Source organism: Rhizobacter sp. P2_D12, assembly GCF_056404395.1.
Window position 1 is genome coordinate 1 of sequence record NZ_JBFUEB010000031.1, and the last position, 57671, is coordinate 57671.

49 protein-coding genes (1 of these 49 running past the window's edge) are annotated in these 57671 nt (G+C 70.8%); 34 read left to right on the top strand and 15 right to left on the bottom strand.

The features are described from left to right. A partial coding sequence (locus AC1DYN_RS12705) for a CHASE2 domain-containing protein (protein WP_477959954.1) occupies positions 1-1037 on the bottom strand: 1037 nt, incomplete at its 3' end. A 10-nt stretch (positions 1038-1047) separates the two neighbouring features. Continuing rightward, entirely contained in the window at positions 1048-2700 is a 1653-nt protein-coding gene (locus tag AC1DYN_RS12710) for a FecR family protein (protein ID WP_477959956.1), read from the bottom strand. Positions 2701-2808: 108 nt separating this feature from the next. Here AC1DYN_RS12710 and AC1DYN_RS12715 point away from each other — a divergent pair, with 108 nt between their 5' ends. The 10 genes from AC1DYN_RS12715 to AC1DYN_RS12760 all read left to right on the top strand — a co-directional run bounded on the left by AC1DYN_RS12715 (position 2809) and on the right by AC1DYN_RS12760 (position 17350). Further along, positions 2809-4860: an oxidoreductase gene (locus tag AC1DYN_RS12715; protein ID WP_477959958.1), complete on the top strand. Its 2052-nt coding sequence runs from the start codon at positions 2809-2811 to the stop codon at positions 4858-4860. After that, positions 4857-6449, top strand: coding sequence for a phospholipase D family protein (locus AC1DYN_RS12720; protein WP_477959960.1), 1593 nt, complete (start codon positions 4857-4859; stop codon positions 6447-6449). Before AC1DYN_RS12715 ends, AC1DYN_RS12720 begins: the two co-directional genes overlap by 4 nt. 116 nt (positions 6450-6565) lie before the next feature. Further along, positions 6566-8182 carry a DUF2138 family protein gene (locus AC1DYN_RS12725; RefSeq protein WP_477959961.1) on the top strand — a complete coding sequence of 539 codons (1617 nt, stop codon included), beginning with the start codon at positions 6566-6568 and terminating at the stop codon, positions 8180-8182. Next, positions 8182-8832, top strand: a complete 651-nt coding sequence (locus tag AC1DYN_RS12730) for a DUF1175 family protein (protein WP_477959963.1) — start codon at positions 8182-8184, stop codon at positions 8830-8832. The genes AC1DYN_RS12725 and AC1DYN_RS12730 overlap by 1 nt, the downstream gene beginning before the upstream one ends. After that, positions 8829-13421, top strand: a complete 4593-nt coding sequence (locus AC1DYN_RS12735) for an MG2 domain-containing protein (protein WP_477959965.1) — start codon at positions 8829-8831, stop codon at positions 13419-13421. Before AC1DYN_RS12730 ends, AC1DYN_RS12735 begins: the two co-directional genes overlap by 4 nt. A gap of 7 nt (positions 13422-13428) precedes the next feature. Continuing rightward, on the top strand, positions 13429-15087 hold the full coding sequence (locus AC1DYN_RS12740) for a DUF2300 domain-containing protein (protein ID WP_477959967.1): 1659 nt from the start codon (positions 13429-13431) through the stop codon (positions 15085-15087). A gap of 2 nt (positions 15088-15089) precedes the next feature. Next, positions 15090-15854 (top strand): YfaP family protein, encoded by a 765-nt coding sequence (locus tag AC1DYN_RS12745; protein WP_477959969.1) that lies wholly within the window; start codon positions 15090-15092, stop codon positions 15852-15854. 103 nt (positions 15855-15957) lie between these two features. Next, a complete protein-coding gene (locus AC1DYN_RS32730) occupies positions 15958-16242 on the top strand; it encodes a hypothetical protein (protein WP_490363524.1) in 285 nt (94 codons plus the stop codon). Positions 16243-16291: 49 nt separating this feature from the next. Continuing rightward, positions 16292-16429: a DUF2135 domain-containing protein gene (locus AC1DYN_RS12755; protein ID WP_477959973.1), complete on the top strand. Its 138-nt coding sequence runs from the start codon at positions 16292-16294 to the stop codon at positions 16427-16429. Positions 16430-16450: 21 nt separating this feature from the next. Next, a complete protein-coding gene (locus AC1DYN_RS12760; RefSeq protein ID WP_477959975.1) occupies positions 16451-17350 on the top strand; it encodes a LysR family transcriptional regulator in 900 nt (299 codons plus the stop codon). Here AC1DYN_RS12760 and AC1DYN_RS12765 read toward each other — a convergent pair. From AC1DYN_RS12765 to AC1DYN_RS12780, 4 genes are all read right to left on the bottom strand, one after another. Continuing rightward, positions 17334-18590 (bottom strand): D-amino acid dehydrogenase, encoded by a 1257-nt coding sequence (locus tag AC1DYN_RS12765; RefSeq protein ID WP_477959977.1) that lies wholly within the window; start codon positions 18588-18590, stop codon positions 17334-17336. The two genes, AC1DYN_RS12760 and AC1DYN_RS12765, sit on opposite strands and share 17 nt — an antisense overlap. Beyond that, positions 18587-19309, bottom strand: coding sequence for a cysteate racemase (gene cuyB, locus AC1DYN_RS12770; RefSeq protein WP_477959979.1), 723 nt, complete (start codon positions 19307-19309; stop codon positions 18587-18589). Before cuyB ends, AC1DYN_RS12765 begins: the two co-directional genes overlap by 4 nt. Then, positions 19309-20196, bottom strand: coding sequence for a transporter substrate-binding domain-containing protein (locus AC1DYN_RS12775; RefSeq protein WP_477959981.1), 888 nt, complete (start codon positions 20194-20196; stop codon positions 19309-19311). Before AC1DYN_RS12775 ends, cuyB begins: the two co-directional genes overlap by 1 nt. A gap of 102 nt (positions 20197-20298) precedes the next feature. Then, on the bottom strand, positions 20299-20580 hold the full coding sequence (locus AC1DYN_RS12780; protein WP_477959983.1) for a DUF427 domain-containing protein: 282 nt from the start codon (positions 20578-20580) through the stop codon (positions 20299-20301). A gap of 152 nt (positions 20581-20732) precedes the next feature. Between AC1DYN_RS12780 and AC1DYN_RS12785 the strand changes: the two genes are divergently transcribed. Continuing rightward, a complete protein-coding gene (locus tag AC1DYN_RS12785) occupies positions 20733-22577 on the top strand; it encodes a sensor domain-containing diguanylate cyclase (protein ID WP_477959985.1) in 1845 nt (614 codons plus the stop codon). On the opposite strand, the gene AC1DYN_RS12790 is transcribed toward AC1DYN_RS12785, so the two are convergent. After that, positions 22574-23557 carry a helix-turn-helix transcriptional regulator gene (locus AC1DYN_RS12790; protein WP_477959987.1) on the bottom strand — a complete coding sequence of 328 codons (984 nt, stop codon included), beginning with the start codon at positions 23555-23557 and terminating at the stop codon, positions 22574-22576. The two genes, AC1DYN_RS12785 and AC1DYN_RS12790, sit on opposite strands and share 4 nt — an antisense overlap. Before the next feature lie 171 nt (positions 23558-23728). Between AC1DYN_RS12790 and AC1DYN_RS12795 the strand changes: the two genes are divergently transcribed. From AC1DYN_RS12795 to AC1DYN_RS12825, 7 genes are all read left to right on the top strand, one after another. Continuing rightward, a complete protein-coding gene (locus tag AC1DYN_RS12795; protein WP_477959989.1) occupies positions 23729-24871 on the top strand; it encodes a hypothetical protein in 1143 nt (380 codons plus the stop codon). 179 nt (positions 24872-25050) lie between these two features. Next, the gene (locus tag AC1DYN_RS12800; RefSeq protein ID WP_477959991.1) at positions 25051-25443 is read left to right on the top strand and encodes a hypothetical protein; all 393 of its coding nucleotides are present in this window, start codon (positions 25051-25053) and stop codon (positions 25441-25443) included. After that, positions 25440-25640, top strand: coding sequence for a helix-turn-helix transcriptional regulator (locus AC1DYN_RS12805; protein WP_477959993.1), 201 nt, complete (start codon positions 25440-25442; stop codon positions 25638-25640). The genes AC1DYN_RS12800 and AC1DYN_RS12805 overlap by 4 nt, the downstream gene beginning before the upstream one ends. A gap of 550 nt (positions 25641-26190) precedes the next feature. Continuing rightward, complete coding sequence (locus tag AC1DYN_RS12810) at positions 26191-26865, top strand: CerR family C-terminal domain-containing protein (protein ID WP_477959995.1); 675 nt, start codon at positions 26191-26193, stop codon at positions 26863-26865. Continuing rightward, positions 26862-28295, top strand: a complete 1434-nt coding sequence (locus AC1DYN_RS12815) for an efflux transporter outer membrane subunit (protein WP_477959997.1) — start codon at positions 26862-26864, stop codon at positions 28293-28295. Before AC1DYN_RS12810 ends, AC1DYN_RS12815 begins: the two co-directional genes overlap by 4 nt. A gap of 32 nt (positions 28296-28327) precedes the next feature. Next, entirely contained in the window at positions 28328-29461 is a 1134-nt protein-coding gene (locus tag AC1DYN_RS12820; RefSeq protein WP_477959999.1) for an efflux RND transporter periplasmic adaptor subunit, read from the top strand. Between the two features lie 19 nt (positions 29462-29480). Next, on the top strand, positions 29481-32570 hold the full coding sequence (locus AC1DYN_RS12825) for an efflux RND transporter permease subunit (protein ID WP_477960001.1): 3090 nt from the start codon (positions 29481-29483) through the stop codon (positions 32568-32570). A gap of 59 nt (positions 32571-32629) precedes the next feature. Here the strand turns inward: AC1DYN_RS12825 and AC1DYN_RS12830 are convergent, their stop codons facing one another. Continuing rightward, positions 32630-33145: a LapA family protein gene (locus AC1DYN_RS12830; protein WP_477960003.1), complete on the bottom strand. Its 516-nt coding sequence runs from the start codon at positions 33143-33145 to the stop codon at positions 32630-32632. Positions 33146-33244: 99 nt separating this feature from the next. Next, positions 33245-34210, bottom strand: a complete 966-nt coding sequence (locus AC1DYN_RS12835; RefSeq protein ID WP_477960005.1) for a LysR family transcriptional regulator — start codon at positions 34208-34210, stop codon at positions 33245-33247. Positions 34211-34337: 127 nt separating this feature from the next. On the opposite strand from AC1DYN_RS12835, the gene AC1DYN_RS12840 reads away from it, so the two are divergent. From AC1DYN_RS12840 to malZ, 3 genes are read left to right on the top strand one after another with little or no spacing between them, the layout of a single operon-like run. Beyond that, on the top strand, positions 34338-34940 hold the full coding sequence (locus tag AC1DYN_RS12840; protein ID WP_477960007.1) for an FMN-dependent NADH-azoreductase: 603 nt from the start codon (positions 34338-34340) through the stop codon (positions 34938-34940). 39 nt (positions 34941-34979) lie between these two features. Beyond that, on the top strand, positions 34980-35885 hold the full coding sequence (locus tag AC1DYN_RS12845) for a pirin family protein (protein ID WP_477960009.1): 906 nt from the start codon (positions 34980-34982) through the stop codon (positions 35883-35885). Between the two features lie 28 nt (positions 35886-35913). Further along, a complete protein-coding gene (malZ, locus tag AC1DYN_RS12850) occupies positions 35914-37734 on the top strand; it encodes a maltodextrin glucosidase (RefSeq protein WP_477960011.1) in 1821 nt (606 codons plus the stop codon). A 4-nt stretch (positions 37735-37738) separates the two neighbouring features. On the opposite strand, the gene AC1DYN_RS12855 is transcribed toward malZ, so the two are convergent. The 3 genes from AC1DYN_RS12855 to AC1DYN_RS12865 are packed head-to-tail and all read right to left on the bottom strand — an operon-like array spanning position 37739 to position 39449. Beyond that, a complete protein-coding gene (locus tag AC1DYN_RS12855; RefSeq protein WP_477960013.1) occupies positions 37739-38401 on the bottom strand; it encodes a DNA-3-methyladenine glycosylase I in 663 nt (220 codons plus the stop codon). 6 nt (positions 38402-38407) lie between these two features. Beyond that, a complete protein-coding gene (locus AC1DYN_RS12860) occupies positions 38408-38884 on the bottom strand; it encodes an SET domain-containing protein (protein ID WP_477960015.1) in 477 nt (158 codons plus the stop codon). A gap of 10 nt (positions 38885-38894) precedes the next feature. Beyond that, positions 38895-39449, bottom strand: coding sequence for a GNAT family N-acetyltransferase (locus AC1DYN_RS12865; RefSeq protein ID WP_477960017.1), 555 nt, complete (start codon positions 39447-39449; stop codon positions 38895-38897). A gap of 172 nt (positions 39450-39621) precedes the next feature. Between AC1DYN_RS12865 and AC1DYN_RS12870 the strand changes: the two genes are divergently transcribed. Further along, entirely contained in the window at positions 39622-41166 is a 1545-nt protein-coding gene (locus AC1DYN_RS12870) for a methyl-accepting chemotaxis protein (protein WP_477960019.1), read from the top strand. 173 nt (positions 41167-41339) lie between these two features. Beyond that, on the top strand, positions 41340-41600 hold the full coding sequence (locus AC1DYN_RS12875; RefSeq protein WP_477960021.1) for a hypothetical protein: 261 nt from the start codon (positions 41340-41342) through the stop codon (positions 41598-41600). 9 nt (positions 41601-41609) lie between these two features. Here the strand turns inward: AC1DYN_RS12875 and AC1DYN_RS12880 are convergent, their stop codons facing one another. Then, a complete protein-coding gene (locus tag AC1DYN_RS12880) occupies positions 41610-42515 on the bottom strand; it encodes an SMP-30/gluconolactonase/LRE family protein (RefSeq protein WP_477960023.1) in 906 nt (301 codons plus the stop codon). 7 nt (positions 42516-42522) lie between these two features. Continuing rightward, the gene (locus tag AC1DYN_RS12885) at positions 42523-44256 is read right to left on the bottom strand and encodes an IlvD/Edd family dehydratase (RefSeq protein ID WP_477960025.1); all 1734 of its coding nucleotides are present in this window, start codon (positions 44254-44256) and stop codon (positions 42523-42525) included. A gap of 168 nt (positions 44257-44424) precedes the next feature. Between AC1DYN_RS12885 and AC1DYN_RS12890 the strand changes: the two genes are divergently transcribed. Further along, positions 44425-45207 carry an SDR family NAD(P)-dependent oxidoreductase gene (locus AC1DYN_RS12890; RefSeq protein WP_477960027.1) on the top strand — a complete coding sequence of 261 codons (783 nt, stop codon included), beginning with the start codon at positions 44425-44427 and terminating at the stop codon, positions 45205-45207. An 87-nt stretch (positions 45208-45294) separates the two neighbouring features. On the opposite strand, the gene AC1DYN_RS12895 is transcribed toward AC1DYN_RS12890, so the two are convergent. After that, a complete protein-coding gene (locus AC1DYN_RS12895; protein WP_477960030.1) occupies positions 45295-46260 on the bottom strand; it encodes a LysR family transcriptional regulator in 966 nt (321 codons plus the stop codon). Positions 46261-46416: 156 nt separating this feature from the next. On the opposite strand from AC1DYN_RS12895, the gene araD1 reads away from it, so the two are divergent. From araD1 to AC1DYN_RS12945, 10 genes are all read left to right on the top strand, one after another. Beyond that, positions 46417-47418: an AraD1 family protein gene (araD1, locus tag AC1DYN_RS12900; protein WP_477960032.1), complete on the top strand. Its 1002-nt coding sequence runs from the start codon at positions 46417-46419 to the stop codon at positions 47416-47418. 16 nt (positions 47419-47434) lie between these two features. Further along, positions 47435-48871, top strand: coding sequence for an aldehyde dehydrogenase family protein (locus tag AC1DYN_RS12905; RefSeq protein ID WP_477960034.1), 1437 nt, complete (start codon positions 47435-47437; stop codon positions 48869-48871). A gap of 103 nt (positions 48872-48974) precedes the next feature. Further along, positions 48975-49940, top strand: a complete 966-nt coding sequence (locus AC1DYN_RS12910) for an ABC transporter substrate-binding protein (RefSeq protein WP_477960036.1) — start codon at positions 48975-48977, stop codon at positions 49938-49940. Between the two features lie 161 nt (positions 49941-50101). Further along, positions 50102-51109 (top strand): multiple monosaccharide ABC transporter substrate-binding protein, encoded by a 1008-nt coding sequence (gene chvE / locus AC1DYN_RS12915; RefSeq protein WP_477960051.1) that lies wholly within the window; start codon positions 50102-50104, stop codon positions 51107-51109. A 62-nt stretch (positions 51110-51171) separates the two neighbouring features. Beyond that, positions 51172-52758: a multiple monosaccharide ABC transporter ATP-binding protein gene (gene mmsA / locus AC1DYN_RS12920; protein WP_477960038.1), complete on the top strand. Its 1587-nt coding sequence runs from the start codon at positions 51172-51174 to the stop codon at positions 52756-52758. Continuing rightward, entirely contained in the window at positions 52748-53944 is a 1197-nt protein-coding gene (gene mmsB, locus AC1DYN_RS12925; RefSeq protein ID WP_477960040.1) for a multiple monosaccharide ABC transporter permease, read from the top strand. The genes mmsA and mmsB overlap by 11 nt, the downstream gene beginning before the upstream one ends. Before the next feature lie 7 nt (positions 53945-53951). Then, positions 53952-55463 (top strand): sugar ABC transporter ATP-binding protein, encoded by a 1512-nt coding sequence (locus AC1DYN_RS12930; protein WP_477960042.1) that lies wholly within the window; start codon positions 53952-53954, stop codon positions 55461-55463. Continuing rightward, complete coding sequence (locus tag AC1DYN_RS12935; protein WP_477960045.1) at positions 55460-56500, top strand: ABC transporter permease; 1041 nt, start codon at positions 55460-55462, stop codon at positions 56498-56500. The genes AC1DYN_RS12930 and AC1DYN_RS12935 overlap by 4 nt, the downstream gene beginning before the upstream one ends. Then, the gene (gene yjfF / locus AC1DYN_RS12940) at positions 56497-57516 is read left to right on the top strand and encodes a galactofuranose ABC transporter, permease protein YjfF (RefSeq protein WP_477960047.1); all 1020 of its coding nucleotides are present in this window, start codon (positions 56497-56499) and stop codon (positions 57514-57516) included. The genes AC1DYN_RS12935 and yjfF overlap by 4 nt, the downstream gene beginning before the upstream one ends. 86 nt (positions 57517-57602) lie before the next feature. Beyond that, positions 57603-57671: part of a maltoporin coding region (locus tag AC1DYN_RS12945; protein WP_477960049.1), annotated on the top strand (this coding region is incomplete at its 3' end). The annotated region continues 1086 nt past the right edge of the window; the window shows 69 of its 1155 annotated nt.

The following is a 57671-nucleotide window of genomic DNA, read 5'->3' on the forward strand; positions in this document are numbered from 1 at the left end:
CAGCCACCACAGCGCGTCGACCGCCGGGCGGGGCGGGGTGACAGCCACCACAGCGCGTCGACCGCCGGGCGGGGCGGGGTGAACAGCGCACCGTTCGCGAGGGCCGCCTGCGCCTGGGCCAGCGCGGCCGGTGCCCAGCGCGGGCCGAGCGGCGTCTGCATCCGGTCCCCCAGCACGGCACTCGCGCCGATCACGACGCTGCGCTCGCGCACCTGCTGGCGCAAGGCCTCGTCGCGCACGGCTCCGCGGGCCGCCTGCACCACCGACAGGTAGGACCGCAGCGCCACCGCCTCGCCATGCGCCGGCCACTGCGGGCGGACCCGGCTGCGTGGGTCGACCGGCCAGCGGTGGCCGGCGACCTCTGCATGGCCCATGGTGCACTCCAGCGTGCGCGGCGCAACGCCCTCGGCCGCCAGCAGCGATGCGAGCGCGAACGACGGCACGCCGACCGAGGGCGATGCATGCCACAGCGACAARGCCCTCAGCTGGCCGTCGTCGTCGGTCGGCGTCGACACCATGCCGAGCGCCGGCTGCGCCGCCATCAGCATCGGCGCCGGCAGCAGCAGCCCGGGCCAGGCCTGTGCACCGCAGCCGCCGGGCCCGGGTTGCGGCGGCAGCGCGTCGACCTCGCCGCGCTGCGTCGGCACCACGCTCGCGGCCAGCACCACGCGGCCCGGGTGCTGTGCCAGCGTGCGCGCCAGCGCCGCGTCGCCCGGGCGCGGATCGGCCAGCACGAGGTCGATCGCGACGCTGCGCGCGCCGATGTCCAGCAGGTAGTCGGTGACCAGGGCCAGCAGCGCCCGGTCGGGCGGCCAGCCGCCGAACTGCGGGCGCAAGGCCTCGACCGAGGTCTCGTCGATGTCGACCACCAGCACGCCCGGCGTGTCGTCCTGCGCCGCGGCCGCCGCGGCCTGCAGGTCGTGCCAGGCCGACTGCAGCGGCGCCAGCACGCCGGTGGCGGCGAGCAGCGCGGCCAGCGCCAGGCTGGCGGCCAGCGCAGCGGCCACCGCGGCACGTCCGGTCGGCAGCCGTTTCATCGCGTCATGGTCACAGCAACAGCAGCAATGCGGCGCCCGGCAGCAGCCACCACCACAGGCTGCGCGGCACCTCGAACTGTTGCGCCGCGCCCCAGGGGCCGACGAAGCCATCGGCTTCCAGCGTGCGCACGCGCAGGTAGTAGCGGCCCGGCGGCGGACGGTCCAGCAGCAGCTCGGGCAGGTTCTCGCGGCGCTCCAGCAGCAGCTGCGTGAAGTCCGGGTCGCGTGCCACCTGCACGTCCCAGGCCTCGTCGCTGCTGCGCGCACGCCAGCGGAACGCGAGGCGCTGTCCCTCGTCCTTCGGGGTCTCCAGCGCCGGCGGTGGCGGCGTGGCACGCAGCTCGAAACTGCTCGCATCGCTGAACGGGCCGGGGTCGTCGCCGGCGGCGATGCTGGCGACGCGCCAGTGGTAGCGGCCGGGCGGCAGCGGCAGGCCGAGCTGCGGGGCCTCGAGGTCGGCGCGGTCCAGGCGCAGCGCCTCGAAGCGCGCGTCGTCGGCCACCTGCAGGCGGTAGCGCTGCGCCGCGGCGGCCTTCGTCCAGCTCAGCTCGACCCGTTCGCCGTAGGCGCGGCCCTCGTCGCGCGGCAGCGTCGTGAAGGGCGGTTCGGGCCGCGCCTTCAGCGTGAACGCGAGCTGGGCGTCGTGGCCTTCCAGGCCCTTCGCGTCGCGGGCGCGCACCTGCAGCAGGTAGCGGCCGTCGGGCAGGTCGGCCCATTGCGCGGCCGGCTGCTCGAACTCGCCATCGAGCAGGCGCTGGTTCAGGCTACCGTCGGCGAACACCTGGGCGCGGTAGCCGGCGGCGTCGGCGAGGGCGGGCCACGAGAATCGCAGCGGCACGCGCTCGTAGCGCGTCGGCAAGGTCGACAGCCCGGGTGCCGGCGGCAGCGGCACCGGCGGCGACACACCCGTCGTGTCGGCCACGACGCCGAAACCGTCGGCGATCGGCCGCTGCGCCTTGCCCTGGCCGGTCGCCGCCACACGGCCTTCGGTGACCTCGGCGGTGGTCGCCTGGCCGGCCACGCGCACGCGGAATTCGGTGCCGCGCACGCCCAGCGTCAGCACCGGCGTGCGGATGTCGTAGCTCGAGCCCGGCACATGTCCGGGGTTGACGCGCGATTCCGCCTCGCCGCGGTCCAGCGACAGTCGCGACTGCGCCGCACCGCTGCGCCCGAAGCTCAGCAGCGACTCCATGCGCAGCTGCGAGCCGCCCGACACCAGCATGCGCGTCGAGTCGGCCAGGCGCAGCGTCAGGTTGGCATCGGGGTCGGTGACCAGCAGGTCGCCGGGCTGCAAGGTTTCGCCGACCACCAGCGCGATGCGCTCGGCACCGCGTTCGCGCTGCGCACCGCCGGACAGGAAGGCCACGTTCGCGACCGCGGCCTCGGCGCGCAGCCAGCTCACCGGCACGTGCAGCTCGCGGCCCGGCGCCAGGTGCTTCGGATCGGCCACGCGGTTCAGCCGCTGCAGGCGGGCCCAGCCGATCTCGGGGGCGAGGTAGCTGTTGGCGATGCTGTAGAGGGTGTCGCCCTTGACGACGCGGTAGTGCCAGGCGGGGGCGTCGGCCGCGGCGACCGCAGGCGCCGCCAGGGTCGGCACGGCGTACCACGCCAGCAGGCTCACGGCCACGCACCGCCCGAGCAGCACCGTCCAGGAACGGGACATCGGAGCCTCCCCCGGACCTGAAGCCGCATGGCGCGTCTATGCGGCCAAGCCCTGAGCCGGTCCTGTGCGCAGAAAGATAGCATGGGGCGCCCTGTGCGTGGCCCCTCGATGACTGCCTATCCCCACCTTCTCGCCCCCCTGGACCTCGGCTTCACCACGCTGCGCAACCGCGTGCTGATGGGCAGCATGCACACCGGCCTGGAAGATGGCCGCAAGCACTTCCCGGCGATGGCCGCCTTCTTCGCCGAGCGTGCGCGTGGCGGTGTCGGGCTGATGGTGACCGGCGGCTTCGCGCCCAACATCGAGGGCTGGACCAAGCCCTTCGCCGGCACGCTGGCCACGCGCGGTGCGGCACGCCGCCACCGCCAGGTGACCGACGCCGTGCATGCCGAGGGCGGCAAGATCGCGCTGCAGATCCTGCACACCGGCCGCTACGGCTACTCGCCGCTGTGCGTCGCGCCGTCGCGGCTGCAGTCGCCGATCTCGCCGTTCGCGCCGCGCGAGCTGTCGGCGCGCGGCATCGAGCGGCAGATCCGCGCCTTCGTGCGCTGCGCGGCGCTGGCGCGCGAGGCCGGCTACGACGGTGTCGAGATCATGGGCAGCGAGGGCTACCTGATCAACCAGTTCCTGGTCACGCACACCAACCAGCGCGGCGACGGCTGGGGCGGTTCGTACGAGAACCGCATGCGCCTGCCGGTCGAGATCGTGCGCCGCGTGCGCGAGGCGGTGGGGCCGGATTTCATCCTGGTCTACCGGCTGTCGATGATCGACCTGATCCCCGACGGCAGCAGCTGGCCGGAGGTGGTGGCGCTCGCGAAGGCGGTCACGCAGGCCGGCGCGACGATCCTGAACACCGGCATCGGCTGGCACGAGGCGCGCGTGCCGACCATCGCCACCAGCGTGCCGCGCGGCGCCTTCGCGTCGGTCACGCAGACCATGCGGCGCGAGCTGCGCGTGGCCGGGCTGACGATCCCCCTGGTCACCAGCAATCGCATCAACACGCCCGAGCTGGCCGAGCGGCTGCTGGCCGACGGCTGTGCCGACGTGGTGAGCCTGGCGCGCCCGCTGCTGGCCGACCCGGACTTCGTCAACAAGGCGGCGGCCGGGCGCGCGCAGTCGATCAACACCTGCATCGCCTGCAACCAGGCCTGCCTGGACCATGCGTTCCAGGCGCAGCTCGCGACCTGCCTGGTCAACCCGCGCGCGGCGCGCGAGACGGTGCTGGTGCAGCGTCCGGCGGCGCAGCGCAAGCGCATCGCGGTGGTCGGGGCCGGTCCGGCCGGGCTGGCGGCGGCCTGCACGCTGGCCGAGCGCGGCCATGCGGTCGACCTGTTCGATGCGGCCGGCGAGATCGGCGGCCAGTTCAACCTGGCGCGGCGCGTGCCGGGCAAGGAGGAGTTCAGCGAGACGCTGCGCTATTTCGGCCAGCGGCTCGCCGATGCCGGCGTCAACCTGCGGCTCAACACGCGCGCCAACACCGCGACGCTCGCGGCCGGCGACTACGCGCAGGTGCTGCTGGCCACCGGCGTCACGCCGCGCGACCCGAAGATCCCGGGCCAGGACCTGCCGCACGTGCTGAGCTACATCGACGTGCTGCTGCAGCGCAAGCCGGTCGGCGAGAAGGTGGCGATCATCGGCGCGGGCGGCATCGGCTTCGACGTGGCCGAGTTCCTGGTCACGCCGGCCGGCCACTCGCCGACGCTGCACCTGGACGAGTGGCGCACCGAATGGGGCGTGGCCGACCCGTCGCAGGTGCGCGGCGGCGTGGTGCCGGCCCGGCCGGCGCCGCCGGCGCGCCAGGTGGTGTTGCTGCAGCGCAAGAGCGGCAAGCTCGGCAAGGGCCTGGGCAAGACGACCGGCTGGATCCACCGCGCCGCGCTGCAGATGAAGCAGGTCGAGATGATCGGTGGCGTCCACTACGAGCGCATCACGCCGCAGGGCTTGTTCGTCACATATGGCGAAGAGCGCCGCGACGGCCAGCTGATCGAATGCGACACCGTCGTGCTGTGCGCCGGCCAGGTGCCGCAGCGCGAGCTGCTGGAACCGCTGCGCGCCGCAGGTGTGGTCACTCACCTGATCGGCGGCGCGGACGAGGCCGCGGAGCTGGATGCCAAACGCGCGATCGACCAGGGCACACGGATTGCCCTGGCGCTTGAATGAGCCGCCTGTTGCGCACCGCCTTCGTCAGCCTGCTGTTCTGCCTCGCCGGCCTGGGCGGCTGCGCCAGCCTGCCGCCGCCGGTGGCGCACGAGCCGGTGAACGCGCTGGCCGATCCGGAGAACACCGCGCTCGGCAGGTTCGTCGCGGCGAATGCGCCGGCAGCGGGCATCTCCGGCTTTCGCGTGCTTGCGTCGGGCGACGATGCCTTCGCCGCGCTGACCGCGCTGGCCGATCGCGCACAGAAGACGCTGGACCTGCAGTACTACCTGATCCACAGCGACGCCTCGTCGCGCGCGCTGATGCAGCGCGTGCGCGCGGCGGCCGACCGCGGCGTGCGGGTGCGGCTGCTGATCGACGACCTGAACACCGCCGGCCAGGACGACGCGCTGATGCGCCTGACGCAGCACCCGCGCATCGAGGTGCGGCTGTACAACCCGTTTCCGTCCGGGCGCATGGCGACGCTGAGCCGCGTGATGGCCTCGCTGACCGACGCCGCCCGCATCAACCACCGCATGCACAACAAGATGTTCGTCGCCGACAACGCGCTGGCGGCGACCGGCGGGCGCAACCTGGGCGACGCCTACTTCGTGCAGAGCACGCAGAGCAACTTCCTGGACATCGACGTGCTGGTGGCCGGGCCGGCGGTGCGCGCGCTGTCGGCGGTGTTCGACGGCTTCTGGAACGACCCGCTGGCCTACTCGATCGGCGTGTTGGTCGACCTGCCGCCTGCACCACCGCCATCGGCCAGCGGCGCCTCGGCACCCGACCAGGCGGCCAGCGCGCTGGCCGGCGAAGCGGCGGCCTCGGCGCCGGCGATCGTCGCGAGCGCCGCCAGTTCGCCGCTCGGCAGCGAGCTGGCGCGCAACCAGCTGAAGCTGGTGTGGGCGCCGTCGCGCGTGCTGGCCGACAAGCCGACCAAGGCCAGCGCGCCGGCCACCGAGGAGGCGCCCGCGCCGTCGCACGAGGTGATCAGCGACGACGTCGAGGGCCTGCTGCGCGGTGCGCGCAGCGAGATCGTGCTGATCTCGCCGTACTTCGTGCCCGGCGCGCGCGGCATGGCGCTGATCGACGACCTGAAGCGCCGCGGCGTGCGGCTGCGCGTGCTGACCAATTCGCTGGCCACCACCGACGCGCCGGCGGTGCACATCGGCTATGCGCGCTACCGCGAGGCGATGCTGAAGGCCGGCGTCGACCTGCGCGAGTTGCGCGTGCACCTGGACCTGCCGCGCAGCAAGGTCGGCTCGTTCGGTTCGTCGCAGGCCTCGCTGCATGCCAAGGTGCTGGTGATCGACCAGCGCGACGTGCTGATCGGCTCGATGAACATGGACGCGCGCTCGGCGCGGCTGAACACCGAGATGGGCGTCGTGATGCACAGCCCCGAGATCGCGCGCCAGCTGCTGCAGCTGTACGACGAGGTCAGCAGCGCCAACAGCTACCGGCTGTCGCTCGACCCGGACGGCCGGCTGCTGTGGACGCTGTCGCCGCCCGGCGGCGCGCCGAAGGTGCTGACCAGCGAACCCGAGGCCAGCCTGTGGCTGAGGCTGACGGTGAAGCTGCTGTCGCCGTTCGCGCCCGAAGAGATGCTGTGAGCCGGGAAGGATTTCACGGAGACTTCACGACCGGTTCACCTGTCCCGCTTGCGGCACTGAGATGATGCCGCCCGTGCGCCGTCGAGAGCATGGCGCGGCTGGGGGAGGGAGAACCCGTGGGATTGAATCGAAAGCAATGGGCCGGCATCGGCGTGGCCGCGGTGCTGGTGGCCGGCGGGATCGTCGCCGCGACGATCGGCTGGTCGCGCTTCGGCGGCAGCATCAACGCGCTCGAGGTGGACCTCGGGCATCCGCAGGCCTACGTGTCGACACCGGCGCTGTCGCGCCTGCCGCGCGACCTGGTCAAGGCGCCGGTGCTGCGCGAGGTGCTGACCGAGGACTTCGCGTTCTATTACGAAGAGCATGAAAGCCGCCTCGGCCTGCAGGGCGCGCTGAAGCGCATCGCCTTCGAGCACGACACCACGCTCGCCGACAAGCTGATCGAGCTGGCGCTCGACGAGCCGGCCGAGATGGCGTTCTGGACCGATGCCAAGGGCGCGCCGCGCCACTGGGTGATGGCGATGACGCGCGGCGTGCTGGCCCGCACGCTGCAGGGTGCCGCGACGCTCGCCACCAACGACCGCCAGTTCAGCGTGATCGACCAGGTCCGCGTCAACGGCGACACGCTGCCGGTGTACGCGCTGGTGCTGTCGCCGCGCCGCACGCTGGCGCTGGTCGCGCAGGGCAACCGCGTCGTCGTGCTGAGCGACCCCGGCCTGCTGTTCGATGGCGAGCGCCAGGTCGACGTCCATTCGCGCGACGTCGTCGCCGGCCTGCTGTCGGCCGACCCGAAGGCGCAGGCGCTGTACCGGCGCAACTTCGGCCTCGGCGAGGCGGGCAACGCCCACACCCTCGTCGCGGATGCGCGGCTGATGTCGTTCGGCTACCAGCACTTCTTCCCCGGCCTGAAGGCCTTGCGCTTCGACCTGGCGCCGGGCGGCGCGGTGCTGGCCACGCAGCTGCGCGTCGAGGGTGCCGCCGCGTTGCCGGCCGCGCCGGCCGACCGCGCGCTGTGGTCTGCCGTGCCGGCCAACCCGGCCGCCTGCACGCTGCTGCCGGCCGAGTGGGCGCGTGCCAAGGCGGTGGCCGGCGCGGCCGGCTGGAGCGCGCTGGCCGACCAGCTGGACGGGCCGGCCGCGATCTGCTGGTACCCGCGCTCGCAGTTCCACACGCCGCTCGTCGTCGCGCAGCTGAAGGACGGCGCCGCCGATCCGTCGGCCTCGCTCGACGCGCTGACGGCCTGGCTGCTGCCCGCGAAGGCCGCGACGCTGTCGCCTGCCGCGCGCGCCGGCGTCAACCGCTGGCAGCGCGAGGTCAGCGCGCCGTGGGGGCCGCATGGCGACGGCGACGCCAGCACCTACCGGCCGACGCTGGCGCGCCAGGGTCGCTGGATCAGCTTCTCGCCCGACGATGCGCTGGTCGACCTGGCGCTCGATGCCCAGGCACGGCGCTTCCCCAGCGTGGCCGACAGCCTGCCGCCCGGGCGCGCGACGCTGGCGGTGATCGCGCCGCGCCAGGTGGCCGAGCTGGCCCGGCGCGAGGCCTTCGCGGTGCTGCCGCCGGAGCAGGAGCTGTTCCGCCAGGCGGCCGAGCGCCAGCTGGTGCCGCGGCTCGACGCGCTCGGCAAACTGCCGCTGTCGCGTGCGCTGGCCGACGGCAAGCCGGATGCGAACGGCTGGGTCGCGGTCGACTGGCAGTCGCTGGCCGCACTGCCGGCACCGAAGGGGCGCTGATGAACGGCTTCATGCCCACCCGGCGCGCGTTGCTGTTGGCCGGTGCGCTGCTCGCGACCGGCAGCGAGGCCGCACCTGCACCTGCGCCCACGCCGCTCGACCGCGCGCAGTCGCAGCGTTTTCGCGACTGGATGACGCTGCTGATCCATGCGCAGATCGAGCGCGGCCCGACGCCGCGCTGGACGCACCGCGACTGCGCCGGCCTGGTGCGCTTCGCGGTCGCCGAATCGCTGCGCGAGCACGACCTGGCGTGGAAGCGCGCCAACGGCCTGCTCGGCATGCGCCTGCCGCCCGACCTGGATGCCGGCAGCACCCAGGGCCTGCGCCACGCGTGGCGCCGCGCCGACGGCACGCGCGATGCCTTCGTCGGCGCGCTCGAACTGGTGCAGGAGAACACCCGCCCGGTCGCGCGCCAGCTGACGCAGGCGGTGGCCGGCGACCTGCTGTTCTACGACTTCGGCGACGAGCAGCACCTGATGGTCTGGATGGGCCGCTACATCGCGTACCACACCGGCCGCATCGAGGCCCACGACAACGGCCTGCGCGCGGTGCGCGCGGACCAGCTCCTCGGATGGAAGGACACGCGCTGGCGGCCTTCCGACGACAACCCCAACTTCTCGGGCGTCCATCGACTGGCGTTCCTCGCATGAAGACCTTGCACAAGATCTCCTGGCCCGCACTGGCCCTGGCAGCGTTGCTCGCACTGCCGCCCCTGGCCCCGGCGGCACCGTCGGCACCGGTGCCATTGCCCAACGCCTGGGCACCGTTCTCCGGCGAGCCCTTCTTCCTGTTGTCCGACGCGACCTTCGGCAGCACCGAGCTCGCGAAGGTGCGGCTCGAGGTCAATGCGCCGCAGATGCTGGAACAGGCCGGCGGCGTCGACGTGCTGGTCTACCGCATCCCGCAGCCGCTCGATTTCCTGCAGCGCCAGAAGAACCTGCACCGCGTGCAGGTCGACGCGCGGCCGGCCGAGCCGGGCCTGTCGAACACGCTGACGCACCTGTGGGACAACTGGGCCGTCAAGTCGCGCCTGGCGTGGCAGAAGCTGTTCTCGAGCGACGCGCGCCAGGCCGTCACGACCCAGGCGCCGGAACTGAAGACGCCGAAGGCGCTGACGCGTCCGTCCAGCTTCGAGGAGCCGCCGCAGTTCAAGCCGATCGCCGGCCTCGCGGTGGTCGAGCGCTTCCGTTACCCGGTGCAGGCCGCGAAGCCGATCGAGCCGCCGAAGGACCTGAAGCTCGCCGGCAGCAGCAGCGAGTTCATCAACCCGTCGCAGGGCAATGTCTGGGTGCCGATCGGCAAGCGCGCGCCGGGCCTGTACCTGGTCGAGGCGATCGCCGGCCAGCACCGCGCGACGACGCTGCTGTTCGTCAGCGACACCGTCGCGCTGACCAAGGTGTCGGGCGAGCAGATGCTGGTCTGGGCGGCGCAGCGCGGCAACGGCGCCGCGGTGCCGAAGACGCGCGTGGTGTGGACCGACGGCATCGGCGTGCTCAAGAGCGGCGCGGCCGATGCGCAAGGCCTGGTGCGGCTGGACCGCAAGGCCCCCGAGCAGACCTACGTGTTCGGCGAAGACCCGGCCGGCGGCGTCTTCATCTCCGAAAACTTCTACTACGACAGCGAGATCTACGCCGCCAAGGTCTATGCCGTCACCGACCGCCCGCTGTACCGTCCCGGCGACTGGGTGCAGGTGAAGGTGACCGGCCGCGAGTTCCGCAGCGCCCGCGAATCGGTGAGCCTGAAGGACGGGCCGCTCACGCTGCAGGCGCTGGACCCGGCCGGCCAGGTGATCGCGACGCAGGCGCTGCGCTTCAGTGGCACGCAAGGGGCCGACACCCGCTTCGCGCTGCCCGACAACGCGTCCGCCGGCGGCTACGAGCTGCGCCTGGCGATGGGCGAGGACGTCTACACCGCGGCCTTCCGCGTCGCCGACTACCAGAAGCCGCACTTCGAGATCACGCTGCTGGCCGACAAGCCCGACTTCGCCACCGGCGAGCGCATCGGCGGCAAGCTGCAGCTGACCTACCCGGACGGCAAGCCGGTGGCCCGTGCCCGCGTCAGCCTGACGGCGCGCGCGCAGAAGCTGACGATGGTCGAGGGTGAGCTGGACTACGGCGGCCAGTTCCCGCTCAAGCTGACGCAGGACGAGCTGCAGACCGATGGCAATGGCGTCGCGAGCTTCTCGCTGCCGCCGGCCGACCAGCCGAGCCGCTACATCCTGACCGCGCTCGCGACCGACGGCGCCGCCTGGCGCGTGCGCACCTCGAAGGAGATCCTGGTCGAGCGCGGCAGCGGCTCGTACAAGCTGACGCCGGACCGCCAGTTCTCGAAGCCGGACGAGGCCGTCGCGTTCAAGCTGGCCGCCGGCACCCAGGCCGCCGCGGATGCCGCGCGCCCGGCGCGCTGGGAATGGCTGCGGCTCGAGAACCGCGCCAAGGAATCGGGCGCGATGCCGGCCGGCGACGTGCTGAGCCTGCGCTTCCCGCAGCCCGGTGCCTACACGGTGACGCTGCGCGACGACAAGGGCCGCATCGTCGCGGCCGCCCCGCACTGGGTCAGCGGCGACGGCCTGAAGGCCCCCGCCGGCAGCATCACGATGGTGTTCAACCGCGCCGCCTACCGCGCCGGCGACACCGCCGAACTGCTGCTCGGCTTCCCGGAGCCGGTCGACAACGCGCTGCTGACGCTGGAGCGCGACCGCGTCGAGGCCACCGCGGTGCTGGGCCAGCCGGCCGCGTGGGTCAAGAGCGAGCGCCTCGGCCCGACGCAATGGAAGCTGACGCTGCCGGTGCGCGAGGAGATGAGCCCGAACATGACCGTGTCCGTGGCTTACGTGAAGAACGGCGACTACGTGTTCCAGAACCAGGGCCTGCTGGTCGAGCAGCCGCGCATCGCGCTCGGCCTGCGCACCGACAAGCCGGTCTATGCGCCGGGCGAGCTGGTCACCGTCGACGTCGACACGCGGCTCGCCGGCCAGCCGGTGGCGGCCGAGGTCGCGGTCGGCGTGGTCGACGAGATGATCTACGTGCTGCAGCCGGAGATCGCGCCGGCCATCGAGGATTTCTTCTACCACCCGCGGCGCAACAACGTGCGCACCAGCGCCAGCCTGTCCTTCATCGGCTACGACCTCGCGACCAGCAAGCTCGGCGTGCTGCCCTCGTCGCGCCAGGTGAACCAGCGCGCGGTGAAGGTGCTGGAGCGCCCGCGGCGCGACAACGTCGACACGGCGGCCTGGGAGCCGCGGCTGTCGACCGATGCGAGCGGCCATGCGCGCTTCAACTTCCGCATGCCCGACTCGCTGACGCGCTGGCGCATCACCGCGCGGGCCATGCAGGCGGGCGGCGCGGTCGGCCAGCAGGTCGGCTGGGTGCGCTCGGACAAGCCGTTCTACGCCAAGTGGACCAGCCCCGACTGGCAGCGCGAGGGCGACCGCGCGCAGGCGTCGATCGCGCTGTTCAACCAGACCGGCCAGCCGGCGCGCATCGAATGGGAGGCGCGCGGGCCGGGCGTCGAGCGCAAGGAGACGCTGAGCGTGCAGCCGGGCATCAACTTCGTCGCGCTGCCGATCGCGGCCGACCGCGTCGGCGCCGCCGGCGTCAGCCTGGTGCTGCGCCAGGATGGGCGCGTCGTCGACCAGCTCGACACCACGTTGCAGCGCCTGCCGGTGGCCTGGCGTGCGCCGCGCGAGCAGGTGCTCGACATGGCGGCAGGCAGCGCGGCGCTGAAGCTGCCGCCGGACGCGACCCGCGTGCGCGTGGCCTTCGCGCAGGACGCGGCGGCCGGCGCCTTCAACCGCTGGATGGAGGACCTGATCGACTTCCCGTACGGCTGCGTCGAGCAGACGGCCAGCCGCATGCTGCCGCTGTCGATCGCGCTGCAGTCGCTGTCGCCGGCCCAGCAGCCGCTGGCGCCGCAGCTGACGCAGCGGCTGTCGACGGCGCGGCTGTCGCTCGCGCAGATGGCCGGGCCGCAGGCACGCTTCGGCTGGTGGGGTCGCGGCATGGCCGACGACGCCTTCCTGACCGCCTATGCGTACTACGCCGACTGGCGCGCGACGCAGGCGCTGCGCAGCAGCCTGCCCGACGAGCACTGGCAGCGGCTGCTGGACGTGTACGCGAAGGAGGGCAGCACGCTGTCGCCGCTGCAGCGCGCGCTGGCGCTGTCGTGGATGCAGGAGATGGGGCTGCCGGTGGGCGCGATGAACGCGAGCCTGGTCGAGCAGCTGGCGGCGCAGGCGGCCGACCCGGTGCCCGCCGAGGCACCGCGCGGCAGCTGGGTGATGACCGATGGCGACGCGGCCGGCGCGCGCGACATCGCGCTGGTGCTCGCGGTCGACACCGCACAGCGGGCGAAGGGCACGCCCGCGGCCGAGCAGCGCGTCGCGGCCGATGCCGCCGCGTTGCGGCTGGGTGGCTCGGCGTCGCCGTTCGTGCAATCGCTGCTGATGGCGACGCGGCGCAGCGGCACCGATCAGGCCGGCGAGTTGCTGGGCCGGGTGGGACAGGGCATGCCGACCTTCGACCGGGCGCAGACGCTGCTGTGGCTGCAGCGGGCGCTCGGGCGCAAGCCGGACGTGGCCACCGACGTGAGCCTGGCCGCGCCGTGGCAGCGCAGCGTGGGCAGCAGCGGTGAGGTCACATGGACGCTGCCGGCCGCAGCCGCGCTGCCGGCCACGCTGGCCCTGCCTCCCGGCACCAAGGCGGCCTGGGCCTACGTCAGCTACGAAAGCAGCGAGGCGCAGGCGCCGGTGCTGCCGGTGACGCTGGAGCGCACGCTGTGGCGCGTCGTCACGGTGCCGAAGGCCGCGGCAGCAGCCTCGCAACCGGGTTCGCCCGACAACGCGCGCATGAACGTCACGCTGGAGCCGGTCGCGCCCGGCACGCCGCTGGACACCAACACGCTGTACCTGGACCAGATCAAACTCGGTGCACCGAAGGCGATGCGTTGGGCGCTGGTCGAAGCGGCGCTGCCGCCGGGCGCGGCGGTGGAGGGCAGCACCTGGGGCCTGGACCTGAACGGCCAGCCGCTGGAACGCGCGCAGCACGAGCCGACGCCGCAAGGCTATGCGGTGCCGGTCGAGAAGCTGGCGGCTGGCGGTTCGGTCACGCTGCGCCACCTGGTGCGCTTCGCACAGCGCGGCCAGTTCAAGCTGCCGCCGCTGCGCGTGCACCGCATGTACCAGCCGGAGGCCAAGGGCGTGGACGGCAGCGGTGCCTGGGCCACGGTCGAGGTGCGCTGAGGTCGGCATGGGCATCCGTTTCTTCCTCGTCATCGCGCTGTTCGCCGCCTGCGGCGCGCAGGCCACGCCGGCCACGCGCCTCGCGTGGCTGCAGGGTGACGAGACGGTCGCGCTGCAGCGCAGCGGCGAGGGCGCGCAGCCGATGGCTGCGCCGCCGCGCACGCCGCTCGGCAGCAGCTGGAAGCTGTTCGTCCACGGCTACCTGGCGGCGCGCGGGGTGCAGGAGCCGGCCTACCGCTGCGAGGCGGTGCAGCGCCTGCCGGACGATGACTACTGCTGCGACCCCGGCGCCTCCATCGGGCGCGACGAGGCGCTCGCGCGGTCCTGCGGCCCGTACTTCGAGCCGAAGCGGCTCGCGCTGTCGGCCGACGACTGGGCGCGCTTCTGGCGTGCGCAGGAGGCACCGGCCTGGCTGCAGCGGCTGGACGCGATGCAGCCCGGCACCGAGGTCGCGGTGGCCGAGCTGCTGCAGGCGCTGCGCCACGTGCCGGTGGCGTCTCGGCTGGCGGCGCGACAGGCCCTGCTGCCGCTGGCCACGCGCGATGCCGCGGTGCTGGCCGCGCTCGGCAGCGGCCCGCGCTTCAAGACCTGGTCGTGGCGCATCGACGGCGAACGCGCCGGCGGCGCCACCGGCTGGCTGGCCGACGGCACGCCGTTCTGGTTCGGCGCGGCCGGCACCAGCCGCACGGCGCTGCAGGCGCAGGCGCCGTGGATCGCGCGGCAGTGGTCGGCGCACGGGCTCGCGGCGCCGCGCGTCGACGCTGCGGCGCTGGCCGCGCAACCCTGCATCGACGTGCGCTTCTTCCAGCGCTACGCGATCCGCGCCGTACTGCGCGCCGACGGCAGCGAGGCACCGGTCGGTCCGTTGAACGGTCGTTATCGCATCGAGTTCCGCAACGGCACGCAGCTGAGCATCGACGCGCTGCCGGCGCTGCAATTGCGCATCGAGGGCGACGGCTCGGTGATCGTCGCGCGGCTGGCGCTGGAGGATTACGTGGCCCGCGTCGTCGACCGCGAAGGCCGTGCGACCGAGACCGAGGCGGCGCGCGCGCTGGCCGTCGCGGCGCGCAGCTACGTGCTGCAGAACGCGCCGCAGGCCGAGGCCTGCCGCCAGATCGCCGACGACAGCCGCACGCAGCGCGTCGGCCCGAACCCGCCGAGCGAGGCGGCGCGCGCGGCGGCGGCCTTCACCGACGGCCTCGTGGTCGACGGCGCCGCGGTGCGCTACCACCGCGACCAGGCCTCGCCCGGCGTGCTGTCGTGGCAGGACGCGGTGGCGGCGAGCCGCCGCGGCGACGGCTTCGAGACCATCCTGCGCAGTGCCTGGCCCGGCATGACGCTGGCCGGCGCGCAGGCCGGCGCCGACTGCGAGRCGCTGCCGCAGGCGCATGCCTGGCTGCTGCAGCGCCAGCAGCGCTGGCGCGAGCTGCTGCGCCGCGAGGCCGGCTACCAGGCGCTCGGGCCGGAACTGCGCGTGTGCCAGCTGGCGATGGGCACGCCGCACTCCGACCAGCGGCGGCTCGAGATCCGCGTGCGCGAGTGGCTGACGCGCGAAGGCCGCGTGACGCTGATCCACGAATACCTGCACCTCGCCTTCCGCGACCACCCGCGCGGCCAGGACGAGGCCTACATCGAACGACTGGCACAGCGATTGGCCGACTCATGAAGATGCTTCTTCCCCTGCTGCTGGCCGCCTCGGCCGGCGCTGCCGCGGCACAGGCCGCGATCGACGCACCGACCTCCGGCTGGCGCAGTTCGCCGCCGCGCCAGCGCGATTTCGTACAGGAGGTGCACTACCCGGCCGCCAGCGTCAACGTCAACGGCCGCTCGGCCAGCGCGCTGATCCGCGGGCACATCGGCGCCACGGCGAAGCCGCGGGCCGACGGCGCGCGCCAGCCGGCGCGGCTGGTGGTCGACGGGGTCGCGATGCCGCTGTCGGTCGACGAGGGTGGCGGCTTCGCACGGCCCTGGTCCTTCGGCAGCGGCAGCCACGGCGTCGAGGTGCGCGCACCCGGCGGCGGCCCGGCCAGGCGCACGCAGTTCTACGAGGCGCAGTCCGGCCGCGTGCCGACGCGGCTGCGCGTCGTGCTGAGCTGGGACAGCGACAACACCGACCTCGACCTGCACGTGGTCTCGCCCGATGGCGAGCATGTGTTCTATGGCTCGCGCGTGGCCGGCAACGGCGGCGCGCTCGACGTCGACGTGACGACCGGCTTCGGCCCCGAGATCTTCGCGACGCCGAGCCCGGTGCGCGGCGCCTACCACGTGTTCGTCAACTACTACGGCGCCGGCGAGCAACGCGACGTGATCACCACCGCGCAGGTCGCGATCGTCGAGGACGAGGGCACGCCGCGCGAGAAGCAGCAGGTGTTCCGCGTGCCGATGCGCAAGCCCGGCGAGCTGACGCTGGTGCATTCCTTCCTCGTGCCCTGAAGCGCCCGCTGGCCGCCCTGCTGGCCGCCTGCGCGCTGGGCTCGGCGCAGGCCGATCCGGACGTGGTGATGACGCACCCGCCGGCGGCTGGACCTACAGCGGCATTTCCGACGGCCCGGGCCGCGTCACGTACGCCTACCCGAACAACCTGGTCGAGCGCGGCGGCCAGCGCCAGCGCACGCTGGTCGAGGGCCGCCTGAAACAGGTCGGCAGCACGCGGCGCACGCCGACGATGGTGGTCAACGGCAATGCGATGCCGCTGTACACCGCCGACGACGGCCGCTTCGCGCGGCCCTATGCCTTCGGGCCCGGCTCCAACGGCATCGAGATCCGCGACGCCGACGGCCGCAGCCGCAAGCGCGTGCAGTCTACGAGGCCAACCGGCTGAAGACGCTGGCGAGATCCGCATCATCGGCTCCGGCCCGGAGATGTTCTCGATGACCGCGCCGATGCCGGGCGTGTACCACGTGTACGTCAACTACTGGGGCAACTTCGGGCCCGGCGGCTACCACTTCGACGAGTCGACGCGCAAGATCGGCGACCTGATGCTGGTGCGCTCGGTGCGGCGCGGTTGATGCGGCGATACTCGCTGCGCCATGCGCATCAAGCACGTCGAGGTCTTCAACGCCATCATGCTGACCGGCACGGTCAGCGGCGCCGCGCGCCTGCTGCACGTGACGCAGCCGGCCGTCACGCAGACGCTGCAGCATGCCGAGCTGCAGCTGGGCTATGCCTTGTTCACGCGCCAGCGCAACCGGCTGGTGCCCACGCGCGAGGCGCAGGCGCTGTACCCCGAGGTGCAGCGGCTGGTGTCGCAGCTCGAATCGGTGCGCCGGCTGGCCGGTGCGCTGCGCAGCGGCACGCAGGCCACGCTGCGCGTGCTGGTGGTGCCGTCGCTCGCGGTGCGCGCGCTGCCCGAGGCGCTGGTGCTGTTCCGCAAGCAGCACCCGGCGCTGCCGCTGTCGATCCGCACGCTGCATTCGCCGGAGATCGCGCAGGCCATCGCGCTGCAGGAGGGCGACCTCGGCCTCGTGTTCGGCCACAGCACGCACCCGGCGGTGCAGCAGCTGCCGGTCGCCCAAGGGCGGCTGGTCTGCGTGTCCCCGGTGCAGCCGGCACAGCGCGGCCGGCCGGCCGAGCGCCGCAGCACGGTCGAGCTGGCTGAGGTGGTGCGCGGCAGCTTCATCCGCATCGACGAGCGCGACCCGATCGGGGCGATGCTGGCCGAGCAGTGCGCGCGCGAAGGGCTGGCGCCCGAGGGCAGCATCACCGTGCAGACGCACCACATCGCGATGACGCTGGCGGCGCAGGGCTTCGGGCCGGCCATCATCGATTCGTTCACCGCCAGCGCGGCCGACGCATCGCTGCAGGTGCGCACGCTGCTGCCCGAGGTGCCGGTCGGCATCAGCGCGCTGCTGCCGCAGGGCGAGCGCTCGCCGCAGCCGGTGGCCGACCTGATCGAGGCGTTCCGCCGCGTCGTCAGCACGCCGGCCTGAACGGCGCGGCGTCGATGGCGGGCACCCGGCCCTGCATCAGCTGCGCGAGCAGCGACGCGCTGCCGCAGGCGAGCGTCAGCCCGAGCGCGCCATGGCCGGTGTTGAGCCACAGCCGGCCGACGCGCGTCGGCCCGATCAGCGGGCGCGAGCCGGGCGTCGACGGGCGCAGGCCGGCCCAGGGCTGCGGATCGCGGGTGTCGAACGCGCCGGGGAAGGTGGCGTCGGCGGCCTGCAGCATCGCGGCGATGCGGCGTTCGTCGATGCGCAGGTCGGTGCCGCGCAGCTCGGCGAAGCCGGCCACGCGCACGCGCTCGTCCAGCCGCGCATAGACCAGCTTGCGCGCGCTGTCGGTCACGCTGACCTGCGGTGCGCGCGCCGGCTGCGCGACACGCAGGCTGACGCTATAGCCCTTGATCGGCTCGATCGGCAGCGCCAGGCCCAGGGGCCGCAGCAGGCCGGCGGCGGCGGGGCCGGCCGAGACGACGAAGGCGTCGGCGGCGATCTCCTGCGCGTCGCCGCGTGCATCGGTGCAGCGCAGGGCCTGCAGCGCGCCATCCTGCTGCACGAAGCCGGTGACGCGCGTGTCCATCCGCAGCCGGGCGCCGCTCGCCTGCGCCAGCGAACGGCTCAGCTGCTGCGCATCGGTGACGGCTTCGTCCGGCGTCCAGATGCCGAATGCGATCGGCATGCCGTCGTGTGCCAGCGCCGGCTCGATGCGCCGGCAGGCGTCGGCGTCGACCAGCTCCTGCCGGCTGCCGAAGCGCGCCTGCCAGGCCAGTTGCCGCTGCGCCGCGTCGCGTTTGGCGGCGTCGCGCTGCAGCACCAGCTTGCCGGCCTGATGCACCTGCACGCCGAGCGCCGCCTCGCGCCGCCACTGCGCCAGCACGTCGCGGCTGAGGAACGACAGGCGCAGCAGCGCCTCGGTGCTGCATCTCACCTGGGCCTGCGTGCAGGCGCGGATGAAGGCCATCAGCCAGCGCCAGTGCGACAGCTGCCAGCGCGGCTGCCACGACAGCGGGCTGTCGCGCGACAGCAGCCAGCCGGGCAGCGCGCGCAGCGCGGCCGGCGTCGCGAGCGGCTCGACGTAGCTGTAGCTCAGTTGCGCGCCGTTGGCGCGGCTCGCGCCCTGGCCGGGGCTGGCGGCGGCATCGAGCAGCGTCACGTCGAAACCGCTGCGGGCGAGCGCCATCGCGGTGGCGCTGCCGACCACGCCGGCACCGACCACGCACACCGTCTTCATGCCGCGACGGCCGTGCGCTGCGCCTGGGACCACGCGACGACGGCGCGTGCGAGGGCGTCGGTAGCATCGATCACCGGCAGGCCGAGCAAGGCCTCGTCGAGCACCAGCGGCAGTTCGGTGCAGCCGAGCAGCAGCGCCTCGGCACCGCGCCGCTGCAGCGCCTGCGCGGCCTGCAGCAGCAGGTCCCGGCCGAGGTCTGGCGTGCCGGCCTTGACCGCGGCGATGCCGGGCATCACCCAGTCGACCACCTCGACCGCGGTCGGCAGCACCCAGTGCGGTGCAGGCGAGGGCGCGCGGTTCAGGTACAGGCCCGAGGCCAGCGTCGCATCGGTGGCCAGCAGCCCGACGCGGGCGCCGGGCGCGCGCCGCGCCAGCTCGGCCAGCGCGGTGTCGGCCAGGTGCAGCATCGGCAGCTGCAAGGCCGACTGCAGCGCGTCGAACCACAGGTGCGCGGTGTTGCACGGCAGCACCAGCAACCCGGCGCCGGCCGCCGCGAGCCGCTCGCCGCAGGCGCGCAGCGCCGGCAGCGGCGATTCGCCTTCGCCGCGGAATGCGGCGGTGCGGTCGGGCACCTGCGGGATGCTGCTGACGATCATCGGCACGTGGTCCTGGTCGCGCTGCGCCGGCGTGGCGGCCAGCACCTTGTGCAGGAAGTCGAGCGTCGCGAGCGGCCCCATGCCGCCCAGCACGCCGACCAGGCCGGGCGTGGGCGCGAGCATCAGGTGGCCGGCTTGTCGCTCAGCGCCTTCAGGTTGTCGCGCAGCTCCTGGCTCATCGGGGCCTGCAGGTTGATGCCCTTGGGCGGGATCGGCGACTGGAACCACTTCTTGTAGAGCGTCTCGAACTCGCCGCTCTTGATGAGCCCGGCGATGGTGTCGTCGACCAGCTTCTTGAACGCCGGGTCTTCGCGCCGCACCATGATGGCGTAGGGCTCGACCTGGATCGCGTCGCCGACCACCGCCAGTTCGGCCGGGTTGGCGGCGCTGGCCTTCAGGCCGTACAGCAGGATGTCGTCCATGCCGAACGCGACCGCGCGGCCGGTCTGCACCATCAGCGCCGATTCGGCGTGGTCCTTCGCGCCGAGCAGCTCGATGTTGAGCTTCTTCTCCTCGTTCAGGTTGCGGATGATCTTGTAGTTGGTGGTGCCGGTGGTCGACACGACGGTCTTGCCGGACAGGTCGGCAATCGTCTTCACCGGGGTGCCGGCCTTCACCAGGAAGCGCGTGCCGGTGTAGAAGTAGTTGGTCGCGAAGGCGACCTGCTTGCCGCGCTCGCTGTTGTTGGTGGTGGAGCCGCACTCGATGTCGATGGTGCCGTTCTGCAGCAGCGGGATGCGGTTGGCCGAGGTCACGGCCTGCAGCTGCACCTTCAGGTCGGCGCGGCCGGTGGCCTTTTTCACCTCGTCGACCACCTTGTTGCAGATGTCGGCGCCGAAGCCGACCGGCTGGGCCTTGTCGTCGAGGTACGAGAACGGGATCGACGACTCGCGGTACGCGACGCCGATGACGCCGCTCTGCTTGACCTTCTCGAGCGTGGTCTGGGCGCCGGCGAGCAGCGGCAGCGAGCCGGCCAGGAGGGACAGGGCACGAAGGGAACGCAGCGACATGGGGTGATCCTCGGACAGCGGTTGCGGTGCGAGGATGCTAGCGAGCTTCGTGCCCGGCGAGGCATCGGATCTTCCCCGGCCTCCATCAGGCGGGCTTATGGATCAGGCGACGACCTGCACGCCTTTCCAGAACGCGACCCGGCCCTTGATCTGCGCCGCGGCCTCGCTGGGCTCGGGGTAGTACCAGACCGCCTCCGGGTTCATCTCGCCGTTGACGAGCAGGCTGTAGTAATACGCCTGGCCCTTCCACGGGCAGCTGGTGCGGTGGTTGCTGAAGGCGACGTACTCGCGCTTCAGGCTGCTTTCGGGGAAGTAGTGGTTACCCTCGACGACGACCGTGTCGTCGCTTTCGGCGAGGGTCACGCCATTCCACACTGCTTTCATTTGCCGGCCTTTCAGGGGTGTCGGCGCATCGTAGCGGCCCGGCGGCGCAACCCCCGCGTCTGAAGGAAAGTCCGTTGACCCGCCGGGGCCGTTTTGGCTTATCGTGGATCGGCGGGGAGGATGACACAGCCCGATGCGAGGCCCGTTGAACCATGCTTTCGGCGCATGCCCGCTTCCGACGCCGCAGCCTGGCCTGGATCGGCTGGAGCCTGCCGTTGCTGGGGCTGCTGGTGATCGTTTTCATCTGGGCCTTCGTGCTGCACAGCCTGGACACCGAGCGCCAGCGCGTGATCGCCGACGCCTTCGCGAAGGCGCGCGGCATCAACCGGGCCTTCGAGGAATACACCGAGCGCGCGCTGTCCCAGGTCGACCAGATCACCGCCTTCGTTGCCTACAACGTCGAGCATTTCGGGCATGAGGCCGACCTGGCCGGCCTGCTGCGCCAGGGCCTTGCGCGCCAGCCGGGCCTGATCGCGCTCTACCTGGTCGACACCCAGGGCACGGTGGTCGGCGCCACCACGCCGCAGGCGCGCGGGCTCTACGTGGGCGACCGCGAGCACTTCCGGGTGCTCGTCGATGGCCACCACCCGGGGCTGTTCATCAGCAAGCCGGTGATCGGCCGCTTCAGCCACGATTGGACGATCCAGCTGAGCCGCCGGCTGCAGACGCAGGACGGCGCCTTCGCCGGGGCCGTGATCGTCTCGGCCGACCCGTCGTACTTCATGCGCTTCTACGACGGGCAGCCGCTGGGCCGCCTGGGCGTGATCAGCTTCGTCGGGCTCGACTGGACGGTGCGCGCGCGCCGTTCCGGCGACGACATCTGGTATGGCGAGGCGGCCAGCACCTCGTTCCTGACGCACGAGCTGGCACGCTCGAAGGAGGGCACGTTCGCGGCCACCAGCCGGCGTGACGGCGTGCCGCGGCTGCTGGCCTACAAGCAGCTGGCCGACCGGCCCTTCGTCGTATTCACCGGGCTGGCCGAGGCCGAGGTGCTGGCCGAGCACGAGGCGCGCCGCCGCACCGAACTGGGCATCGCGTCGGCCGCCAGCATGCTGCTGCTGGGCGTCTTCGGTGCCCTGACGCTGCTGGTGCAGTGGTTGCGGCGCAGCGAGGTGCGCCGGCACATCGCCGACCGGCGGCTGCGCGACGTCACCGACAACCTGCCGGCGCTGGTGGCCTACATCGACAGCGAGCAGCGTTTCCAGTTCTGCAACGCCACCTACCGCGATTGGCTGGGCATCGAGCCGTCGGCGCTGATCGGCCGCTGCGTGCGCGACGTGATCAGCCCGCAGATGTACGAGGCGCGGTGCGGCGCGATCGAGCGGGCGCTGGCCGGCGAGCGCGTCGAGTTCGAGGTCGAGACGCCGTTGAAGGGCGCGCTGCATGCGCTGCACAACGTCTACATCCCCGACCGCGCCGCCGACGGCCGGGTGCGCGGGCTGTACGCGCTGAGTGCCGACGTGTCGGCACTGAAGGCGGTGGAGCGCCAGCTGTCGGCGCTGGCGCGCATCGATGCGCTGACCGGCCTGCCGAACCGGCATGCGCTGAACGAGCGGCTGCCCGAGGCACTGGCGCGCGCCGAGCGCAGCGGCGACCTGCTGGCGCTGATGTTCATCGACGTCGACCGCTTCAAGGCCATCAACGACCGGCTCGGCCATGGCGTGGGCGACCTGGTGCTGCAGGAGTTCGCCGAGCGGCTGCGCGGCAGCGTGCGCGCCACCGACACCGTGGCGCGGCTGGCCGGCGACGAGTTCGTGGTCGTGCTCGAAGGGCTGGGCACCGACGTCGAGCCGACCGCGGTGGCGCAGAAGATCTGCGCGCAGATGGTGCGGCCGTTCGAGGTCGGCGGGCACGTGCTGGACGTGACGACCAGCATCGGCGTGGCCTTCCACCGGCACGGCCGGCTCGATCCGTCGGAGCTGCTGGCGCGGGCGGATGCGGCGCTGTATGCGGCGAAGACATCGGGGCGCAACACCTTCCAGATGTCGGGCACCTAGTACTGCCTGGCCGCGCGCGCCAGCCGCGCGCCGATGGCGGCGGCGAGCGCCTTGTCGCCGGCCACCACCACGCTGTCGCCGTGCCGCAGGATGTCCATCGTCAGCTCGGTCGGGTCGCTGTACGGCACCTGCAGCTCGTAGCGCCCGTCGTCCAGCCAGCGCGCCTTCTGCTGCGGGTGCCATTCCTCGCTGGCCACCCATTGCGCCGCATCGGCCTGGAACACCAGCGTCGCCCACTTCAGCGCGCTGCCGGCGCCGCTGTAGATGCCGTAGCCGGCGTCGAGCTCGGCTTCGAGGTCCTTCACCGCGACGTGGCGCGCGCGGCCGTCCAGCGGCCTGGCCTCCTGCACCGCATCGAGCGCGAAGCGGCGCAGCCCCTCGCTCGCATGGCACCAGGCGTCCAGGTACCAGGTGTTGCGGTAGTTCACCAGCCGCTGCGGCGACACCTCGCGCTCGCTGGTGCTGCGGTCGCTGCGCTTGAAGTAGCGCAGCCACACGCGCTTGCGCTGCACCAGCGCGCTGCCCAGCAGCTCGAAATACCGGCTGGGCGTGCGCCGGCGCGCGGTGACGATCATCTTGACCCGGCGCATCAGCTCGCGCGCCTCGCTCTCGTCGGCGCCCAGCATGCCCTGCAGCTTGTCGACCATCGGCTGCAGGTGGCGCGACAGCACGCCGTCGTCGTCCAGCCCCGCCAGCAGCTGGTGCATCGTCAGCAGCGCATGGATCTCCTTCTCGCTGAACCACACGCCGGGCAGCTCGTGCCGCGCACCCGGGGCGGTGCCGCCGGCCTGCTCGAAGCGGTAGCCGTTGTCGAAGCGGTCGTAGACGATGGGCGCGCTGAGCCGGTCGCGCAGGTACTGCAGGTCGCGCTTGAGCGTGGCGGGCGAGACGTCCAGCTCGTCGCGCAGCGCGTCGAAGCTGACGCAGCCGCGGCTGCGCAGCAGCAGTTCGATCTTGTAGAAGCGTTCGGTGCGGTCCATGGGGTGGATGCGGTTGCCAGAGTGGTGGCTCACCAGATGAGCCAGCCGCGCGAGCATACCCGGATGTCGTGCCGGTGCCACGCGATCCGGTGGCTCATTCTGTGAGCCACCCGGCCGCAACACTTCGCTCCATTGCCGCATCTTCCGCGGCGAAACCACCGGAGCCGATCCATGACCACCGACCTGCACACGCAACCCCTGCCTGCCAGCCTGACCGCGCACGAGCACATCGGCTTCGAACTGGGCTGGGACTACGCCCACTACAAGGTGGCGCCGCCCGCGCCCTACATCAGCGAGCCGTCGGCGCTGTACAACGGATTGATGGCCGGGCAGGCCGCCTTCGGCACGCGCACGCTGCAGCCGACGCGGCACGTGCGCAAGTGGCTGCAGCTGCGCCTGCATGCCTGGCTGCGCGGCCGCAGCGTCGAGCTGGTGCAGGTGACGCCGCACTTCCTGCAGCAGATCGACGTGAGCCACTGCCCGATCACGCGCGCCGAGCTGTCGTCGGCCGCCGAGGCCCCGGCCAGCGAAGGCAGCAGCGCGTCGATCGACCGCGTGCGCAGCGATGCCGGCTATGCCGCCGGCAACCTGGCCGTGATGAGCGTGAAGGCCAACCACGCGAAGGCGGCGCACGGCTTGCGCGATGCGCTGCAGTTCGTCGAGCTGGTCGAGGCCGGCCCGCTGGGTGGGCTCGACGGGCTGACGGCCGAGCAGTGGTCGCGCGTCGCGGTGCTGTGCAGCTTCGTCGAGCCGCTGTCGCACGAAGAAGCCAGCGCGCTGCCGATGCTGGTGCTGCCGCCGAACCGGCTGCGCCTGTTCAACCCGGTGYAGGCGCTGCAGGCCTTCATCAGCCAGCAGCTCACCACGCCGGGCTGGAGCCACCGCATGACGCGCCTCGAAGACCTGCTGCCCGGCAAGCTGGTGCGGCGCGCCTTCCAGACCTTCTTCCATGCGCTGCTGCCGCGCGTGCTCGAGGCGGGGCGCAACACCACGCCGCAGGCCCTGCGCTGGGCGATCGAGGATGCGTGGCGCAACCCGCTGGTGCTGCAGCGCTGGACGATCTTCGCGCGCCAACTCAGCGCGGCGCAGTGCGAGGCGCTGGTGCAGCGAGCCAGCGCCCGCAAGCTCGGCACCACGCACGTCGAATGCGTCAGCGACGAGCAGGCCACCGACGGCTGGCAGATCGATTCGCGCGGCTACGTGCCGCACGCGGTGCTGGTGCGCCGCACCGCGGCGGGCGCGCCGCGCCGGCTGCGGCCGGATGCATTCCCGCCCGCGGGCGAGCCGCGCCAGGCCAGCCTGCCGCTGCAGTGAGCCGAAGGGCGACACCCAATCCAGGGAGGAAGAGGAGAGCCGCCGGGGGAGGGCGGGAAGGGCAGGGAGACGGAGGACGATCGGGCCAGGGGAAAAGGGGCGATGTAAAAGAGGCTTTACATTCGCCTGCGCTGTTCGTAAGATCGAATGGAAAGCACCCTTTACACCGAAAGCCGCCGATGAAACTTTTCTCGCCCTTCCCCCGCCGCTATCTGTTCGAGTTGGGTGCCGCGATGCTGGTCTATGCGCTGGTGCTGTGCAGTTCGATCTTCCTGTTGAAGACCGGGTATTTCGAGGGCGCATCGGCGACGCTGGTGGCGCTGCTGCCGACCTTGCCGTGCATCGGCGCTTGCTGGGCGATCCTGCGGCAGTTCCGCCGGCTCGATGAGTTGCAACTGCGGGTGCAGCTGGAGGCACTGGGGTTCGCGTTCGCCGGGACCGCGCTGCTGACCTTCAGCTACGGCTTCCTGGAAGGGGTGGGGTGGCGACCGCTGTCGATGTTCGTCGTGTGGCCGATGATGGCGACGCTGTGGCTGGTCGGGCTGGCGGTGGCGGCGAGGCGCTATCGGTGAAGAACCACCTGAAGGCCTTGCGGGCCGAGCGGGGGTGGTCGCAGAACGACCTGGCCGAGCGGCTGGGCGTGTCGAGGCAGACGGTCAATGCGATCGAGAACGAGCGGTACGACCCGAGCTTGCCGCTGGCGTTTCAGATCTCGCGCTTGTTCGGGTTGCCGTTGGAGGCGATCTTCGATGCGTCTTCCCTGGTCTGAACTTCGCTGGTCTGAGCGGGCGAAGGCGCGGGCGGGTGAGCGGGGGCGCGCCGGATGGCGCGGTCATCGCCCCTGGGGGCGATGACTCCCCTGCGCTGCCTGGTTTCAAGGCCCGTCGCCGAAACTCCCGCCGCTCGCTGTGGTCAAACAGTCGGCGACAAGCCAGTCCACGAAGCGCGCTGGCGCGCGCGGGCCTTGAAACCAGCCAGCTCCGGCGCCCCACCCTGATTGGCGCGCCCCAGCTCACCCGCCCGCGCCTTCGCCGACACGCCGTGCCGTGCCAGAAAGAATCCAGAAAGACAAGGCGCGTTGAAATGCGCTCGCGGGTGCGGGTCCCGGATTGCGCTGCGCTCCATCCGGGCTACAGGTCGTAGCCCGGATGCCAATCCGGGACAACGCGTGTCGCGCAGGAATCACGCACGCATGAGCAAACCACCTCCTGACAAGGCGATGTCAGCAGCAGCACAGCACGATTTCCCCATCCCCCTAGAAATTAAATCAAACGTTTGATTAAGTTTGATAGAGTGCGCCCCTCGCATCGTCCAGCACCATGTCCGCCCTCCCCAAAGACCCCCCACGCGCGCCGCGCAGCGACGGTGAGCAGTCGCGCGAGCGCCTGCTGCTGGCGGGGCTGCGCCTGTTCGCACAGCACGGCTTCAACAAGACCTCGACGCGCGAGATCGCCGAAGCGGCCCAGGTCAACATCGCCGCCATCAGCTACTACTTCGGCGACAAGGCCGGGCTGTACCGCGCGGTGTTCGCCGGCCCGCTCAGCACGCCGGCCGACGACATCGCGCGCTATGCCGACCCGGTCCTGACGCTGCCGGATGCGCTGCACGGCCTGTACGCCGGCTTCATCGAGCCGCTCAAGCACAGCGACATGACGCAGCAGTGCATGCGGCTGCACGTGCGCGAGATGCTGGAACCCACCGGCGTCTGGCAGGACGAGATCGTCAACGGCATCAAGCCGAGGCACGACGCGCTGGTCGCGCTGCTGGCGCGCCACCTCGGGCTGAAGCGCACCGACGACGAGCTGCACCGGCTGGCGATCTGCATCGCCGCGCTGGGCGTGCACATGCAGATCGCGCAGGACGTCACCGACACGCTGGCGCCGCGCCTGAACAGCCAGCCGCGCGCGCTCGACCTGTGGTCCGAGCGCCTCGTGATGTACGCGCTGGCCATGATCGACGCCGAAGGGCGCCGCCGCAAACAGGAGAAAAAATGAAGAGACTGACCCGGTCGGTGCCGGCCGTTGTCGTGGCCGCCGCGCTCGCGGCCTGCGCCAGCGCACCGCCCGAGCCTGCCGTCGCGCCGTCGCAGGCGCCCACCCAGTGGTACGCGCCCCTGCCGCATGGCGGCCGTCAAGCCGACCTGGCGCAGTGGTGGCAGCAGTTCAACGACCCGGTGCTGTCGCAGATGATCGACGCCGCGCAGGCCGTCAGCCCGTCGCTCGCGTCGGCGCGTTCGCGCCTGGCGCAATCGCAGGCCACGCGCACCGGCGCCGGTGCGGCCCTGCTGCCGACGCTGGACGCCAATGCCAGCGCGTCGCGCAGCCGGCCGGACCTTGCCACGCCGATCACCAACACCGCGTCGGTCGGGCTGCAGGCGGCCTGGGAGATCGACGTGTTCGGCGCCAACCGCGCCGGCCGCGACGCCGCACAGTACCGCCTCGAAGGCGCCGAGGCCGGCTGGCACGATGCCCGTGTCTCGGTGGCGGCCGAGACGGCCAACGCCTACTTGGGCCTGCGCGCCTGCGAGGCACAACTGGCGCAGACCGAGACCGATGCCAAGTCGCGCGCCGAGACCGCCCGGCTGACCGACCTGAGTGCCAAGGCGGGCTTCCAGCCGCCGGCCACCGCGGCGCTGTCTCGCGCCAGCGCGGCCCAGGGCGCGAGCCTGCTGACCGCCCAGCGCGCCCAGTGCGACGTCGCAGTCAAGTCCCTGGTCGCGCTGACCGGGCTCGAAGAGAACGCGCTGCGGGCGCAACTGGCCGCGCGCAGCGCGCAGATTCCGCAGCCGGCCGAGATCGACGTCGCCGGCGTGCCGGCCGACGTGTTGAACCAGCGTCCCGACGTCTTCACCGCCGCGCGCGAGGTGACTGCCGCCAGCGCCGACGTGTCGGCGCAGCGCGCCAAGCGCCTGCCGCGCATCACGCTGGCCGGCTCGTTCTCCCGCGCACGCATCGAGACCGGCGGCTTCAGCGCCGACGGCAACGTCTGGACGGTCGGGCCGCTCGCGGTCACGCTGCCGCTCTTCGACGCCGGGCTGCGCCGCGCCAACGTCGACGCGGCCCGCGCGCGCTACGACGAGGCCGTCGCGCTGTACCGCGGCAAGCTGCGCACCGCCGTGCAGGAGGTCGAGCAGGCGCTGGTGCAGCTCGACAGCACGGCCGCACGCAACCAGGACGCGCGCATCGCCGATGAAGGCTTCGAGCAATCCTTTCGCGCCACCGAGGCGCGCTTCAAGGGCGGCCTGGCCAGCCTGTTCGAGCTGGAAGACGCGCGCCGCAGCGCGGTGCAGGCGCACGGCACGCTGATCGACCTGCAGCGCGAACGCGTCGCCGCCTGGATCACGCTGTACCGCGCGCTCGGCGGCGGCTGGCGCAGCGGCACGCCGGTGGCCGACGCCGGCTCGCAGGCTGCGACCTCCCCGTGAAACACCACCCCATTCCATCGATGCGCTCCACCATGATCCAACGACTCAAGCCCCTGCTCCTGACCCTGGCCGTCGCGGGCGCGCTCGCCACGCTGCTGGCCGTCACGGTGCGCGCCGCCGACGAGAAGAAACCCGCCGCCGCCAAACCCGCGCTCACCGTCACCGTCACGCAGCTGAAGCCGGCCAGCCTGCCGGTCAAGCTGGCCGCCAACGGCAACATCGCCGCGTGGCAGGAGGCCATCGTCGGCACCGAGGCCAACGGCCTGCGCCTGGCCGACGTCAGGGTGAACGTCGGCGACGTCGTCAAGCGCGGCCAGGTGCTGGCCACCTTCGCGCCCGACACCGTGCACGCCGACCTGGCGCAGGTGCGCGCCGCGGTGGCCGAGGCCGAGGCCAATGCCGCCGAGGCGGCCGCCAACGCGCAGCGCGCCCGCGAGCTGCAGCCCACCGGCGCGCTGAGCGCGCAGCAGACCAACCAGTACCTGACGGCCGAGCGCACCGCGCAGTCTCGCCTGGAGGCGCAGCGCGCCGCCGCCAAGGTGCAGCAGCTGCGCCTGCAGCAGACCCAGGTGCTGGCGCCCGACGGCGGCGTGATCTCGTCGCGCAGCGCGACGGTGGGCGCGGTGCTGCCGGCCGGCCAGGAGCTGTTCCGCCTGATCCGCGGCGGCCGGCTCGAGTGGCGTGCCGAGGTGCCGTCGTCCGAGGTCGGGCCGCTGAAGCCCGGCATGGCGGTGCGCGTGACGGCGGCCAGCGGCGAGGTGCTCACCGGCAAGCTGCGCATCATCGCGCCGACGGTCGATGCGCAGACCCGCAACGGCCTGGTCTACGTCGACCTGCCGGGCGGCAACAGCGCCAAGGCCGGCATGTTCGCGCGCGGCGAGTTCGAGGTCGGCACGCAGCAGGGCATGACCCTGCCGCAGAGCGCGGTGCTGCTGCGCGAGGGCTTCAGCTACGTGCTGCGCGTCGGCGCCGACAACAAGGTGACGCAGGCGAAGGTGAAGGTCGGCCCGCGCGTGGGCGAGCGCATCCAGATCCTCGACGGCCTGCGCCCGGAAGAACGCGTCGTCGCGACCGGCGGCGGCTTCCTCGGCGACGGCGACACGGTGCGCGTGGTCGATGCGCTGCCGGCGCCGGGCAGCGCCTCCGCCGCGGCGGCCGCCAAGTGAACGCGAAGGACCCCGCCCCATGAACATCAACGTCTCCGCCTGGTCGATCCGCAACCCGATCCCCGCGGTCCTGCTCTTCATCCTGCTGACCCTGCTCGGGCTGTTCGCCTTCAAGAGCATGAAGATCCAGGGCTTTCCCGACATCGAGCTGCCGAACGTGACGATCACGGCCTCGCTGCCGGGGGCCTCGCCGTCGGCCCTGGAGACCGACGTCGCGCGCAAGATCGAGAACTCGGTCGCGACGCTGCAGGGCCTGAAGCACATCTACACCACGGTGACCGACGGCACGGTCGCCGTCACCGCCGAGTTCCGGCTCGAGAAGCCGACGCAGGAGGCGGTGGACGACATGCGTGCCGCGGTGTCGCGCGTGCGCGCCGACCTGCCGGCCGACCTGCGCGACCCGGTGGTCACGAAGATGGAGCTGTCGGGCTCGCCCATCCTCACCTACACCGTGTCGTCCGACCGGCTCGACGAGGAGTCGCTGTCCTGGTTCGTCGACAACACCATCGGCAAGCAGATGCTGAGCGTGCGCGGCGTCGGCGCGGTGTCGCGGGTGGGCGGCGTCACGCGCGAGGTGCGCGTCGAGCTCGACCCGGGCAAGCTGCAGGCGCTCAACGCGACCGCGGCCGACATCTCGCGCCAGCTCAAGATGATCCAGCAGGAGGCCTCGGGCGGCCGCACCGACGTCGGCGGTGCCGAGCAGTCGGTGCGCACCATCGCCACGGTGCGTTCGGCCGAAGAGCTCGCGAAGATGGAGATCTCGCTGGCCGATGGCCGGCGCGTGCGGCTGGAGCAGGTGGCGCTGGTCAGCGACACCACGGCCGAGCAGCGCTCGACCGCGCTGCTGGACGGCAAGCCGGTGGTCGGCTTCGAGATCACGCGCACCCGCGGCGCCGGCGAGACCGAGGTGGCGGCCGGCGTGCGCGCCGAGATCGAGCGCATGAAGGCGGCGCACCCCGAGGTGAAGTTCGAGGAGGCCTTCAACTTCGTCGACAACGTGCAGGAGGATTTCGACAGCTCGATGATGATGCTGTACGAAGGCGCGGCGCTGGCGGTGCTGGTGGTGTGGCTGTTCCTGCGCAACTGGCGCGCGACGCTGGTGTCGGCGCTGGCGCTGCCGCTGTCGGTGATCCCGGCCTTCGCGTTCATGGCGCTGGCGGGCTTCACGCTGAACGGCGTGACGCTGCTGTCGCTGTCGCTGGTGGTCGGCATCCTGGTCGACGATGCGATCGTCGAGATCGAGAACATCATGCGCCACCTGCGCATGGGCAAGACGCCGTTCGAGGCGGCGATGGAGGCGGCCGACGAGATCGGCCTGGCGGTGATCGCCACCACCTTCACGCTGATCGCGGTGTTCCTGCCGACCGCCTTCATGRGCGGCGTGGTCGGGCGCTTCTTCGTGCAGTTCGGCTGGACGGCGGCGATCGCCGTCTTCATGTCGTTGGTGGTGGCGCGCATGCTGACGCCGATGATGGCGGCCTACCTGCTCAAGCCGCCGAAGGGCGAGCACACCGAAGGGCGCTGGGTCGACATCTACATGCGCTGGGTGAAGGCGGCGCTGCACCACCGCGTGATCACGACGATCGCGGTGGTGGTGTTCTTCGTCGGCTCGTTCATGCTGGCCGGCATCCTGGACAAGGGCTTCATCCCGCCGGACGACCTGTCGAAGACGCAGGTCGCGATCTCGCTGCCCCCGGGCGCCACCTTCTCGCAGACGCTGGCCACCGCCGAGCAGGCGCGCGCCATCGTGCAGAAGAACCAGTACGTGAAGCTGGTCTACACCGCGGTGGGCGGCGGCAACACCGGCGCCGATCCGTTCGCCGGCGCGGGCCCGGCCGAGGTACGCAAGGCCACGCTCAGCATCAACCTGACCGAGCGCGGCGACCGGCCGAAGAAGCAGGTGATCGAACAGCAGCTGCGCGACGCGCTGGCGGTGCTGCCGGGCGCGCGCGTCGCGGTCGGCTTCGGCGGCTCGGGCGAGAAGTACACGCTGGTGCTGGCCGGCGAGGACGGCGACGTGCTGCTCGAGCATGCGAAGCAGGTCGAGCGCGAGCTGCGCACCATCCCCGGCATCGGCGCGGTCACGTCCAGCTCGAGCCTGGTGCGGCCCGAGCTGATCGTGCGGCCCGATTTCGCGAAGGCGGCCGACCTGGGCGTCACGTCGGCCGCGATGGCCGACACCTTGCGCATCGCGACGGCGGGCGACTACGACCAGAGCCTGCCGAAGCTGAACCTGTCGCAGCGCCAGGTGCCGATCGTCGTCAAGCTGGCGGCCGATGCGCGCACCGACCTCGAGCTGCTGTCGCGGCTGGCGGTGCCGGGCGCGAAGGGGCCGGTGATGCTGGGCAACGTCGCGAGCCTGTCGATCGACAGCGGCCCGGCGCAGATCGCGCGTTTCGACCGCAAGCGCAACATCAACTTCGACGTCGAGCTGAACACCGAGTCGCTGGAGCACGTGCAGAAGGTGGCGCTGGAGCTGCCGAGCTTGCGCAACCTGCCGGCCGGCGTCACGCAGGCGGGGGTGGGCGATGCCGAGGCGATGCAGGAGCTGTTTGCCGGCTTCGGCCTCGCGATGCTGACCGGCGTGCTGTGCATCTACATCGTGCTGGTGCTGCTGTTCCACGACTTCGTGCAGCCGGTGACGATCCTGGCGGCGCTGGTGCTGTCGGTGCCGGGCGCGTTCCTGGCGCTGTTCATCACGCACACCGCGCTGTCGATGCCGTCGATGATCGGGCTGATCATGCTGATGGGCATCGCGACCAAGAACTCGATCCTGCTGGTCGAGTACGCGATCATGGCGCGCCGCGAGCACGGGCTCACGCGCTGGGATGCGGTGCTGGACGCGTGCCACAAACGGGCCCGGCCGATCGTGATGACGACCATCGCGATGGGGGCCGGCATGCTGCCGATCGCGCTGGGCATCGGCGTCGATTCGAGCTTCCGCTCGCCGATGGCCATCGTCGTGATCGGCGGGCTGATCACATCGACCTTCCTGAGCCTGCTGGTGATCCCGGTGCTGTTCACCTTCGTCGACGACGTGGTGCAGTGGGTGTCGGGCAAGTTCAAGCGGCATCACCACGCGGCCGCCGAACGGCCGGTGACCCCGTAGCCCGGATGCCAATCCGGGGGGCGTCTCACGACGACGACCGCCCCCGGATGGCGCCGGACTCAATGCCCGTCGCGCAGGGCAGGTCGATCCGGATCGACAGGCAACACGTGCGCCCGCTCCAGCCGGTCCTCCAGCTGCCCGATGTACGCCGACAGGCTGTTCGTCGCTTCATCCAGCGCCGCACGATGCTCCTGGTGCAACTGCTCCAGCTGCGTCGTGATCGCCCGGCGCGTGTCGTCGGGCGCCTGGTTGATGCGCGCCAGCTCGGCCGCCAGGTAGCCGCGCAACTCGGTGAACCTCGACGCCTCCGCCTTGTCCGCCAGCTCGCGCTGCACCTGCAGGTCCTTCGCCTGCCGGCGCGATTCCAGCATCGCCTTGCCCTGCAGCTGCACCGCCCACACGACGAACCAGACGCTGATGAACACGAAGCCGATCAGCAGCAGCATCGGCAGCGGCGCCTGCACCGTCGTGAACCCCAGCGACAGCGCACTGGGCGCGACGAAGGCCGGCCAGTTCAGCAGCGTGAACACGGCCATCAGCAACAGCGCAAGAAACAGCACGAGCACGCGGACCATCGCGATCTCCCCGGGGTGACGATCAGGACCCGAGCGTAAGTCGGCGCACCCCGCACCGCGTGTAGGACAAGCACCCGGTCGCAGCTCGGACCACCCCGCTCACGCCGACGGCGTCGCCGGCCGCGCCTGCGCCATCTCGCGCTTGATCGTCTCGTCGGCCGCGGTGCACTCCGGCCCGGAGAACTGTGCCTCCATCGCCGTCAGGAACACCCGCGTGCGCGCCGGCATCAGCCGCCGCCCCGGGAACACACCCCAGGCGACGGCGTCCGGCAGCGACCAGTCGGACAGCACCGGCACCAGCTCGCCGCTGCGCACCAGCGGCAGCACGAAGTGGCTGGACACCGCGGTGATGCCAGCCCCGGCGCGCGCCAGCCGGATCAGCATCTCCGGCGAGTTGACGTTCGCACGCGACGGCGGCGTGCCCTGCCATTGCGCCTCGCCGCGGCGCAGCGTCCACACCAGCGGTTCGCCGCTGCGCGACAGGATGTTCAGCGCGTCGTGCTCCATCAGCGCCTCCGGCTCGCTCGGCTCGCCGCGCCGCGCCAGGTAGATCGGCGAGGCATAGAGGCCGACCTGGAACACCGCAAGCCGCCGCGCCGCCAGCGAGGCATCGTCCGGCAGGTCGCCCATGCGGATCGCGAGGTCGAAGTTCTCGCCGATCAGGTCGACGCGGCGCGGCGTCAGGTCGAGCTCGAGCGTGATCGCCGGGTAGCGCGCCATGAACGCGCTCAGCAGGTCGCCCAGCACCACGTTGGCAAGGTCCGCCGGCATCGACACCCGCAGCCGCCCGCTCGGCTCGATCTGCCGGTGCTGGGCCAGCGACGACGCGGCTTCCACCTCGGCCAGCACCTGGTGCGCATGCTCCAGCACGCTGTGGCCGAAATCGGTGACGGTCAGCTTGCGCGTCGTGCGCAGCAGCAGGCGCTCGCCCAGCTCGGCCTCCAGCGCCGCAACGCGCCGCGACACGGTCGACTTGGGCAGGCCGACGCGCTGCGCCGCGCGGCTGAAGCTGCCCTCGTCGGCGACGCGGGCGAACAGCATCAGGTCATTGGCTTCGAGGCCCATGGGCATCTCCTTGGAGACTCTACTGTCTCATCAGGGGAACAATGTTATCCAATCCGATGACTTCCGGTTCGATTTTGGGACGCCTAGAGTTCATCCATCGCGTTTTCAACCAGTCACCGAGGTCCTTATGAACATCCTTCAGATCAACTCCAGCGCCCGCACCCAAGGCTCCCAATCCACGCTGCTGGCCGACGAGCTGAGCGCCCGCCTGCAAGCGCTGACCCCCGGCGCGACGCTGACGCTGCGTGACCTGGCCCGCGACCCGCACCCGGTGCTGGACGAAGCCGCACTGCACGCCCTGTTCACGCCGGCCGAGCAACGCACCCCGGCCCAGGCGGCCCGCGTCGCGCTCGACGATGCGCTGATCGCCCAGATCCAGGCCGCCGATGCGGTCGTGCTGGGCGTGCCGATGTACAACTTCGGCGTGCCGGCCCAGCTGAAGAACTGGATCGATGCCATCGCCCGCGTGAAGGTGACCTTCGCCTACACCGAGAAGGGCCCGCAAGGCCTGCTGACCGGCAAGAAGGTCTATGTCGCGCTGGCCCGCGGCGGCCTGTACCGCAACACGCCGGCCGACTCCCAGGTGCCGTACCTGAAGTCGGTGCTGGCCTTCCTGGGCATGAGCGACGTCGAGTTCTTCTATGCCGAGGGCCTGGCCATGGGCGCCGAAGCGGCCGAGAAGGGCCTGGCCACCGCCCGTGCGCAGATCGAAGAAGCCGTCCGCGCTTGATGCCTGCTTGACATCCAACCACCCACCAAGGAGATCGACATGTCCGCCGCCACCACCGTGTTCCACCCCGCGACCGAGGCCGTCGCGCGCCCACGCGAACTGGAGCGCCTGGTGACGGGCCAGGCCACGTCTGACGGCGCCGGCGTCAAGCTGACGCGGGTGCTGACGCAGCCGCTGCAGCGCCGGCTCGACCCGTTCCTGATGCTCGATGCCTTCGGCACCGACAACGCCGACGACTATGCCGGCGGCTTCCCGAACCACCCGCACCGGGGATTCGAGACGGTCACCTACATGATCGCCGGCCGCATGCGCCACCGCGACAACGCCGGCCATGAAGGCCTGCTGCAGAACGGCGGCGTGCAGTGGATGACGGCCGGCCGCGGCATCGTGCACTCGGAGCTGCCGGAGCAGCAGGAAGGCCGCATGGAAGGCTTCCAGCTGTGGCTGAACCTGCCGGCCGACCGCAAGATGGCCGAGCCCTTGTACCGCGACATCCAGTCGGACGAGATCCCCGAGTTCTCGACTGCCGAAGGGGCGCACGTGCGCGTGATCGCCGGCGCGAGCCATGGCGTCGCGGGCGCGATGCAGCGCGAGGCGACGCTGCCGCTGTACCTGGACGTCACGCTGCAGCCCGGCGCGCGCTTCGAGCAGCTGGTGCCGGCGGCGCACAACGTCTTCGTCTACGTGTACCGCGGCGAGGTCGAGGTGGGTGGCGCCCAGGTCGGGGCGCAGCGCATGGCGATCCTGAAGAACGGCGCCGACCGCGACGGCCTCGTGCTGCAGGCGGCCGCGGCCCATGGACCGGCCAAGGCGCTGGTCATCGCCGGCCGGCCGCTGAACGAGCCGATCGCGCAGTACGGCCCGTTCGTGATGAACACGCAGGAGCAGATCTTCCAGGCGGTCGAGGACTACCGCTCCGGCAAGTTCGGGCCGTTGACAGCTTGAGGGCCGCGCACCGGGTTACGCTAGCCCGATGCGCCTCCTGCACCTTCCCCTCGCCCCGTGGGCCGAGCGCCGGGACACCGGCCTGCAGCTCACCCTGCTCAGCGACGCGCCGGACCTCGACGAGGTCCATGCGCGTTTCCTGCTCGACAACGAAGAGACCTGGCTGCCGCTCGCGCGCATCGCCGACCGCGGCCGGCGCGCCTGCTTCCAGGCCACGATCCCGTGGTGCCCGACCGGCCCGACCACGCGCTACTGCTTCCGCGCGCTGCGGCACGGCGTGCCGGCCTGGCTCGGCGCCGCCGGCCCGCAGCGGCGCGTGCCGAACGAGGCCCACCACTTCCGCGTCGCGCGCCGGCCGCTGGTGCCGGCCTGGGCGCAGCAGCAGCTGGTCTACCAGGTCTTCCCCGACCGCTTCGCGCGCGGACCCGACGCCCCGCGCGAACGGCCGCCGCATGCCTTCGGCTACGACAAGGTGCCGGTGCACGCGCTCGACTGGGGCGCGCCGCTCGACGTGAAGCCGGCGTGGAGCGCGTTCTACGGCGGCGACCTCGCCGGCATCGGCGAACGCCTCGGCCACCTGAAGGCGCTGGGCGTGACGACGGTCTACCTGACGCCGGTGTTCGCCTCCGGCAGCAACCACCGCTACGACACCGAGGACTACGAGCACGTCGATGCCGGCCTGGGCGGCGACGAGGCGCTGGCCACGCTGTCGCAGCAGTTGCACGCGAACGGCATGCGCCTGGTGCTCGATGCGGTGCTCAACCACACCGGCGCCAACCACCCGTGGTTCAACCGCTTCGAACAGCACCCGACGCCCGGCGCCTGGCAATCGCCCGACTCGCCGCGGCATGGCTGGTACGCACGCGACGAACACGGCCACCCGGTGTACTGGAAGGGCCACGCCTCGCTGCCGGTGCTCGACTACGCCCACCCCGAGGTGCTGGACGCCTTCATCCGCGGCCCGCAATCGGTGCTGCGGCGCTGGCTGCAGCCGCCGGTGTCGGCCGATGGCTGGCGGCTCGACGCGGTGCACATGCTGGGCGAAGGCCCGGGCGCCGGCAACAACGCCGCGATGCTGCGCGCGATGCGCCAGGCGGTGCGCGACGAGAACCCCGAGGCCATCCTGGTCGGCGAGCATTTCAGCGAGGCGACCTCGTGGCTGCAGGGCGACCAGGAAGACGCGGCGATGAACTACTGGGGCTTCACGCTGCCGCTGTGGCAGTGGCTGGCCGGCGTCGACTTCGCCGGCCGCGCGGCGCCGCTCGCGACCGCGGACTTCGCGGCCTGGCTCGACGAATCGCGCGCCGTCGTGCCGCACGAGGTGGCGCTTGCGCAATGGAACGCGCTCGACAGCCACGACACCAAGCGCCTGTTCACCGTGCTCGGCGCCGACGAGCGCGCGCAGGGCCTGGCGCTGGCGCCGCAGTTCGCCTACCCCGGCGTGCCGTGCATCTACTACGGCGACGAGGTCGGCCTGCAAGGCGGCGACGACCCGGACAACCGGCGCTGCTTCGACTGGGACCGCGCGCACTGGCGCATGGGCCTCCACGAGCGCGTGAAGCGCTTCGCCGCGTGGCGGCGCAAGCGGGCGGAGCTGCGCGAAGGGGCCTGCCTGACGCTGGCGCAGGGCGACGACTGGATCGTGTTCGCGCGCGTCAATGCCCACGCCGCCACATTGCTGGCGCTGAACCGCGGCGCGGCGATCGACGTCGAGTTTTCCCTGGAAGCGCTGCCGTTCGACCTGTTGCACTGGTCGTCGCCCAGCGGCCACGACTGGCATCGCGGCGGCCGCAGCCTCAACCTGCCGCTGCCCGAGCGCGACGCGCTGTGGCTGTGGAGCGAGGACTGAGCCCTCAGCGCGACGGCAGTTTCAGCGCCGCACGCGCCTGCAGCGCCGCCTCGCGCGACGCGCAGCCTTCGCGGTGGTCGTTGACCAGCCCCATCGCCTGCATGAACGCGTAGACGGTGGTCGGCCCGACGAAGCTCCAGCCGCGCTTCTTCAGGTCCTTCGACATCGCGATCGCCTCGGGCGAGGTCGTCATCGCGAGCAGCGCCTCGTGCGTCAGCTTCTTCGGCCGCGTGCGCGGCGCGGCCTCGTAGCCCCAGGCATAGGCGGCCAGCGAGCCGAACTCGTCGCGCAGCTCGAGCACGCGCTGCGCGTTGTTGATGGTCGATTCGATCTTGCCGCGGTGCCGCACGATGCCGGCATCGGCCAGCAACCGCTCGACGTCGCGCTCGGTGAAGCGCACCACCTTCTCGGCCTCGAAGTTCGCGAAGCCGGCGCGGAAGGCCTCGCGCTTGTTCAGGATCGTCAGCCAGCTCAGCCCGGCCTGGAAGCCCTCGAGGCAGATCTTCTCGAACAGCCGCCGCTCGTCGGTGACCGGGAAGCCCCATTCATGGTCGTGGTAGTGCTGGTAGCCGGCCGTCGCGCGGCACCAGTGGCAGCGCGCGGCGCCGTCATCGCCGATGAAGAGGCCGCGGCGTTCGGCGGCCTGGTGCTGAGCAGTCGTGGTCATGTGGCGTCAAAGTGTTCCGGCACAGCCCGGCGCGCCGCAGCGGCACGCGAGCCGGCCCTGGTGGTGCGAACGGCCGTAGCCGACGGTGAGTTCCTCGCCGGGCTCGATGTCGCGCAGCGCATGGAAGGCGACGCGGCCCTGCTGCAGCTTGAGCACCATGTTCGGGCGGCACGAATGGTTGGCGAAGCGCAGCGTGTCGGTCGATGCCGATGCGTCGATTGCGCGCCGCTCGGAGACCTCGACGATCATGATGCGCGCCTGGCCGCGCGCACGGCGCCGCGCCTCGGTGACGCTGATCGGCTCGCCGCGCAGCTCGCCGATCTTGCGGCGCGCCGGGATCGGCTCGGCGGCGAACACGCCCCGGCCGTCGATCGCGCTGTCGCCGACCGCCAGCGCGAACTTCTGCGGGTCGGCCGGCACGCCGCGTGGGCGGGGTGGGGCGGTTGCGGATTGCGGCGGGACAAGGGGCTGCAGGCGCGGCATGCGGCGATTGTCACCGGGGCGGCCACTCGTCGCGCAGCAGGCCGTGCAGCTCGACGTCGTAGGCCTCGCCTTTCGCGACCCAGCGCTTGCGCAGCAACCCCTCGCGCGTGAAACCGAGGGATTGCAGCAGCCGCACCGACGGCTGGTTCAGCGGGTTCACCTCGGCCTCGATGCGGCGCAGGCCCATCGGGCCGAACGCGCAGTGCAGCAGCGCCGTCATCGCCTCGCGTGCGAGGCCCTGGTGCCAGTGCGCGCGGCCGAGCACGTAGCCGAGCTCGGCCCGCGCGCTCGATGCGTTGAAGTTGAACAGCAGGCAGCTGCCGGCGATGCCGCCGTCGCCGCGCGACAGGATGACGAACTGCAGCGCGTTGCCGCTCGCCTGGATGCCGGCCATGCGCTGGTACCAGGCCTGCGCGTCGGCCATCGACGTCCAGGTGGCATAGGGCAGGTGGCGCGTGACCATCTCGTCGCCATTGACGGCCATCAGGCCGGGCAGGTCGGCCTCGGCCACTTGCCGGATCAGCAGGCGGGGCGACTCGATGGGGGCGGGGGCGATCAACGGCACGGTGCATCTCCGGGGGGGCCGGCCCGCCAGGCCGCGGGCCGCGACGGATTCTGACGCACGCGCCGTGCCTTGCGTTGTGTCAAGGAAGTGGGTCGTTGCAGCTCCAGTCCGGGCGGGACATGACGAGATGCCCTCATCGGCTGCCGATCCGGCGGTCTCCCAGGAGCGATGCATGCGCAACAACCAGCCCGTCACCGGCAAGGCCTTCGACATTCCCGTCGATGCGACGCTGATGTCGACCACCGATCCGCAAAGCCGGGTGACGTATGCGAATGAGGCGTTCGTCGCGGCCAGCGGCTTCACGTCCGAGGAGCTTCTCGGCCAGCCGCACAACCTGGTGCGGCATCCCGACATGCCGGCCGAGGCCTTCGCAGACATGTGGGCCACGCTCAAGGGGGGCGAGCCCTGGACGGGGCTGGTGAAGAACCGCCGCCGCGATGGCGATCACTACTGGGTGCGGGCGAACGCGACGCCGGTGATCCGCGGCGGTCGCCACGTCGGCTACATGTCGGTGCGCACCCGGCCGCAGGACGAGGAGATCGCGCGGGCTGACGCGCTGTACGCGCGCATGCGGGCAGGCAGCGGTGCCGGCGTTGCCTTCCACAAGGGCCTGCTGGTGCGGCGCGGCTGGCTCTCGTGGACCTCGTGGCGCCAGACCGCCCCGCTGCGCTGGCGCCTGCGCGCGCCGTTGCTGGTGCTGTGGCCGCTGCTGGCCGGCGCCGCGGCATTCGGCGGCTTGACGGGCGGCAGCCTGGGCCTGTTCGCATTCGCGGCGGCCGTGGCGCTGGCGTCCGCGGGATGGTGGCTGGAGTCGCAGGTGTCGCGCCCGATGGAGCAGGTGCTGAAGGACGCCCTGCGCGTGGCGTCGGGGGAGAGCCAGGCCGTGACGCACCTGGACCGTGTCGACGAGATCGGCATGACGCTGCGCACGATCAGCCAGCTCGGGCTGATGTTCCGCTGGCTGATCGACGACGTGAGCCGGCAGGCGGTGACGGTGCAGGCGGCCGCCACCGAGATTGCGCAGGGCAACGACGATCTCAGCGCGCGCACCGAGCAGGCCGCGGCCAGCGTCGAGCAGACCGCCGCATCGATGGAGCAGATGACGGCCACGGTCGAGACCAATGCGGGCACCGTCGGGCGCGCGTCGACCTTGTCCGCCAGCACCCGCGAATGCGCGGCCGAGGGCGGCCTCGCGGTGGCCCAGGTCGTGCAGACCATGGCTGGCATCAGCACGGCATCGAAGCGCATCGCCGACATCGTCGGCGTGATCGACGGCATCGCGTTCCAGACCAACATCCTGGCCTTGAATGCCGCCGTCGAGGCGGCGCGTGCCGGCGAGCAGGGCCGCGGTTTCGCGGTGGTGGCCGGCGAGGTGCGCAGCCTTTCGCAACGAAGTGCGGCGGCGGCCCGCGAGATCAAGTCGCTGATCGGCGCCAGCGTCGACCAGGTCGATGCGGGCGCGCGCCTGGTCGGCGCGGCCGGCAAGACGATCGAGCGCGTGGTGTCGCAGGTCCATCGCGTGGCCGAACTGATCGGCGACATCGGCCAGGCCACGCGCGAGCAGAGCGGCGGCATCGCGCAGATCGGGCAGGCGGTGGCGCACCTGGACCAGGTCACGCAGCAGAATGCCGCGCTGGTCGAGCAGGGCGCGGCGGCGTCGCACGGGCTGCAACATCAGGCGCGGCAGCTGGCGGAAGCCGTGGGGGTCTTTCGTTGAGCCGGTCGCAAGCAGGAGGGCGATCCCGGCCCCGCGCGTGAACGGGTTCACACACATGCACCCCGCACCACGAATTGGCGGCCCGCGGGTACGTTTTTCAGGTCATGGCGCACGGGCCGGCGCCGATACGCTTCCTACCAAGACGAAACAACGTCTGACAACCGGCCCTCACCATGAACCGCCCGACCGCCTCGACCTCCGCGCCCATCAACTTCCGCCCGCTGCCGTCCCATGACGGCATCGAATGGGAAGAGATGCCGACGCTGGCGGTGCGCCGTTCGGACGAAGGCCAGGGCGCAGCCTGGAAGAACACCATGCCGGCCAGCCTGATGGACGTGGCCCGGCCGCCGAAGCCGTTCCAGGAAGCCCTCGACGGGCTGTCGATGCGCGAAGTCGACGAGCCGGAGATCTTCCAGCACTTCTTCGGCAAGTAGGCCGGTCGCTCAGCCGGCGTAGGCCGTCGCTGCCCGTCCCGGGCTGTCGACATCCACCGAGAACAGGGCGCCGGCCAAGGGTTGCGCCGCCAGCTGCTGCGCACTCAGTTCGAAGCGCGCGCTGGTGATGAACAGCGTGCGCAGGTCCGGCCCGCCGAACGCCACGTTCGTGACGTGGCTGGTGGGCAGCGCGACGCGCGCCAGTTCCGAGCCGCTGACCGGGTCGTGGCAGCTGACGCAGGCGGCACCCCAGTGCGCGATCCACAGCCGGCCGCTCGCGTCGGTCGTCATGCCGTCCGGGTAGCCGTCGCCCTTGGCGAAGCGCAGCCACAGCCGCTGCCTGGAAATCGATCCGGTGTCGGGCTCGAAATCGAACGCATGGATGCGCTGCTCGGCCGTCTCGTTGAAGTACATCGTGCGGCCGTCGAGCGACCAGGTCGGCCCGTTGGTCACCGCGAAATGCGCGTCGAACATCTTCTCGCAGCGGCGCTTCGCATCGAAGCGGTACAGCGAGCCGGTCGGCTCCTTGCAGCCGAAATCCATCGTGCCGCCCCAGAAGCGGCCCTGCGGGTCGCACTTGCCGTCGTTGAAGCGGTTGCCCGGCAGGTGCGCCTCGGGGTCGTGCAGCTTCGACAGCGCGCCGCTGTCGGTGTCGAAGATCGCGAAGCCGCTGCGCAGCGTCACCAGCAGCCCGGGGGCCTCGGCGCGCTCGGCCACGGCGGAGATCTCCTCGTCGAACGGCCAGCTCTCGCGTGCGTCGGTGGCCGGGTGGTAGCGGTACAGCGTCCGGCCGAGGATGTCGACCCAGTAGAGCGACTGGCGCCGCACCGACCACAAGGTGCCCTCGCCGAGCGTGGCCGCGGCGGGCCACAGCACGCGGGGTTCGGACAGCAGCTTCGGTGCGGCGAGGGTCATGCGGGCCTCAATGGGAGTCGCGGGGTACTCCTGCGCCGCTGCCGCCGACCAGGAAGTCGAGGTCGGCACCGAGGTGGGCCTGCTGCACGTGCTCGACGTACAGCTTGTACCAGCCGCGCTTCGGGGGCTCGGGAGGCACCCATTGTGCGCGCCGCGCCGCCAGTTCCTCGTCCGAGACTTCCAGGTGCAGCCGGCGTGCGTGCACGTCGAGCTCGATCATGTCGCCGTCGCGCACCAGCGCCAGCGGGCCGCCGGCCGCCGCCTCGGGCGAGGTGTGCAGCACCACGGTGCCGTAGGCGGTGCCGCTCATGCGCGCATCCGAGATGCGGACCATGTCGGTGATGCCCTTCTGCAGCACCTTGGGCGGCAGCGGCATGTTGCCGACCTCGGCCATGCCGGGGTAGCCCTTCGGGCCGCAGTTCTTCAGCACCATCACGCAGTGCTCGTCGATGTCGAGCTCGGGGTCGTCGATGCGCGCGTGGAAGTCTTCGATGGTCTCGAACACCACCGCGCGGCCGCGGTGCTTCAGCAGGTGCGCCGACGCGGCCGACGGCTTGATCACCGCCCCGTTCGGCGCCAGGTTGCCGCGCACCACCGCGATGCCCGCGGAGGCCATGAAGGGCTCTTCCGGCGTCTTGATGACCTCGCGGTTGTAGCAGGGGATGTTGGCGATGTTCTCGCCCAGCGTCTTGCCGTTGGCGGTCAGCGCGCCGGTGTGCAGCTTGTCGGTGATCTGCGTCAGCACCGCCGGCAGCCCGCCGGCGTAGTAGAAGTCCTCCATCAGGAACTTGCCCGACGGCTGCAGGTTCACCAGGCAGGGCACGTCCGCGCCGAGCTTGTCCCAGTCTTCCAGGTCGAGCTTGACGCCGATGCGGCCGGCCACCGCCATCAGGTGGATCACCGCGTTGGTCGAGCCGCCGATCGCGGCATTGGTGCGCACCGCGTTCTCGAAGGCCTCGCGCGTGAGGATCTTCGACATCTTCAGGTCTTCCTTGACCATCTCGACGATGCGCCGGCCGGTCAGCTGCGCGAGCCGGTTGCGCCGCGTGTCGGCGGCGGGGATCGCGGCGTTCTCCGGCAGCGACATGCCCAGCGCCTCGACCATGCTGGCCATCGTCGACGCCGTGCCCATCGTCATGCAGCTGCCCTTGGAGCGGTGCATGCACGATTCGGCGGCGGTGAACTCGTCCATCGACATCTCGCCGGCACGCACCATCTCGCTCATCTGCCACACGCCGGTGCCCGAGCCGATGTCCTTGCCGCGGAACTTGCCGTTCAGCATCGGCCCGCCCGACAGGCCGATGGTCGGCAGGTCGCAGCTGGCCGCGCCCATCAGCAGCGCCGGCGTGGTCTTGTCGCAGCCCATCAGCAGCACGACGCCGTCGATCGGGTTGCCGCGGATCGATTCCTCGACGTCCATGCTGGCCAGGTTGCGGAACAGCATCGCCGTCGGCCGCAGCTGGGTCTCGCCGAGCGACATCACCGGAAACTCGAGCGGGAAGCCGCCGGCCTCGTAGACGCCGCGCTTGACGAACTCCGCCAGCTCGCGGAAGTGGCCGTTGCACGGCGTCAGCTCGCTCCAGGTGTTGCAGATGCCGATGATCGGGCGCCCGTCGAGCAGGTCGTGCGGGTAGCCCTGGTTCTTCAGCCAGCTTCGGTGCACGAAGCCGTCGCGGTCCTGCTTGCCGAACCAGGCGTGGCTGCGCCGCTTCGGCGGAGCGGGCGGTTTCTTCGAATCCATGGGGTCTGTGGTCTCCAGGAGGCGGGCCCACCTTTGCAGGCGGTTGTCGTGGTTGTCGGACAAGTGGCCCTTGACGCCGCGGATCGTATCAAGGCACATTGATAATAGAAAAATAAATAAATTCGCTCTTCACATATCCAAATTGCAATAGATCAAGGAAAAACCCCCATGGCAAGCGCCTCCACACCTTCTCTCGCGACCTATTCGAGCCTGCGCGGACGCCGCGTTTTCGTCACCGGCGGCGGCACCGGCATCGGGGCGGCCATCGTGTCGGCCTTTGCGGAGCAGGGCGCGCAGGTGGCCTTCGTCGACGTGGCCGAGGGGCCGAGCCGCGAGCTTGCCGCGCAGCTGAAGGCGGCCGGGCACGCGGCGCCGTGGTTCCGGTCCTGCGACGTGCGCGACGTGGCGGCGCTGCAGCAGGCGATCGGCGATGCCGAACGCGAGCTGGGCGACTTCGCGGTGCTGGTCAACAACGTGGCCAGCGACGACCGCCACACGCTGGAGTCGGTGACGCCGGAGTACTACGACCAGCGCATGTCGATCAACGAGCGGCCGGCCTTCTTCGCGATCCAGGCGGTGGTGCCGGGGATGAAGCGGCTCGGTTTCGGCTCGATCATCAACTTCGGGTCGACCGGCTGGCAGACGAAGGACGGGGCCTACCCCTGCTATGCGATCGCGAAGTCGGCGGTCAACGGGCTGACGCGCGGGCTGGCCAAGCCGCTGGGCGAGCACCGCATCCGCGTCAACACGGTGTCGCCGGGCTGGGTGATGACGCAGCGCCAGCTGAAGCTGTGGTTCACGGCCGAGAGCGAGGCGGTGCTCAAGCGCAACCAGTGCCTGCCGGACAAGCTGCAGCCGGGCGACGTGGCGCGGATGGTGTTGTTCCTCGCCTCGGACGATGGCGCGATGTGCACCGCGCAAGAGTTCAAGGTGGATGCGGGCTGGGCGTGAATGACGACCCCTCGGTCGGCGGGTACGCCGACCGATCCCCCGCGGGGATGCGGGCCGGCTTGGGGCGGCCCGGCGCTCGGCCCGGCGTCACTCGGTGGTGACGTCGAATTTCACCCCGTAGACATTGATCGCCGTCCGCTTGATGGCATTGAGCATCACCTTCGCCGCCGGCGACAGCAGCCGGTCGGTGCGCGTGATGATGCCGAACGCATCCATGTGGCAGGGCAGCGCGATCGGCAGGATGGCCACGATGCCGTGCGCCGCGTAGTAGCGCGCGACGTCGGTGGCCACCACCGCGATCATGTCGCTCTGCTGCAGCATCTTCGTCATGAACAGCAGCGCCGAGGTCTCGATCACGTTGATCGGCGCCCCCAATCCTTCTTCCTGGAACATCAGGTCGAAGCGGTGCCGCAGCACGCTGCCGCTCGGCGACACGATCCAGCCGGCGTTCACCACGTCGCGCAGCCCCAGGTGCGCCACCGACAGCAACGGGTGTCCCGGCCGCGTGATCGCGCACACCGGCTCCTCGGTCAGCGTCTCGTAGCGCAGGTCGGACTTGTCGTGCTGCGCGAACAGCCGCGCCACCAGCATGTCCAGCTTGCCCTGTGCCAGCCGCTCGAGCAGCACGTCGCTGGTCTCGATCTGCACGCCCACGCGCAGGCTCGGGTGCTCCTGCTTCACCAGCGCCACCGCCGGCGGCAGCAGCACCAGCCCCGGCGCCGTGATCGCGCCGACGCTGACCTGGCCGAAGCGGCCGGCCTTGATCGCCTCCAGTTCGTCGTGCGCCTGGTTCAGGCTGCCCAGCGCCACCCGCGCGTGGCGGATCATCGTCTCGCCGTACCAGGTGGGCCGCATGCCGCGCGGCAAGCGCTCGAACAGCGGCACCTCCAGCACGTCCTCCAGGTCCTTCAGCAGCTTCGACGCCGCCGGCTGCGTCATGTTCAGCACCTGGGCCGCGCGGTGGATGTTGCCTTCCTCGTCCAGCGCCACCAGCAGCAACAGCTGCCGCGTCTTCAAGCGAGCCCGGATGAACCAGTGGGTGTAGTTGGTCATGGAGGCGTCATCGCAACTGCGGCGCATGCGGGTTTTTATCGATGCCGGATCGTATATGTGTTTCCGTCAAATATCTATTAGAAAGTTATAGCTCCCGTCATTACGATGCGGCACCTTCACCCGAGTCCGGCTCGTCCGAGAGAGAAGCGCCTGCCCATGAGACTGATCCAGTTCCTCGCCGACAACGGCACGCAGCACGTCGGCGGCGTCGCAGCGGACGGCCGCTCGGTGCGCGCGGTCGGCGGCTTCGTCAGCAGCTATGAACTGGCGCAGGCGGCGATTGCCCGGCGCGTGCCGGTCGATGTGCTGGCCGCGCCGGAACTGACCGGCGAATCCATTCCGTACGACGCGCTGCTGCGCGAACAGCGCGTGCTGACGCCGCTGGCGCACCCCGATGTCGCGCACTGCCTGGTCACCGGCACCGGCCTCACGCACACCGGCAGCGCCTCGGCGCGCGACGCGATGCACACCAAGCTGTCGGTGGGCGAGGACACGCTGTCCGATTCGATGCGCATGTTCAAGTGGGGCCTGGACGGCGGCCGGCCCGCCGACGGTTCGCCCGGCGTGCAGCCGGAATGGTTCTACAAGGGCAACGGCAGCATCGTTGCCGCGCCGGGCGCGCCGCTGGCGATGCCGGACTTCGCGCTCGACGGCGGCGAGGAGCCGGAGCTGGTCGGCCTCTACGTGATCGGCCCGGACGGCCAGCCGTACCGCCTCGGCTTCGCGATCGGCAACGAGTTCTCCGACCACGTCACCGAGCGCCAGAACTACCTCTACCTCGCGCATTCGAAGCTGCGCGTCTGCGCCGTCGGCCCCGAGCTGCGCACCGGCGAGCTGCCGGCGCACCTGGAAGGCACGAGCCGCATCCGCCGCGGCGACAGCGTGCGCTGGGAAAAGCCCTTCCTGACCGGCGAGGCCAACATGTGCCATTCGCTGGCCAACCTCGAGTACCACCACTTCAAGTACGCGGCGCACCGCCAGCCGGGCGACGTGCACCTGCACTTCTTCGGCACCGCGACGCTGAGCTTCTCGGACCAGGTCCGGGTCGAGCCGGGCGACCGCTTCGAGATCGACCTGCCGGCACTCGGTGCACCGCTGGTCAACCCGCTGGCCCTGGTCGACCGCGGTTTCGCGATCGGCGGCGTCCGCGCCCTCTGAACCGGAGCGACACGCGATGGCCCAGAGCTTCAAGAACTACATCAACGGGCGCTGGGAGACCGGCATCACCACCGGCGTCAGCAGCAACCCGTCCGACCTCGACGAGGTGGTGGCCGAGTACGCCCGCGCCGACAGCAACCAGGCCGAGGTCGCGATCCGCGCCGCGGCCGATGCGGCGCCGGCCTGGGCCTTCAGCACGCCGCAGCGCCGCGCCGACGCGCTGGACCAGATCGGCAGCGAGATCCTGGCGCGCAAGGACGAGTTCGGCACGCTGCTGGCGCGCGAGGAAGGCAAGACGCTGCCCGAGGCCATCGGCGAGGCGGCGCGTGCCGGCAACATCTTCAAGTTCTTCGCCGGCGAGGCGCTGCGCGCCGCGGGCGAGCACCTGCCGTCGGTGCGCCCGGGCGTCGAGGTCGACATCACGCGCGAGCCGGTGGGCGTGGTCGGCATCATCGCGCCGTGGAACTTCCCGCTCGCGATCCCGGCGTGGAAGATCGCGCCGGCCCTGGCCTACGGGAACAGCGTCGTCTTCAAGCCGGCCGAGCTGGTGCCGGCCTGTGCCGCGGCGCTGGCCGAGATCATCAGCCGCGCCGGCCTGCCCGCCGGCGTGTTCAACCTGGTGATGGGCAGCGGCCGCCAGGTCGGCCAGGCGATGGTCGACAGCCCGCTGGTCGATGCGATCAGCTTCACCGGCTCGGTGGGCACCGGCGAGCAGATCCTGAAGGCGGCCACCGCACGGCGCGCCAAGGTGCAGTTGGAGATGGGCGGCAAGAACCCGCTGGTGGTGCTGGCCGATGCCGATCTCGACCAGGCCGTCGAATGCGCGGTGCAGGGTTCGTTCTTCTCGACCGGGCAGCGCTGCACCGCGTCGAGCCGCCTCATCGTCGAGGCCTCGGTGCACGACCGCTTCGTCGCGAAGATGCGCGACCGCATGCGCGCGCTGAAGGTCGGCCACGCGCTGGAGCGCGGCATCGACATCGGCCCGGTGGTCGACCGCGGCCAGCTCGACACCAATCTGAGCTACCTGGAGATCGGCCGCCACGAGGGCGCCGAGCACGTCACCGGCGGCGAGCTGCTGGAACGCCCGACGCGCGGCCACTTCATGGCGCCGGCGCTGTTCCTGGCGCAGCCGCAGCACCGCATCGCGCGCGAGGAGATCTTCGGCCCGGTCGCCGTAGTCGTGAAGGCCGACGGCTTCGAACACGCGCTGGCGCTGGCCAACGACACGCCGTTCGGCCTGTGCGCCGGCGTCTGCACGCAATCGCTGAAGCTGGCCACGCAGTTCAAGCGGCAAGCCAAGGTCGGCATGGTGATGGTCAACCTGCCGACCGCCGGCGTCGACTACCACGTGCCCTTCGGCGGCCGCAAGGGGTCGAGCCACGGCCCGCGCGAGCAGGGTCGCTACGCGGCCGAGTTCTACACCACGGTCAAGACGGCGTACACGCTGGCTTGAAGACTGAGGAGTTCGTATCGCCTGAGCCTCACCGCCCTCGCGCCTTGATGCGGCACCGACAAAGCCGCGCGTTTTTCATGCCACCCACCAAGAGGAGACAACCGTGAAATTCCAAAGACGTACCCTGTTCGCAGCGATGGCTGCGGCATCCCTGGTCAGCGCACTGCCGCTCAAGGCTTTCGCGCAGAAGAAGATCGTGCTCGGCTTCAGCCAGATCGGCGCCGAGAGCGAATGGCGCACCGCCAACAGCGAGTCGATCAAGTCGTCGGCCAAGGAGGCCGGCATCGAGCTCAAGTTCTCCGACGCGCAGCAGAAGCAGGAGAACCAGATCAAGGCCATCCGCAGCTTCATCGCGCAGAAGGTCGACGTGATCGCGTTCTCGCCGGTGGTCGAATCCGGCTGGGGCACGGTGCTGCGCGAGGCCAAGGCCGCCAAGATCCCGGTGATCCTGTCCGACCGCGCGGTCGACGAGAAGGACACCAGCCTGTGGGTCGCCTTCATGGGCTCCGACTTCGTCGAGGAAGGCCGCCGCGCCGGCCGCTGGCTGGTCGACAAGATGAAGGACCAGAAGGGCGACGTGAACATCGTCGAGCTGCAGGGCACTGTCGGCTCGGCCCCGGCCATCGACCGCAAGAAGGGCTTCGAGGAGATCATCAAGGCCGATCCGAAGTTCAAGATCATCCGCTCGCAGACCGGCGACTTCACCCGTGCCAAGGGCAAGGAGGTGATGGAAGCCTTCCTGAAGGCCGAGGGCAAGAAGATCAACGTGCTGTATGCGCACAACGACGACATGGCGATCGGCGCGATCCAGGCCATCGAAGAGGCCGGCATGAAGCCCGCGAAGGACATCGTCATCATCTCGATCGACGCGGTCAAGGGCGCCTTCGAGGCGATGATCGCCGGCAAGCTGAACGTCAGCGTCGAATGCAGCCCGTTGCTCGGCCCGCAGCTGATGCAGGCCACCAAGGACCTGGTGGCCGGCAAGGCGATCCCCAAGCGCATCGTGACGCAGGAAGGCGTCTTCCCGATGGAGGTCGCTGCCAAGGAATTCCCCAATCGCAAGTACTGAGCGATGGGGTAAGACTGGGCCCCGCAGTTGAACCGCGGGGCCCGCCGGGCAAKCCGCGCCCGGCAAACGATGTAACCCCACAGACTGGAGACAGAACAGTGAAAACCATCCGTACGATCCTGGCCGCCCTGGCCACTTTTGCAGCCGTGGCCGTGGTGCCGATGGCCGCGCACGCGCAGGACAAGGGTCCCGTCGCGATCTCGATGCCGACCAAGTCGTCCGCGCGCTGGATCGCCGACGGCCAGAACATGGTCAAGTACTTCCAGGAGAAGGGCTACAAGACCGACCTGCAGTACGCCGAGGACGACATCCCGAACCAGCTGGCGCAGATCGAGAACATGGTCACCAAGGGCGCCAAGGTGCTGGTGATCGCCGCCATCGACGGCACCACGCTGACCGACGTGCTGCAGAAGGCCGCCGACAAGGGCATCAAGGTCATCGCCTACGACCGCCTGATCCGCGGCTCGAAGAACGTCGACTACTACGCCACCTTCGACAACTTCCAGGTCGGCGTGCTGCAGGCCGGCTACATCGAGCAGAAGCTGGGCCTCAAGAGCGGCAAGGGCCCGTTCAACATCGAGCTGTTCGGCGGCTCGGCCGACGACAACAACGCGTTCTTCTTCTACAACGGCGCGATGTCGGTGCTCGACCCGTACATCAAGAGCGGCAAGCTCGTGGTGCGCAGCAAGCAGACCGGCATGGACAAGGTCGCCACGCTGCGCTGGGACGGCGCCGTCGCCCAGGCCCGCATGGACAACCTGCTGAGCGCGTACTACTCGGGCGCCCACGTCGACGCGGTGCTGTCGCCGTACGACGGCCTGTCGATCGGCATCATCTCGTCGCTCAAGGGTGTCGGCTACGGCACGCCGAAGTCGCCGATGCCGGTGGTGACCGGCCAGGACGCCGAGGTGCCGTCGGTCAAGTCGATCCAGAAGGGCGAGCAGACCTCCACCGTGTTCAAGGACACGCGCGAGCTGGCCAAGGTCACCGTCGGCATGGTCGACGCGATGCTCAGCGGCAAGAAGCCCGAGATCAACGACACCAAGACCTACAACAACGGCGTCAAGGTGGTGCCGTCCTACCTGCTCAAGCCGGTCAGCGTCGACGCGAGCAACTGGAAGCAGGTGCTGGTGGGCAGCGGCTACTACACCGAAGCGCAACTCAAGTAAGAGTCACTGAGGCGGCATTGGGTCCTGCGCCGTAGCGCAGGACCTTTTTTCAAGGACATCGGATGGATGCCATCCTGGAGATGCGCGGCATCACCAAGAAATTCCACGGCGTGACCGCCCTGAACGACGTCAACCTCGTCGTGCGCCAGGGCGAGATCCATGCCGTGGTCGGCGAGAACGGCGCCGGCAAGTCGACGCTGATGAAGGTGCTGAGCGGCGTCTACCCGCACGACTCCTACACCGGCGAGATCCACTACCAGGGCCAGCTGCGCAAGTTCGGCGGCATCGCCGACAGCGAGAAGCTGGGCATCATCATCATCCACCAGGAGCTGGCGCTGGTGCCGCTGCTGTCGATCGCCGAGAACATCTTCCTCGGCAACGAACGCGCGAAGCTGGGCGTCATCGACTGGATCGAATCGCACAAGCGCACGCAGGAGCTGCTGCAGAAGGTGGGACTGCGCGAGTCGCCGTCCACGCTGATCACCGACCTGGGCGTCGGCAAGCAGCAGCTGATCGAGATCGCGAAGGCCTTGTCGAAGGAGGTCAAGCTGCTGATCCTCGACGAGCCGACCGCGAGCCTGAACGAGAGCGACAGCAATGCGCTGCTCGAGCTGCTGCTCGAGCTGAAGGCGCACGGCATCTCGGCCATCCTGATCTCGCACAAGCTCAACGAGGTCTCGAAGGTGGCCGACTCGATCACGGTGCTGCGCGACGGCGCCACGGTCGAGACCATGGACTGCCGGGCCGAGCCGATCAGCGAGGACCGCATCATCCGCAACATGGTCGGCCGCGAGATGGCCGACCGCTACCCGAAGCGCACGCCGAACGTCGGCGACACCGTGTTCGAGCTGCGCGACTGGAAGGTGCACCACCAGGTGCACCCGGACCGGCTGGTGGTCAAGGGCGTGAACCTGAAGGTCCGGCGCGGCGAGATCGTCGGCATCGCCGGCCTGATGGGCGCCGGGCGCACCGAGCTCGCGATGAGCGTGTTCGGCCGCTCGTACGGCCAGCGCATCAGCGGCGAGGTGCTGATGCACGGCCGGTCGATCGACGTGTCGACGGTGCAGAAGGCGATCCGCCACGGCATCGCCTACGTCACCGAGGACCGCAAGGGCCTGGGCCTGGTGCTGGCCGAGGACATCAAGAAGAACACCACGCTGGCCAACCTGCCGGCGGTGTCGCGCCACGGCGTGATCGACGACGGCCGCGAATTCACCGTGGCGAACGATTTCCGGCGCCGGCTGAACACCCGCTCGGCGAGCGTCTACCAGCCGGTGGTCAACCTGTCGGGCGGCAACCAGCAGAAGGTGGTGCTGAGCAAGTGGCTGTTCTCGCAGCCCGAGCTGCTGATCCTCGACGAGCCGACGCGCGGCATCGACGTCGGCGCCAAGTACGAGATCTACACCATCATCGATGCGCTGGCCAGCGAGGGCAAGTGCATCCTGATGATCTCGTCGGAGATGCCCGAGCTCTTGGGCATGTGCGACCGGATCTACGTGATGAACGAAGGCCGCTTCGTCGGCGAGTTCCCTGCCGCCGAGGCGTCGCAGGAGAAGATCATGCGGGCCATCATGAAGGCCGGCTCGCATGACGGCATGGATGCGCCGCCCGTCCTGGACGGCGCCGGAGAAATGAATCATGGCAACTGACATCGCCGCGGCGGCACCCGTGCCGCCCAAGGAGTACCGCGGCTTCCTGAAGAACAACATGCGCGAGTACGGCATGCTGCTGTCGCTGGTCGCGATCATGGGGCTGTTCCAGTACCTGACCGASGGCACGCTGCTGCAGCCGCTGAACCTGACCAACCTGGTGCTGCAGAACAGCTACATCGTCATCATGGCGCTGGGCATGCTGCTGGTCATCGTGGCCGGGCACATCGACCTGTCGGTCGGCTCGGTGGCCGGCTTCATCGGCGCGCTGGCCGCGGTGATGATGGTGAACTACGAGATCCACTGGATCTGGACCATCCTCGGCTGCCTGGTGGTCGGCGCGGCGATCGGCGCGGCGCAGGGCTGGTTCGTCGCCTACTTCCGCATCCCGTCCTTCATCGTCACGCTGGCCGGCATGCTGGTGTTCAAGGGCCTGGCGCTGGCGCTGCTGCAGGGCCAGTCGGTCGGGCCGTTCCCGATCGAGTTCCAGCGCCTGAGCTCGGGCTTCATCCCCGACGTGTTCGCCGGCGCCGAGCTGCGGCTGACCTCGATGCTGCTGGGCGTGCTGACGGTGCTGGTGATGGTGGTGCTGAAGGTGCGCGGGCGCATCAGCCAGACGCGCCACGGCATGGAGGAGGAGCCGTACCCGTTCTTCCTGATGAAGACGGCCGCCTTCGCGGCGGTGATCCTGTTCTTCAGCTACCTGCTGGCCTCGTACCGGGGGCTGCCCAACGTGCTGATCATCATGGTGCTGCTGATGGTGGGCTACGACTTCGTCACGCGGCGCAGCACCATCGGACGGCGCATCTACGCGCTGGGCGGCAACGAGAAGGCGGCCAAGCTGTCGGGCATCAAGACCGAGCGGCTGTCGTTCTACACCTTCGTCAACATGGGCGTGCTGGCGGCGCTGGCCGGGCTGGTGTTCGCCGCGCGGCTGAACACCGCGACGCCGAAGGCCGGCGTCGGCTTCGAGCTCGACGTGATCGCGGCCTGCTTCATCGGCGGCGCGTCGGCCTCGGGCGGCGTCGGCCGGGTGATGGGCGCGGTGATCGGTGCCTTCGTGATGGGCGTGATGAACAACGGCATGTCGATCATGGGCATCGGCATCGACTACCAGCAGGTCATCAAGGGCCTGGTGCTCCTCGCCGCCGTGTTCCTCGACGTCTACAACAAGAACAAGGCTTGACCGGGCCATGGCTGCTGTCGATGCCACCGTTCCCGTCCTCGAGCTGCGCGGCGTCAGCAAGCAGTTCCTCGGCGTGCGCGCGCTGAGCGACGTGGGCCTGCGCCTGTTCCCGGGCGAGGTGCACGCGCTGATGGGCCAGAACGGGGCCGGCAAGTCGACGCTGATCAAGGTGCTGACCGGCGTGCACCCGGCCGATGCCGGCGAGTTCCGCCTGTCCGGCGCCGCGATCCGCCCGACCACGCCGCAGCAGGCGCAGCAGCTGGGCATCAGCACCGTCTACCAGGAGGTCAACCTCTGCGCCAACCTGTCGGTGGCCGAGAACATCTTCGCCGGGCGCTATCCCCGGAAGAACTGGCGCATCGACTGGCCGCGCATGAACGCGCAGGCGAGCGAGCTGCTCGCCCGGCTGAACCTCGACATCGACGTGACGCGCGGCCTCGCGACGTACTCGGTGGCGGTGCAGCAGATGGTCTCGATCGCGCGGGCCCTGAGCGTCGAGGCCAAGGTGCTGATCCTCGACGAGCCGACCTCCAGCCTGGACGAGGACGAGGTCAAGCGCCTGTTCGCGGTGCTGCGCCAGCTGCGCGGCGAGGGCCTCGCGATCCTGTTCGTCACCCACTTCCTGGAGCAGGTGTATGCGATCTCCGACCGCATCACCGTGCTGCGCAACGGCGAGTTCGTCTGCGAGAAGCCGGCCGCCGAGCTGGGCGCCCCGGCGCTGATCACCGCGATGATCGGGCGCGAGCTGGCGAGCCAGTCGAGCGCGGCGCCCACCGCCCGGCCGCAGGACGCCAAGCCGCTGCTGCGCGCCGAGGGCCTGGGCCAGCGCGGCCAGCTGCAGCCGGTGGACATCGAGCTGTACCCCGGCGAGGTGCTGGGCCTGGGCGGGCTGCTCGGCTCGGGCCGCACCGAGCTGGCGCGGCTGCTGTTCGGGCTGGCCGCCAAGGACCAGGGCACGCTGCAGGTCGACGGCCAGCCGGTGCAGCTGGACAGCCCGGCCGACGCGGTGCGTCACGGCATCGGGCTGTGCCCCGAGGACCGCAAGACCGACGGCATCGTCGCCGACCTGTCGGTGCGCGAGAACATCGCGCTCGCCTTGCAGGCCCGCCACGGCCTGGCGAAGACCTTGTCGCGCGAGCAGCAGGCCGAGATGGCCGAGCGCTTCGTCAAGGCGCTGGGCATCAAGACCGCCAGCATCGACACGCCGATCGGGCTGCTGTCGGGCGGCAACCAGCAGAAGGCGATGCTGGCGCGCTGGCTCGCGACCGATCCGCGCCTGTTGATCCTCGACGAGCCGACGCGCGGCATCGACGTCGCGGCCAAGCAGGAGATCATGGACGAGATCCTGCGCTTGGCGCAGCAGGGCATGTCGGTGCTCTTCATCTCGTCGGAGATGAGCGAGGTGGTGCGCGTCTCGCACCGCATCGCGGTGCTGCGCGACCGCCGCAAGGTGGCCGAGCTGCCGGCCGGCAGCAGCGAGCAGGCGGTCTACCACGTGATCGCGGCACAGGAAGCATGAACACACTCTTCAAGCACCGCCTGGCGTGGCCGCTGGTCACGCTCGTGCTGCTGCTGGCGCTGAACGCCGGCTTCAACAGCAGTTTCCTGCACCTGGACTGGCGTGATGGCCACCTGTACGGCAGCCTGGTCGACATCCTGAACCGCGCGGCTCCGCTGATGCTGGTGTCGCTGGGCATGACGCTGGTGATCGCGACGCGCGGCATCGACATCTCGGTCGGCGCGGTGGTGGCGATCTCGGCGGCCATCGCGGCCTGGATGATCGGCGGCTCGCTGGTGATCGTCGACGGCGTCGCCACGCATGCGAGCCGCTTCCCGATGTGGGCCGCCCTTGCCGGTGCGCTCGGCGTCGCTCTCGCCTGCGGGCTGTGGAACGGCGTGCTGGTGGCCCGCGTCGGCATGCAGCCGATCATCGCGACGCTGATCCTGATGGTGGCCGGCCGCGGCATCGCGCAGCTGATCACCGGCGGACAGATCATCACGATCTACTACGGGCCGTACTTCTTCCTCGGCAGCGGCTACCTGCTCGGGCTGCCGTTCTCGCTGTTCATCGCGGCGGCGGTGTTCGTGCTGCTGTGGTGGGTGACGACGCGCACCGCGCTCGGCCTGTTCATCCAGGCGGTCGGCGTCAACCCGTCGGCGGCGCGCGTGGCCGGCGTGCGTGCGCGGCGCATCACGGTGTGGGTGTATGCCTTCTGCGGGCTGTGCGCCGGCGCGGCGGGGCTGATCGTCAGCTCCAACGTCAAGAGCGCTGACGGCAACAACGCCGGCCAGCTGATGGAGCTGGACGCGATCCTCGCGGTGACGCTGGGCGGCACCGCGCTGACCGGCGGGCGCTTCAGCCTGGCCGGCAGCGTGATCGGCGCATTGATCATCCAGACGCTGACCTATGCGATCTATTCGCTGGGCGTGCCGCCCGAGGTGAACCTGGTCGTCAAGGCCGGCGTCGTGTTCGCGGTGATGCTGCTGCAGTCGCCGGAATTCCGCCAGAGCCTGCGCGCGCTGGTGCAGCGGCCGGCCGCGGGAGCACGCCCATGAGCGCCCAGGCCTCTTCGCTGAAGCACGAGTCCGCGGCCGCCGCGCCCGCGCGCCGGCTGCGCTTGGACCCCAAGTTCATCCCGCTGGCGGCGACGATCTCGCTGTTCCTGCTGATGGCCGTGATCGGCTCGGTGGCCTACACCGGGTTCTTCTCGGCCCAGGTGTTCCTGAACCTGCTGATCGACAACGCCTTCCTGTGCATCGTCGCGGTCGGCATGAGCTTCGTGATCCTGTCCGGCGGCATCGACCTGTCGGTGGGCTCGGTGATCGCGTTGACGACCATGGTCTCGGCTTCGCTGGTCGAGAAGCACGGCTGGAGCCCGGCGGCGGTGATCCCGCTGGTGCTGCTGATGGGTGTCGGCTTCGGCGCGCTGCAGGGCGTGCTGATCCAGCGCTTCCGGCTGCAGCCCTTCATCGTGACGCTGGCCGGCATGTTCCTCGCACGCGGGCTGTGCTACCTGATCAGCATCGACTCGATCAGCATCACCAACGCGTTCTACACCGAGGTGTCGCAGCTGCGCCTGCCGCTGTGGGAAGGCGCCGAGCTGTCGGTGAGCGCGATCATCGCGGTGGCGGTGGTGGCGGTCGCGGTGTTCGTCGCCCACTACACGCAGTTCGGCCGCACGGTGTACGCGATCGGCGGCAACGAGCACTCGGCGGTGCTGATGGGCCTGCCGGTGCGCAGCACGCTGGTCGGCGTCTACACCGTCAGCGGCTTCTGCTCGGCGCTGGCCGGCGTGGTGTTCACCTTCTACATGCTGTCGGGCTACGGCCTGCACGCGGTCGGGCTGGAGCTGGACGCGATCGCGGCCGTCGTGATCGGCGGCACGCTGCTCACCGGCGGCGTCGGCTACGTGCTGGGCACGCTGTTCGGCGTGCTGATGCTCGGCATCATCCAGACGCTGATCATGTTCGACGGCAGCCTGAGTTCATGGTGGACGCGCATCGTGATCGGCGGGCTGCTGTTCCTGTTCTGCCTGCTGCAACGCATCTTCGAATCCGGCCGCAAGCGCTAGGCGCAGCCGGCTCGCAGGGTTTCCCCCGCGGGGCTCCCCCAGGCCCCGTGTCTTTCCCGTGACTGCAAAAACCAAGGAGACGATCCGTGAAGACTTTCCCCCACCGCAAGACGCTGCTCACCCTGGCTGCCGCCGCAGCCGGCGTGCTGAGTGCC

What these genes read in the sequence shown, in the direction of transcription:
- AC1DYN_RS12710 (WP_477959956.1), bottom strand. Translation starts at nt 2,700, where the DNA reads ATGTCCCGTTCCTGGACGGTGCTGCTCGGGCGGTGCGTGGCCGTGAGC.
- AC1DYN_RS12715 (WP_477959958.1), top strand. Translation starts at nt 2,809, where the DNA reads ATGACTGCCTATCCCCACCTTCTCGCCCCCCTGGACCTCGGCTTCACC.
- AC1DYN_RS12720 (WP_477959960.1), top strand. Translation starts at nt 4,857, where the DNA reads ATGAGCCGCCTGTTGCGCACCGCCTTCGTCAGCCTGCTGTTCTGCCTC.
- AC1DYN_RS12730 (WP_477959963.1), top strand. Translation starts at nt 8,182, where the DNA reads ATGAACGGCTTCATGCCCACCCGGCGCGCGTTGCTGTTGGCCGGTGCG.
- AC1DYN_RS12735 (WP_477959965.1), top strand. Translation starts at nt 8,829, where the DNA reads ATGAAGACCTTGCACAAGATCTCCTGGCCCGCACTGGCCCTGGCAGCG.
- AC1DYN_RS12745 (WP_477959969.1), top strand. Translation starts at nt 15,090, where the DNA reads ATGCTTCTTCCCCTGCTGCTGGCCGCCTCGGCCGGCGCTGCCGCGGCA.
- AC1DYN_RS12755 (WP_477959973.1), top strand. Translation starts at nt 16,292, where the DNA reads ATGACCGCGCCGATGCCGGGCGTGTACCACGTGTACGTCAACTACTGG.
- AC1DYN_RS12760 (WP_477959975.1), top strand. Translation starts at nt 16,451, where the DNA reads ATGCGCATCAAGCACGTCGAGGTCTTCAACGCCATCATGCTGACCGGC.
- AC1DYN_RS12765 (WP_477959977.1), bottom strand. Translation starts at nt 18,590, where the DNA reads ATGAAGACGGTGTGCGTGGTCGGTGCCGGCGTGGTCGGCAGCGCCACC.
- cuyB (WP_477959979.1), bottom strand. Translation starts at nt 19,309, where the DNA reads ATGCTCGCGCCCACGCCCGGCCTGGTCGGCGTGCTGGGCGGCATGGGG.
- AC1DYN_RS12775 (WP_477959981.1), bottom strand. Translation starts at nt 20,196, where the DNA reads ATGTCGCTGCGTTCCCTTCGTGCCCTGTCCCTCCTGGCCGGCTCGCTG.
- AC1DYN_RS12780 (WP_477959983.1), bottom strand. Translation starts at nt 20,580, where the DNA reads ATGAAAGCAGTGTGGAATGGCGTGACCCTCGCCGAAAGCGACGACACG.
- AC1DYN_RS12785 (WP_477959985.1), top strand. Translation starts at nt 20,733, where the DNA reads ATGCTTTCGGCGCATGCCCGCTTCCGACGCCGCAGCCTGGCCTGGATC.
- AC1DYN_RS12790 (WP_477959987.1), bottom strand. Translation starts at nt 23,557, where the DNA reads ATGGACCGCACCGAACGCTTCTACAAGATCGAACTGCTGCTGCGCAGC.
- AC1DYN_RS12800 (WP_477959991.1), top strand. Translation starts at nt 25,051, where the DNA reads ATGAAACTTTTCTCGCCCTTCCCCCGCCGCTATCTGTTCGAGTTGGGT.
- AC1DYN_RS12810 (WP_477959995.1), top strand. Translation starts at nt 26,191, where the DNA reads ATGTCCGCCCTCCCCAAAGACCCCCCACGCGCGCCGCGCAGCGACGGT.
- AC1DYN_RS12815 (WP_477959997.1), top strand. Translation starts at nt 26,862, where the DNA reads ATGAAGAGACTGACCCGGTCGGTGCCGGCCGTTGTCGTGGCCGCCGCG.
- AC1DYN_RS12820 (WP_477959999.1), top strand. Translation starts at nt 28,328, where the DNA reads ATGATCCAACGACTCAAGCCCCTGCTCCTGACCCTGGCCGTCGCGGGC.
- AC1DYN_RS12830 (WP_477960003.1), bottom strand. Translation starts at nt 33,145, where the DNA reads ATGGTCCGCGTGCTCGTGCTGTTTCTTGCGCTGTTGCTGATGGCCGTG.
- AC1DYN_RS12835 (WP_477960005.1), bottom strand. Translation starts at nt 34,210, where the DNA reads ATGGGCCTCGAAGCCAATGACCTGATGCTGTTCGCCCGCGTCGCCGAC.
- AC1DYN_RS12840 (WP_477960007.1), top strand. Translation starts at nt 34,338, where the DNA reads ATGAACATCCTTCAGATCAACTCCAGCGCCCGCACCCAAGGCTCCCAA.
- AC1DYN_RS12845 (WP_477960009.1), top strand. Translation starts at nt 34,980, where the DNA reads ATGTCCGCCGCCACCACCGTGTTCCACCCCGCGACCGAGGCCGTCGCG.
- malZ (WP_477960011.1), top strand. Translation starts at nt 35,914, where the DNA reads ATGCGCCTCCTGCACCTTCCCCTCGCCCCGTGGGCCGAGCGCCGGGAC.
- AC1DYN_RS12855 (WP_477960013.1), bottom strand. Translation starts at nt 38,401, where the DNA reads ATGACCACGACTGCTCAGCACCAGGCCGCCGAACGCCGCGGCCTCTTC.
- AC1DYN_RS12860 (WP_477960015.1), bottom strand. Translation starts at nt 38,884, where the DNA reads ATGCCGCGCCTGCAGCCCCTTGTCCCGCCGCAATCCGCAACCGCCCCA.
- AC1DYN_RS12870 (WP_477960019.1), top strand. Translation starts at nt 39,622, where the DNA reads ATGCGCAACAACCAGCCCGTCACCGGCAAGGCCTTCGACATTCCCGTC.
- AC1DYN_RS12875 (WP_477960021.1), top strand. Translation starts at nt 41,340, where the DNA reads ATGAACCGCCCGACCGCCTCGACCTCCGCGCCCATCAACTTCCGCCCG.
- AC1DYN_RS12880 (WP_477960023.1), bottom strand. Translation starts at nt 42,515, where the DNA reads ATGACCCTCGCCGCACCGAAGCTGCTGTCCGAACCCCGCGTGCTGTGG.
- AC1DYN_RS12885 (WP_477960025.1), bottom strand. Translation starts at nt 44,256, where the DNA reads ATGGATTCGAAGAAACCGCCCGCTCCGCCGAAGCGGCGCAGCCACGCC.
- AC1DYN_RS12890 (WP_477960027.1), top strand. Translation starts at nt 44,425, where the DNA reads ATGGCAAGCGCCTCCACACCTTCTCTCGCGACCTATTCGAGCCTGCGC.
- AC1DYN_RS12895 (WP_477960030.1), bottom strand. Translation starts at nt 46,260, where the DNA reads ATGACCAACTACACCCACTGGTTCATCCGGGCTCGCTTGAAGACGCGG.
- araD1 (WP_477960032.1), top strand. Translation starts at nt 46,417, where the DNA reads ATGAGACTGATCCAGTTCCTCGCCGACAACGGCACGCAGCACGTCGGC.
- AC1DYN_RS12905 (WP_477960034.1), top strand. Translation starts at nt 47,435, where the DNA reads ATGGCCCAGAGCTTCAAGAACTACATCAACGGGCGCTGGGAGACCGGC.
- chvE (WP_477960051.1), top strand. Translation starts at nt 50,102, where the DNA reads ATGGCCGCGCACGCGCAGGACAAGGGTCCCGTCGCGATCTCGATGCCG.
- mmsA (WP_477960038.1), top strand. Translation starts at nt 51,172, where the DNA reads ATGGATGCCATCCTGGAGATGCGCGGCATCACCAAGAAATTCCACGGC.
- AC1DYN_RS12930 (WP_477960042.1), top strand. Translation starts at nt 53,952, where the DNA reads ATGGCTGCTGTCGATGCCACCGTTCCCGTCCTCGAGCTGCGCGGCGTC.
- AC1DYN_RS12935 (WP_477960045.1), top strand. Translation starts at nt 55,460, where the DNA reads ATGAACACACTCTTCAAGCACCGCCTGGCGTGGCCGCTGGTCACGCTC.
- yjfF (WP_477960047.1), top strand. Translation starts at nt 56,497, where the DNA reads ATGAGCGCCCAGGCCTCTTCGCTGAAGCACGAGTCCGCGGCCGCCGCG.